The sequence below is a fragment of the Streptomyces sp. N35 genome (genome assembly GCF_016464295.1).
Lineage (GTDB): Bacteria > Actinomycetota > Actinomycetes > Streptomycetales > Streptomycetaceae > Streptomyces.
In genome coordinates, this window is the sequence record NZ_JAEIMH010000005.1 from 1 (window position 1) to 56,319 (window position 56,319).

54 protein-coding genes and 1 pseudogene are annotated in these 56,319 nt (G+C 68.5%); 23 read left to right on the forward strand and 32 right to left on the reverse strand.

Features of this window, described 5'->3' with window-relative positions; all coding sequences use genetic code 11:
• Positions 1-573: 573 nt before the first annotated feature.
• A complete protein-coding gene (locus JAO81_RS03775) occupies positions 574-1,023 on the forward strand; it encodes a hypothetical protein (RefSeq protein ID WP_199546298.1) in 450 nt (149 codons plus the stop codon).
• Positions 1,024-1,077: 54 nt separating this feature from the next.
• Here JAO81_RS03775 and JAO81_RS03780 read toward each other — a convergent pair whose 3' ends face one another.
• The gene (locus JAO81_RS03780; RefSeq protein WP_199546299.1) at positions 1,078-1,935 is read right to left on the reverse strand and encodes a hypothetical protein; all 858 of its coding nucleotides are present in this window, start codon (positions 1,933-1,935) and stop codon (positions 1,078-1,080) included.
• A 528-nt stretch (positions 1,936-2,463) separates the two neighbouring features.
• Here JAO81_RS03780 and JAO81_RS03785 point away from each other — a divergent pair.
• Both JAO81_RS03785 and JAO81_RS03790 read left to right on the forward strand, forming a co-directional pair.
• Positions 2,464-3,354, forward strand: coding sequence for a hypothetical protein (locus JAO81_RS03785; RefSeq protein ID WP_199546300.1), 891 nt, complete (start codon positions 2,464-2,466; stop codon positions 3,352-3,354).
• Between the two features lie 43 nt (positions 3,355-3,397).
• Positions 3,398-3,883 carry a hypothetical protein gene (locus JAO81_RS03790; protein WP_199546301.1) on the forward strand — a complete coding sequence of 162 codons (486 nt, stop codon included), beginning with the start codon at positions 3,398-3,400 and terminating at the stop codon, positions 3,881-3,883.
• Positions 3,884-4,055: 172 nt separating this feature from the next.
• Here the strand turns inward: JAO81_RS03790 and JAO81_RS03795 are convergent, their stop codons facing one another.
• From JAO81_RS03795 to fxlM, 4 genes are all read right to left on the reverse strand, one after another.
• Entirely contained in the window at positions 4,056-4,442 is a 387-nt protein-coding gene (locus JAO81_RS03795; RefSeq protein WP_199546302.1) for a DUF6009 family protein, read from the reverse strand.
• Between the two features lie 181 nt (positions 4,443-4,623).
• The gene (locus tag JAO81_RS03800; RefSeq protein ID WP_199546303.1) at positions 4,624-6,192 is read right to left on the reverse strand and encodes a phage/plasmid primase, P4 family; all 1,569 of its coding nucleotides are present in this window, start codon (positions 6,190-6,192) and stop codon (positions 4,624-4,626) included.
• Positions 6,189-7,298: a bifunctional DNA primase/polymerase gene (locus JAO81_RS03805; protein ID WP_199546304.1), complete on the reverse strand. Its 1,110-nt coding sequence runs from the start codon at positions 7,296-7,298 to the stop codon at positions 6,189-6,191. The genes JAO81_RS03800 and JAO81_RS03805 overlap by 4 nt, the downstream gene beginning before the upstream one ends.
• 713 nt (positions 7,299-8,011) lie before the next feature.
• Positions 8,012-9,241 (reverse strand): methyltransferase, FxLD system, encoded by a 1,230-nt coding sequence (fxlM, locus tag JAO81_RS03810; protein WP_199546305.1) that lies wholly within the window; start codon positions 9,239-9,241, stop codon positions 8,012-8,014.
• Positions 9,242-9,314: 73 nt separating this feature from the next.
• Here fxlM and JAO81_RS03815 point away from each other — a divergent pair, with 73 nt between their 5' ends.
• The gene (locus JAO81_RS03815; protein WP_199546306.1) at positions 9,315-9,716 is read left to right on the forward strand and encodes a hypothetical protein; all 402 of its coding nucleotides are present in this window, start codon (positions 9,315-9,317) and stop codon (positions 9,714-9,716) included.
• 101 nt (positions 9,717-9,817) lie between these two features.
• Here JAO81_RS03815 and JAO81_RS03820 read toward each other — a convergent pair whose 3' ends face one another.
• Positions 9,818-11,461, reverse strand: coding sequence for a hypothetical protein (locus tag JAO81_RS03820; protein WP_199546307.1), 1,644 nt, complete (start codon positions 11,459-11,461; stop codon positions 9,818-9,820).
• A 496-nt stretch (positions 11,462-11,957) separates the two neighbouring features.
• Here JAO81_RS03820 and JAO81_RS03825 point away from each other — a divergent pair, with 496 nt between their 5' ends.
• On the forward strand, positions 11,958-13,169 hold the full coding sequence (locus JAO81_RS03825) for a hypothetical protein (RefSeq protein WP_233414885.1): 1,212 nt from the start codon (positions 11,958-11,960) through the stop codon (positions 13,167-13,169).
• A 37-nt stretch (positions 13,170-13,206) separates the two neighbouring features.
• Here the strand turns inward: JAO81_RS03825 and JAO81_RS42165 are convergent, their stop codons facing one another.
• The 6 genes from JAO81_RS42165 to JAO81_RS03855 all read right to left on the reverse strand — a co-directional run bounded on the left by JAO81_RS42165 (position 13,207) and on the right by JAO81_RS03855 (position 16,988).
• Positions 13,207-14,061: a hypothetical protein gene (locus tag JAO81_RS42165; RefSeq protein ID WP_233414886.1), complete on the reverse strand. Its 855-nt coding sequence runs from the start codon at positions 14,059-14,061 to the stop codon at positions 13,207-13,209.
• 93 nt (positions 14,062-14,154) lie between these two features.
• Positions 14,155-14,925, reverse strand: coding sequence for a hypothetical protein (locus JAO81_RS03835; protein ID WP_199546308.1), 771 nt, complete (start codon positions 14,923-14,925; stop codon positions 14,155-14,157).
• Positions 14,925-15,107, reverse strand: a complete 183-nt coding sequence (locus JAO81_RS03840; RefSeq protein ID WP_199546309.1) for a hypothetical protein — start codon at positions 15,105-15,107, stop codon at positions 14,925-14,927. Before JAO81_RS03840 ends, JAO81_RS03835 begins: the two co-directional genes overlap by 1 nt.
• Before the next feature lie 86 nt (positions 15,108-15,193).
• A complete protein-coding gene (locus JAO81_RS03845) occupies positions 15,194-15,463 on the reverse strand; it encodes a hypothetical protein (RefSeq protein WP_199546310.1) in 270 nt (89 codons plus the stop codon).
• Between the two features lie 171 nt (positions 15,464-15,634).
• Complete coding sequence (locus tag JAO81_RS03850; protein WP_307813123.1) at positions 15,635-16,798, reverse strand: NUDIX domain-containing protein; 1,164 nt, start codon at positions 16,796-16,798, stop codon at positions 15,635-15,637.
• A 4-nt stretch (positions 16,799-16,802) separates the two neighbouring features.
• On the reverse strand, positions 16,803-16,988 hold the full coding sequence (locus JAO81_RS03855; RefSeq protein WP_199546311.1) for a hypothetical protein: 186 nt from the start codon (positions 16,986-16,988) through the stop codon (positions 16,803-16,805).
• Between the two features lie 313 nt (positions 16,989-17,301).
• On the opposite strand from JAO81_RS03855, the gene JAO81_RS03860 reads away from it, so the two are divergent.
• The 4 genes from JAO81_RS03860 (at position 17,302) to JAO81_RS03875 (ending at position 23,786) form a co-directional block, all read left to right on the forward strand.
• On the forward strand, positions 17,302-18,480 hold the full coding sequence (locus tag JAO81_RS03860) for a protein-L-isoaspartate(D-aspartate) O-methyltransferase (protein ID WP_307813124.1): 1,179 nt from the start codon (positions 17,302-17,304) through the stop codon (positions 18,478-18,480).
• Between the two features lie 191 nt (positions 18,481-18,671).
• The gene (locus JAO81_RS03865) at positions 18,672-20,378 is read left to right on the forward strand and encodes a hypothetical protein (protein WP_199546312.1); all 1,707 of its coding nucleotides are present in this window, start codon (positions 18,672-18,674) and stop codon (positions 20,376-20,378) included.
• 158 nt (positions 20,379-20,536) lie between these two features.
• A complete protein-coding gene (locus JAO81_RS03870; protein WP_199546313.1) occupies positions 20,537-22,633 on the forward strand; it encodes a PQQ-binding-like beta-propeller repeat protein in 2,097 nt (698 codons plus the stop codon).
• Positions 22,634-22,793: 160 nt separating this feature from the next.
• Positions 22,794-23,786, forward strand: coding sequence for a hypothetical protein (locus tag JAO81_RS03875; RefSeq protein WP_199546314.1), 993 nt, complete (start codon positions 22,794-22,796; stop codon positions 23,784-23,786).
• A gap of 428 nt (positions 23,787-24,214) precedes the next feature.
• Here JAO81_RS03875 and JAO81_RS03880 read toward each other — a convergent pair whose 3' ends face one another.
• Genes JAO81_RS03880 through JAO81_RS03890 form a run of 3 tightly spaced genes read right to left on the reverse strand, consistent with a single transcriptional unit; the run spans position 24,215 to position 27,371 of the window.
• On the reverse strand, positions 24,215-24,793 hold the full coding sequence (locus JAO81_RS03880) for a hypothetical protein (protein WP_199546315.1): 579 nt from the start codon (positions 24,791-24,793) through the stop codon (positions 24,215-24,217).
• Positions 24,793-26,943 carry a DnaB-like helicase C-terminal domain-containing protein gene (locus JAO81_RS03885; RefSeq protein WP_199546316.1) on the reverse strand — a complete coding sequence of 717 codons (2,151 nt, stop codon included), beginning with the start codon at positions 26,941-26,943 and terminating at the stop codon, positions 24,793-24,795. Before JAO81_RS03885 ends, JAO81_RS03880 begins: the two co-directional genes overlap by 1 nt.
• Positions 26,940-27,371, reverse strand: a complete 432-nt coding sequence (locus JAO81_RS03890; protein ID WP_199546317.1) for a hypothetical protein — start codon at positions 27,369-27,371, stop codon at positions 26,940-26,942. The genes JAO81_RS03885 and JAO81_RS03890 overlap by 4 nt, the downstream gene beginning before the upstream one ends.
• A 188-nt stretch (positions 27,372-27,559) precedes the next feature.
• Between JAO81_RS03890 and JAO81_RS03895 the strand changes: the two genes are divergently transcribed.
• Positions 27,560-27,898 (forward strand): hypothetical protein, encoded by a 339-nt coding sequence (locus JAO81_RS03895; protein WP_199546318.1) that lies wholly within the window; start codon positions 27,560-27,562, stop codon positions 27,896-27,898.
• A gap of 406 nt (positions 27,899-28,304) precedes the next feature.
• On the opposite strand, the gene JAO81_RS03900 is transcribed toward JAO81_RS03895, so the two are convergent.
• Positions 28,305-28,733 (reverse strand): hypothetical protein, encoded by a 429-nt coding sequence (locus JAO81_RS03900; protein WP_199546319.1) that lies wholly within the window; start codon positions 28,731-28,733, stop codon positions 28,305-28,307.
• Between the two features lie 325 nt (positions 28,734-29,058).
• Here JAO81_RS03900 and JAO81_RS03905 point away from each other — a divergent pair, with 325 nt between their 5' ends.
• Positions 29,059-30,357, forward strand: a complete 1,299-nt coding sequence (locus JAO81_RS03905; protein WP_199546320.1) for a NucA/NucB deoxyribonuclease domain-containing protein — start codon at positions 29,059-29,061, stop codon at positions 30,355-30,357.
• A gap of 50 nt (positions 30,358-30,407) precedes the next feature.
• Here JAO81_RS03905 and JAO81_RS03910 read toward each other — a convergent pair whose 3' ends face one another.
• On the reverse strand, positions 30,408-30,872 hold the full coding sequence (locus JAO81_RS03910; protein WP_199546321.1) for a hypothetical protein: 465 nt from the start codon (positions 30,870-30,872) through the stop codon (positions 30,408-30,410).
• A gap of 513 nt (positions 30,873-31,385) precedes the next feature.
• Between JAO81_RS03910 and JAO81_RS42170 the strand changes: the two genes are divergently transcribed.
• Positions 31,386-32,132, forward strand: a complete 747-nt coding sequence (locus JAO81_RS42170) for a DUF6234 family protein (protein WP_233414903.1) — start codon at positions 31,386-31,388, stop codon at positions 32,130-32,132.
• Positions 32,133-32,199: 67 nt separating this feature from the next.
• On the opposite strand, the gene JAO81_RS03920 is transcribed toward JAO81_RS42170, so the two are convergent.
• Entirely contained in the window at positions 32,200-33,129 is a 930-nt protein-coding gene (locus JAO81_RS03920) for a Ku protein (protein ID WP_199546440.1), read from the reverse strand.
• Between the two features lie 80 nt (positions 33,130-33,209).
• Entirely contained in the window at positions 33,210-33,932 is a 723-nt protein-coding gene (lexA, locus tag JAO81_RS03925; protein ID WP_199546322.1) for a transcriptional repressor LexA, read from the reverse strand.
• 374 nt (positions 33,933-34,306) lie between these two features.
• Here lexA and JAO81_RS03930 point away from each other — a divergent pair, with 374 nt between their 5' ends.
• Entirely contained in the window at positions 34,307-35,248 is a 942-nt protein-coding gene (locus JAO81_RS03930) for a restriction endonuclease (RefSeq protein ID WP_233414904.1), read from the forward strand.
• Between the two features lie 182 nt (positions 35,249-35,430).
• On the opposite strand, the gene JAO81_RS03935 is transcribed toward JAO81_RS03930, so the two are convergent.
• The gene (locus tag JAO81_RS03935) at positions 35,431-35,946 is read right to left on the reverse strand and encodes a peptidylprolyl isomerase (protein WP_307813125.1); all 516 of its coding nucleotides are present in this window, start codon (positions 35,944-35,946) and stop codon (positions 35,431-35,433) included.
• A gap of 413 nt (positions 35,947-36,359) precedes the next feature.
• On the opposite strand from JAO81_RS03935, the gene JAO81_RS03940 reads away from it, so the two are divergent.
• From JAO81_RS03940 to JAO81_RS03950, 3 genes are read left to right on the forward strand one after another with little or no spacing between them, the layout of a single operon-like run.
• Positions 36,360-39,824, forward strand: coding sequence for a DNA polymerase III subunit alpha (locus JAO81_RS03940; protein WP_199546325.1), 3,465 nt, complete (start codon positions 36,360-36,362; stop codon positions 39,822-39,824).
• A gap of 6 nt (positions 39,825-39,830) precedes the next feature.
• On the forward strand, positions 39,831-40,847 hold the full coding sequence (locus JAO81_RS03945; protein WP_199546326.1) for a hypothetical protein: 1,017 nt from the start codon (positions 39,831-39,833) through the stop codon (positions 40,845-40,847).
• A 59-nt stretch (positions 40,848-40,906) separates the two neighbouring features.
• Positions 40,907-41,605: a hypothetical protein gene (locus JAO81_RS03950; RefSeq protein ID WP_199546327.1), complete on the forward strand. Its 699-nt coding sequence runs from the start codon at positions 40,907-40,909 to the stop codon at positions 41,603-41,605.
• Positions 41,606-41,657: 52 nt separating this feature from the next.
• Here JAO81_RS03950 and JAO81_RS03955 read toward each other — a convergent pair whose 3' ends face one another.
• The 3 genes from JAO81_RS03955 to JAO81_RS03965 form a co-directional block, all read right to left on the reverse strand.
• Positions 41,658-42,032, reverse strand: a complete 375-nt coding sequence (locus tag JAO81_RS03955; RefSeq protein WP_199546328.1) for a hypothetical protein — start codon at positions 42,030-42,032, stop codon at positions 41,658-41,660.
• Positions 42,033-42,247: 215 nt separating this feature from the next.
• Entirely contained in the window at positions 42,248-42,694 is a 447-nt protein-coding gene (locus tag JAO81_RS03960; protein WP_199546329.1) for a hypothetical protein, read from the reverse strand.
• A gap of 283 nt (positions 42,695-42,977) precedes the next feature.
• Positions 42,978-43,817 carry an A24 family peptidase gene (locus JAO81_RS03965; RefSeq protein WP_307813126.1) on the reverse strand — a complete coding sequence of 280 codons (840 nt, stop codon included), beginning with the start codon at positions 43,815-43,817 and terminating at the stop codon, positions 42,978-42,980.
• Between the two features lie 27 nt (positions 43,818-43,844).
• Between JAO81_RS03965 and JAO81_RS03970 the strand changes: the two genes are divergently transcribed.
• Complete coding sequence (locus JAO81_RS03970; protein WP_199546330.1) at positions 43,845-44,513, forward strand: bifunctional 2-polyprenyl-6-hydroxyphenol methylase/3-demethylubiquinol 3-O-methyltransferase UbiG; 669 nt, start codon at positions 43,845-43,847, stop codon at positions 44,511-44,513.
• A 17-nt stretch (positions 44,514-44,530) separates the two neighbouring features.
• Here JAO81_RS03970 and JAO81_RS42175 read toward each other — a convergent pair.
• Positions 44,531-44,920, reverse strand: a pseudogene (locus JAO81_RS42175) (hypothetical protein); the annotation flags it as partial.
• A 553-nt stretch (positions 44,921-45,473) separates the two neighbouring features.
• Here JAO81_RS42175 and JAO81_RS03975 point away from each other — a divergent pair.
• The 4 genes from JAO81_RS03975 (at position 45,474) to JAO81_RS03990 (ending at position 48,301) form a co-directional block, all read left to right on the forward strand.
• Complete coding sequence (locus JAO81_RS03975; protein WP_199546331.1) at positions 45,474-45,767, forward strand: SH3 domain-containing protein; 294 nt, start codon at positions 45,474-45,476, stop codon at positions 45,765-45,767.
• A 43-nt stretch (positions 45,768-45,810) separates the two neighbouring features.
• Positions 45,811-46,353: a DNA-binding protein gene (locus JAO81_RS03980; protein WP_199546332.1), complete on the forward strand. Its 543-nt coding sequence runs from the start codon at positions 45,811-45,813 to the stop codon at positions 46,351-46,353.
• 92 nt (positions 46,354-46,445) lie between these two features.
• Positions 46,446-46,877 carry a hypothetical protein gene (locus tag JAO81_RS03985; RefSeq protein WP_199546333.1) on the forward strand — a complete coding sequence of 144 codons (432 nt, stop codon included), beginning with the start codon at positions 46,446-46,448 and terminating at the stop codon, positions 46,875-46,877.
• Between the two features lie 137 nt (positions 46,878-47,014).
• A complete protein-coding gene (locus JAO81_RS03990; protein ID WP_199546334.1) occupies positions 47,015-48,301 on the forward strand; it encodes a hypothetical protein in 1,287 nt (428 codons plus the stop codon).
• Positions 48,302-48,850: 549 nt separating this feature from the next.
• Here JAO81_RS03990 and JAO81_RS03995 read toward each other — a convergent pair.
• From JAO81_RS03995 to JAO81_RS04020, 6 genes are all read right to left on the reverse strand, one after another.
• Complete coding sequence (locus tag JAO81_RS03995; protein ID WP_199546335.1) at positions 48,851-50,026, reverse strand: serine/threonine-protein kinase; 1,176 nt, start codon at positions 50,024-50,026, stop codon at positions 48,851-48,853.
• Between the two features lie 41 nt (positions 50,027-50,067).
• Positions 50,068-50,634 carry a DNA-binding protein gene (locus JAO81_RS04000; RefSeq protein WP_199546442.1) on the reverse strand — a complete coding sequence of 189 codons (567 nt, stop codon included), beginning with the start codon at positions 50,632-50,634 and terminating at the stop codon, positions 50,068-50,070.
• Positions 50,635-50,714: 80 nt separating this feature from the next.
• The gene (locus JAO81_RS04005; RefSeq protein ID WP_199546336.1) at positions 50,715-51,029 is read right to left on the reverse strand and encodes a hypothetical protein; all 315 of its coding nucleotides are present in this window, start codon (positions 51,027-51,029) and stop codon (positions 50,715-50,717) included.
• Between the two features lie 28 nt (positions 51,030-51,057).
• Positions 51,058-51,531, reverse strand: a complete 474-nt coding sequence (locus tag JAO81_RS04010) for a hypothetical protein (RefSeq protein ID WP_199546337.1) — start codon at positions 51,529-51,531, stop codon at positions 51,058-51,060.
• 92 nt (positions 51,532-51,623) lie between these two features.
• Positions 51,624-51,998: a toxin Doc gene (locus tag JAO81_RS04015; protein WP_199546338.1), complete on the reverse strand. Its 375-nt coding sequence runs from the start codon at positions 51,996-51,998 to the stop codon at positions 51,624-51,626.
• A complete protein-coding gene (locus JAO81_RS04020) occupies positions 51,998-52,240 on the reverse strand; it encodes a hypothetical protein (RefSeq protein WP_199546339.1) in 243 nt (80 codons plus the stop codon). Before JAO81_RS04020 ends, JAO81_RS04015 begins: the two co-directional genes overlap by 1 nt.
• Before the next feature lie 246 nt (positions 52,241-52,486).
• Between JAO81_RS04020 and JAO81_RS04025 the strand changes: the two genes are divergently transcribed.
• Together JAO81_RS04025 and JAO81_RS04030 are read left to right on the forward strand one after the other, a co-directional pair.
• Complete coding sequence (locus JAO81_RS04025; RefSeq protein ID WP_199546340.1) at positions 52,487-52,900, forward strand: hypothetical protein; 414 nt, start codon at positions 52,487-52,489, stop codon at positions 52,898-52,900.
• 132 nt (positions 52,901-53,032) lie between these two features.
• Positions 53,033-54,151, forward strand: a complete 1,119-nt coding sequence (locus JAO81_RS04030) for a hypothetical protein (RefSeq protein WP_199546341.1) — start codon at positions 53,033-53,035, stop codon at positions 54,149-54,151.
• 426 nt (positions 54,152-54,577) lie between these two features.
• Here the strand turns inward: JAO81_RS04030 and JAO81_RS04035 are convergent, their stop codons facing one another.
• Together JAO81_RS04035 and JAO81_RS04040 are read right to left on the reverse strand one after the other, a co-directional pair.
• On the reverse strand, positions 54,578-55,048 hold the full coding sequence (locus JAO81_RS04035; protein ID WP_199546342.1) for a DnaB-like helicase N-terminal domain-containing protein: 471 nt from the start codon (positions 55,046-55,048) through the stop codon (positions 54,578-54,580).
• A gap of 117 nt (positions 55,049-55,165) precedes the next feature.
• Entirely contained in the window at positions 55,166-56,038 is an 873-nt protein-coding gene (locus JAO81_RS04040) for a 3'-5' exonuclease (RefSeq protein ID WP_199546343.1), read from the reverse strand.
• Between the last annotated feature and the right edge of the window lie 281 nt (positions 56,039-56,319).

The window sequence follows — 56,319 nt, forward strand, 5'->3', positions numbered from 1 at the left end:
CGACCCGTCTTCGCGCGAATTGCCCGCCTTCGGCGGGGGTTTATGAAAAGGCCCTCCGGGCTTTTCATAAACTGCGTGCCTCCGGCACGAAATGCGTTGTTTGGTTTGGGTGTTGGGGATTTAGTTGACGGTTTGTCATTTCCCTTTGGGCTGAGGCCGGCCTCAATATTTCGGCCTATTCTCTGGAATTCTCCGAATTCCCGTTAAGGGTACGGGAGTTGGGGTGCTTGTATTCCGTGGAAGAAAGTACACCACGGAATACGCGGGTTCAACAGGTCCCCTCCGGGGTCCAGTTGAACCCGGGCGGAGAGGGTTCGGCCCTCCGGGCCTCACCGAGCGCCGTACCGGCTACGGGGTGGGTGTACGGCCTCCGGCCTCCCACCCGGGCCCCTACGAGCCCTACAAGGGCCGTACGGGCAGCGCGGAGGCCAGCCGACGCGCAAACACCCACAGAACCCGCACCACCCCCACCCAGCAACACCCACGCCCACAGCCCGGAGCGGCTTTCCCCGTTCTTTGTTCGCATCGGTTCTGAGGCTGGACTCACCTTCAGTGTCGCAGGACGCTTGAGGGATGAACGAGGCAGATCCTGAGCAAGAGGACGACGACCGGCTCGGCCTGATCAACCTGTACATGGCCACGCTCCAGGCCCGAATGGACCCGGATCAGTTCGACGCTCTGGCCCACGCTGTGCACGGACTGGCTCACGTGTTGGCCGCAGGTGGGGAAGGCTCCTTCTCCATCCCTGACGATGATCGGGACTTCACACCCGAGATGCATCAGGAGTTCGTTGCGATCATGGGGATCATGCTGACCGGGAACGCGGACCATCGGGTCGTTGAGATGCCGGGCCCTGACGGGGCGGTCGGCTTCGCCCTCGTGGACGCCGAAGCTGCCGACGATCCCCAGCGCCTGCGGGAAATCCAGGAGGGCGTTCATCAAACGCTCGCCAAACGGGATGCCCTCCATCGCAAGGTGAAGGGCATCGCCCGAGCCAGCGGAATGGACCCGCACGACCATTGAACGACCCCCGTTCCGAAGGCGCGTAGCTTCTGGGGGTCCCGTCCGGCCTAGCGGCTATTCGTTCGTGGAGGGCGTTCTGGGCCCGTCGAGCTCGACCAGGCCGGCGCCAAGTCGGAGGACTCCACGGTCACTCCTGCTGCTTGGCGGGGTGTAGGTGGCGCCTGGGATGGCGACGGCCGAGTCCGTGAGTAGCTTGCCGATCTCGTCGGTGGTGCGGCCTTTGGCCCAGCGCACGCAGTACCGGGCGTCGGGCCGGTGGGCCGGGGTAGTGATGCCTTCGTGGTTCCAGCAGTCCCACCACAGGTAGGACCGCGTCAGCAGGGCGCTTCGCAGGGGCGTGCAGGAGGTGGCGGCCCAATAGTGCGTGAGGCCCATCTCCACGGGTGTGAGCAGCGGAGCGTTCTTGAGGAGTTCCCGGTCGAACGGCTTGTCCAGCAGGTGAAGGTCCCAAGCACCCAGCTGACGATCTCTGTCGAGAAGTTCGAGGCAGGAACCGGTGGGCACGTGGCGCAGTACGAGGCTGCGCGTGCTGATCGACTCCAGCCGTAGGCCGGGCAGGCCGGTGAGTTCGACCTGGCCGTCGACGTCGGTGCGCTGGGTGGGCAGCAGGAAGCGAGCGATCCGGGCGGCGCAGCTCAGCCGGAGGACGAGACGGTCTCGGCGGGGCAGAAGGCCGTCGAAGTAGAGCAGCAGTTCAGGAAAGCTCCGTCCTTCCATGCGGTCGATGGGGTGCTCGCGATGACGGCTGAACAGGCAGGTGTGCAGCATCGCTTGGAAGGCCTGTTGGCCTTCGTGTGGGGTGTCCAGATTGATGCGGCCGGTCTGGTCCAGGACCGCGGTCAGGTCCTGGTGGGTCAGGCCGAGGAGCTTGCGGCAGGCAGAGCGCCGGTCCTTGTCACGGACGTGAGGCATGGCAGATTCTCCTTGTTGATGCTCGCTGCCCGGCCCAGCGCAAGGGGAATGCCAACGTCAATGTGATCGGTGTCGCGAGGAGACTGGGCATCCGCACCCTTTGGCCCGAGCGGGCCCGTCCGGGGCGGGCCCTCGACCGGCAGCCGGCCTCCGCGGCTGCGTCGAGCGGAAACACTACGACGCATTCGTCATGATGTGCAGCACAACGCCCCGTACGCCACGTTCTGTGCGGCTGCGGGAGTAAGGAGCGGGCGGTTAAGCCGATGAGCATCGGCGTGGCGGTCGGGACCGTGGACCTGAATATGGTGGAGTGTGTCGTTGTGGCCGGTGTGACGGCCTCGCTCTCAGCTGCTTCTGGCCCGTGACCAGCAGCGGTGTCCACGGGTGAAAGCGGCTCCGCAGCGTCCTCCCTCTCTTCCTTTCCCATGCTCGCGCTGTCAGGCGGACGTGGTCACGGGCACCGACCGCCGGATCAGGACACGAGCAATGCACGCCCACCACGCCCGGAAGAGCGAAGCCCGCGCCGTCATGGCACAGACCGACTTGACGTATGCGGCAGCACTTGCCCAACTGCGCTCCGACCGGCACCAGTTCACCGGTGAGGACCCGCGCGCTGCTCAGCTCGGCGCGCCGCTGGATCACTCCGCCTTCGGGCTTGACATCTGCGACGCGCCTCAGCGGCGGCTGCGGGCGCTGCTCGCGCTCGGTCTCCTCAACGACGGCCAGCTGGGCGCTGTCGAGGTTGGAGAGTGGGCGCTGACGGGGCTCATCGCAAAGGAGCCCGTGTTCTCGCCTCGCCCCGACCACCTGGCCATCGTCGTCTGCATGTCGTACAACTCGGTCCGGCACCTCGTCCCAAATCACCCGCGCAGCCAGGTGCACCGGCTGCCCGGACTGCGCCTCGAGCAGCAGGTCGGTGGCACGTATCTCCTGCGTCATCTCCCCACCGGCGCGAGCCTGTCCGTAACCGATGAACCCACCACCCGCCCCGATCCCGCCAGCGTCACCGGCCTCAAGCGCAATCGCCTTTGGCGCACCGATGTGGACGTGACCAGCGACGAGCAGGCCGCACTCGGCGAAGTGCCGCCGATGACCGACGCCGCGGAGGTACTGCTCGCCGGCCTGCTCGTGCGCTTCAGCCTGCGCGATCCGGCGGGGCGTTGGTCCCTGGCGAACTGGGATACCCACCCCCTGGACCGGCCGCTGCCGCAGGCCAGCTTGTCCTCGCACCGACTCTGGGGCCATGGAGAGCGCTGGATGCTTGAGTGGTCCTGCGACTATCCCAGCGGCGCGGACGTCGCGGCCGCGCTGACCGACCCGAAGGCCGGGATCGTTGGCGCTAAGGCCGTCGATGCACGGCGCGGTTGGGACATCGTCCTCGACGGCGCCGTTCTCGCGCTGCGCCACCGCCGCTACTGATCGGGGCGCTCGCTCGTCCAGTGGACGGCTAGGCTCTGCGGCCATGGCAACCCTGACTGCGATCGCGACCGGACCTGACCCTGAGCCCGCGGGCCGGCTCATCCGCCAGCTGCACACCGTGCTCGATGAGGCCGGCCTGCCCATCGCCCGTACGGGCGACCGCACCGTCGCAACAGGCGTGCTGGTAGCAGGCTTGGGGGACCAGGCCGTCGTGGAGTGGCTGGTCTCGGTAGAACTGCGGTCCAAGGGCGCGGCCGAGCAAGTCGAGGGGAACGGTGACGGACCCGCCAGCCGCCAGCACGCCCACACCCGCCATGTCATGCACGCCACGCTGCGGTCCCTGCTCGTGCACGCCGGCTCCATCGTGCACGACGCCGGAGACACACTGGAAATCTCCGCGACGGACTCCGCCAAGAGCTCAGGGCAGCCCGGATTCGACCTGCCCGCCGACTCAACCGATCGCATGGCGCCGCTACGGAAGGCACCGTCGCCCATGCGCGGTTTCCTCATCGACGAGGACGACAACTAGCCTGCAGAGCTACCTCGCTGTGCCACGGCCGCAGCGGAGAAAACGGTACGGCGGCCGGCGCTGCAGCTGCCCAGTTCAGTCCCTTCCGGAAACGGGCAGGTCAGCGGGCTGTCGTGAGTAACTCAGGGGCTGAAGGGACTGAACTTTCGGGTTGAGGCGTGCGCGATGCTCGTCAGGAGCCCGCTGGAACTATCTGGGAGGGCGCCTCACCGAGGACACGCTGCGTCTTCACTCCCACCTTGCCCGGCTCAACCGTGCGTGGGTCGACTGCCTCGCCGGGAGCGCCCTTGGCGTATCGGCCGCCTGGGCGGTTGGGGCGGTCGTGCGGGAGGAGGTAGAACTTGCGGCGCCTGAAGAGTCCGCTCTGGGTCTTGCTTTCGCTGTTCTTGATCAGGTCGACGTATCCGACGAGACGGCCTTCGCCGAAGTAGGCGGGGCGGCCGCGGCCGTTCTTCGTTTTGTCGAGGGTCTGGCGTACGTAGTCGAGGTTCTCGATGGGCTCGAGCCATACGACGGCTTCTTCGTCCACAAGTTGGCTTGCGTCCAGCAGCGAACTCATGACTGCCCCTCCAGGATCTCGGTGGCCCGTGTACGGCCGGGTGCGGTGTGTGGTGCGCCGCTGGCCGCCTGGTGTGGCGGCCGTTCGGTCTGGGTCTCGACGCTGTGCGGTCGCGAGAGCCGCCAGACTCGTTGTTCATCGTACGGCCCGAGCTCAAGTGGCCTCGGGGAGCGGTGGCTCGTCATCGGCTGGAGCCTCCCGTACGCGCGGCGGGAACAGCGGACTGCTCTTGCTCCGCTTCGTCGACGAGGGCTAGTCCGGGGTAGTACTTGGCTCCGTTGGCCCGGCTCATGTCCTTCGGCGAGCCGAGTCCCAGCTCCTGGCGGACGCGGGCGGCGAAGGCGCGTGAGGAGGCGGGGCGTTCTTCGGCACCGCACCACTTCACGTAGGTGCGGTGGAGCAGGCCCTGCTCCACCTTGAGGTCGGTGCTGCCGGCCTGGGTTCCCGCGCGCATGCAGCACTCGGCGAGGAACCGGCCGATGTGGTCTTCGGTGCTCTCGTAGGCCTGTGTGGCGAGCCGTACGCGTTCGGGGCCGTTGAGGTCCTTCTCACCGTTGAGGTAGCGGCGTGCGCCTTCGATGAGCCAGTTGAGGATCCCGGGGCCTTCTTCGGTGACGAGGACGTCAGCCAGGTCGTCGACGCGGTGCTTGTCCGAGACGACGCGCTCGAAGGGGATCAGGCGCATGCGGCGCCAGAAGGCGAATCCGCCGGCACCGACTTCGGGGCGGTGGTTGCCCAGGAGCCAGAGTTTGTGAGTGGGCTCGAAGGAGAAGAAGTCCTGCCGCATTCTTCGCGCCTTGATGCGGTCCCCGCCGGTCAGGAGCTTGACGCGGGCCTCGTCGAAGGAGTCACCGGGCTTGATCTCGCTGCAGACCACCACGCGCCGGCCGTGGAGTTCGGCCAGGTCGGTGGGGTGGCCTTCAAAGGGACGGGCCATGAGGAAACCGGCCGGTGCGGCATCTGCGTAGTCGCCGAGGAGTTTCATCAGCATGTCGAGCAGAACGCTCTTGCCGTTCTTTCCGGATCCGAAGAGGAACGGCATGACCTGGCCGCCGACTTGGCCGGTGATGGAGTAGCCGAGCAGCAGATGGAGGAAGTTGATCATTTCGGCGCCTTCGGTGTCGTTGCCGAAGGTGTCGGTCATGAATCGGTCGAAGCGCGGGGTGGGCTGCGCTTCGGGGGCGACCGTGGTGGCCCGGGAGTGCATGCTCTTGAACGGGTCGGGCTTGTGCAGCTCACCGGTGCGGAGGTTGACGACCCCGCCCGGGGTGCACAGGGCGTTGTCGTCATGGTCGAGCTCGTCGGCGCGGAAGGACAGTGCCGGGGACGCCTGCGCCTGGTGCAGGAGGGCTTTGACCCCGGCCGTCGACATGCTGCGGCGACGATGCATTTGTACTGCGGTCACACTGCTGATGCCGCGCGGGTCAAACTCGGGCATCTGCTCGGCCATGTCGCCGACCGCCCAGATGGCGGCCTTCTCCGCGCCGTCGCGCCGCCATCGGTATTCGTCCCACATGTACCAGCCGAGGTCTTCGACGTGCCGGAAGCGGTCGCCGAACATCTGGGCAAACAGCTTGGCGTTGCCCCGGTCGGTGAGTGTGTCGGGCAGGATGCCGGTGGGCTGGGGCCCTTCCTGGGGGGCCTGGGTGGGCAGCCCAGAAAGGGCCCCAGCGGCCGCGAGATCGAACATTTGCTGTGCGGCTGCAGTGGGGTCGAATCGTGAGGTCCCTGTGCTCTCCGCGCTTGTCATGGGCGTCCTTGGGGGTGGAGAGGGCGTTGGGCTCCTGCGGCAAGTCCCGCCTCGGTGATGCTGATGTTGCGGTCGTACTGGTGTGGTCGAGCGCGGTGCGCGATGTCCAGCAGCAGGCTCCGGGCTTCGGCGTGGGTGAGGTGGCCACCAGCGACCAAGCCGCCAGCCGTGTAGGCGGCGCGGTTGAGCTTCTCGCTGAATCCGGCACCTTCTGGCACCACTTCACAGGCGGCCAGGGTCTCCAGCAGCGAGTTCAGGAGCCGGCCGGCGGCCGCGGGGCGGCGGCGGGCCAACCGCGGCCGAGGGAGCTCCGTCTTCGGCTGGGCAGTGGGCGTGTGCCCGGTGCGGCGCAGGTCGTGCGCCAGCCACTCCGGCAGGGGCGCGGGCCGGCGCGTAGACCCGACGGGCTCGTAGATGCCGCTGCCGGTTCGGGTGGAGGGCGCCACGATGTATCCGCCGTCGGCCCGGATGTCGACCTGCCAGGCCAGCGCAGCCTTGGTGCCGGATCCGGTGGAGAGCCGGTATCGCACCTGGGGGTCGGGGTTGGAGTACCAGATGTGAAGGCCTCCTGAGGGCGTGCGCACGCGCAAGGTCGTCTCGTCGTCAACCGGGTTGGGTTGACGACGCAGCGCGGCCAGGAGACCGAGGGTGTCGAAGCCCGAGGTGAGGCCGTCCAGGTTCACGTCGGGGTGGATGTCAATTCCGGGCAGCAACAGCCCGCGCGCTGGGACCTGCGAGGCGTGCGCGTCGACATCGATGACGACCAAGTTGGCTGGGCCGCAGGAAACACCGACTCCGAAAGCCGGGTGGGCACCCCACCACTCGTTGATGCGTTCCTGGTTGGTGGTGGCCGCGTGAAATCCGTGGCACCACCGGCCTTGCTCGTGGCAGGGGCATTTCTGGGGCGGATGCTGGCTGCCACGGCAGGAGTCGCAGTTGGCGGCAGGAGTCTTACGGCCGGCAGCAAGTGGGTGGACGGGCCAGCCGCGTACGGCACACCACCGGGCCACGTCCCGCGAAGCCACAGTCCCTGAAGGGAGGGAGGCCTGCTCGTCACTCTGGCGTGCCACGCCGTCGCATTCCCGTCGTTTCCTCGTCGAAGCCATCGTCGGCGCCGCTTCAGTCCCTCAGCAAAAACACCCTGGTCAGCGGCCCGCACTCGACCCTTGAGGGACTGAAGGGACCAAAGTCCGCACATGAGGTTCAGAGGGTAGCGCACAGAGTTCCCTCAACCTGGCTCATCGCGCCGCGTGTCAGATTGTCAGTCCCTTGGGTCCCTGCGCGGGGAGTTGGCGGCTCCTGCCCGGCGCGGACTCGCGGCCGCGCGCTGTTGGACGCGGACTCCCCTTGGTCCCTGCCCTTGAGTCCCTGAAAAAGCAGCAGGTCACAGGCGGAAAAGGGCTGAGAGCAGGGACTGAAGGGACTGAGTTTTCGAGTTATGACCATCGCGTGTGTGTGCATGCAGGCGCACGTATACGGCTCTACAAGCGAATGCAGGACATAACTGGGAAGTTGAGTCCCTTCAGTCCCTCCCAGGCGAGGCCGGAGGCGTCTGAGCTGCACGTTCTTGTCCTGGACCGAGGGACCGACAGCCCTGCGGGCTTCAGTCCCCCTCCAGGGCAGGGCGCAGCAGGGGGGAGCGGCCGGTAGCACCAGGTAAGCCGGGTTGTTCTGGAGGAGCAGAACAACCCGGAAGGCCTCGACCGGGCCGTCCCACAGTGGCCTGCGGTGCTGTACCAGCGATGCGATGCCAGCGGACAGCTGACGTGGCCAGAGAGGTACAGCGGTTCGTCCCCAATTAAGGCCGGGTTGATCTTGCCTAAGGCCGAGAGAACGTGATCGCCCATCGGGTGCAGAGCTTGTCGATGAGGAACTGGCCGGCCACATGGTCGCCCTCCGCCCCCTCGGGGAGGACCGTGATCCGAGGGCGCGTGGCACTTCTGTACGTGGTGTTCCAGGTCTGCAGGTGCCCACGGAGTCGATCGGCGAGCTCGGCTGCGGCAGGCCCGTGTGCGATGACGCCGAGCTCGAAGCGCGGACCGTCGAGGCGGCGCGTACGCCGGTTGGTGAGGTACGCGAAGGTTGCGCCGTCGTGGACGCCTGGACCTCCCCAGCCCATCAAGGGGTACACGCGGCGGGCCTCGATCGCTGTGGCGGCCGCGGTGTACTTCGTGAACCCGCTCTCCACCGTGGTCAAGAACAGGAACAGGCTGTCGTACGACGGGCCGTCGCCGACCTCGACCCCGGTCCACACCTCATAGGCCGGGTGATCGAGGGCCTCGGGCAGGGCTGAGTCGATAGGCCGATCGTCGTCGACGCGGATCACGATGGCGTCCTCGCCGATCGTCACGGTGCGGCTGGCCCGGTGGCCGGCCCCCTCGACGGGGATGAACCCGCAGGTTTCCGTGGACAGGCTGGCCAACGTGCCGTCCGGCGTGCGTTCCAGGGCGACGGACATGGGCCACGGAAGGCGTAGTGGCACCACGAGCCGCCCGTGCGGGGCGAGTTGCTCGACCCACGCGCCGGCCACGTCCCAGGCGCCAGCTGTCACGATGATCCGGTCGTACGGGGCGGCGGCCGCGTGCCCGAACTCGCCGTCGCCATGGAGCACCGTGACGTTGTTGATGCCCGCGGCCGCGAGCGCCTGTCGGGCGCGCTCGGCGACCTCCAGGTCGTACTCGATGGTGACGACCTGGCCAGTAGGGCCGACGAGCTCGGCAAGGACGGCGGCGTTGTAGCCGGTGCCGGCCCCGACCTCCAGGACCCGATCGCCACGCTGTGCTTGGAGTTGCTCGAGCATCGCCGCGACGACTGCGGGTGCGGACGCAGAGCTGAGTGCGCTTCCGTCCGGACCCGTCTTGATGACGACCGCTTCGTACGCGTCGTACGCCACATCGAGTGGGGCTTCCGGCACGAACCGATGGCGCGGAACGTGACCGAGCGCCGCCTCCACGGCCGGTGAGCGGATCACCTGCTGCTGGCTGAGCGTGGTCACCATCAGGGCCTGGTGGAACTCGGCGTTGAACGGCGAGTTGGTCGTCCCGGTCATGGGCGGCAGTCTCACACCAGGCACTGACAATCCGCCCCCAGGTGGGCGCGTGGGGGGGGCCTACGCTGCCTGCGTGACCACACGCAACGACCTGTATGCGCTGATCGACGAGTTGCCGGACGAGCAGCTCGAAGCGGCACGCGATCACCTCATGGAGCTCGCGGCCCGGCCGTACGACGGCATGACGTCCACGCCGCAGTGGCGGACCGGCGAGGCCAAAGCAGACCGTGAGATCGCCACCGGCCAGGGAACGGTCTTCCCAGACGCCGACGCCCTGTTCGCCGGCTTCGACATCGCAGAGGAAGCTGCCTCCAAACGCGTGCTGCCGTCGCCGGACGAGGTGGAGGCCGCGAAGACTCCGGCCGGCGCCTGGACGAAGGCTCAGCTCGCGGCCTGGGGCGTGCCCTGGCCAGCGCCCAAGGGCTGGAAGCAGCGACTCGCCAAGGAGTGGAAGGCTCGGCCCCATTCGCATTGAGCCGTTGCGGACGATTCGCGGGATGGGTCGTTCGTGTCGCCAGATTCGGCAGTTCTGACGACACGAACGCGCCAACATCCGCCCGCGGCCCCTTGCCGGGGTCACACCCGAAGTACGTCGAGGGCGTTGTTCACGTGTGACGAGAGATCCGTGCCGTGGCGTACGTCTGCGTGGATGAAGGTGGTGGTGAAGGCCGTGCGGTCTCGGCGCGGGAGGTCCGCGGCACGGTAGACGGCGAGTTGGTCGGCGCGGAGCAGTTGGGCTACGGCGATGTAACCGCGGTCGGCGACGAGGGCCAGGAGGACGGGCCCGTCCATCTCGTGGTCGGCGGAGTGGGCGTCCCACCAGTATTCGTCCGGTGTGAGGCTGTGTCCGCGTTGGTGGCGGGCCACGACGGTGACCTTGATGCCGTGGTGGGGATGGCCGACGACGATGTGCGCGGAGCGGCCGTCCCATGTGGCGTTCAGGGCTTCCGCAGCAGCTCGGCGGACACAGTGGGCGACGGTGGCCGCGGTGGGGTCGGCGTCCGGCATCAGCAGGGTGCGCAAGCTGCCAGGCCGGGCATGGACGGGGCGCCGGGCGATCAGCAGGATCTCGTTGCGAAGGCGCTGGTCGTCGTCCTCGGTCACGCCTGGATGCCACCGCCGGTGCCCACGCACCTCGCGCAGTACCTCGCATGCGCCCTGATTGTCTCGGGGGTTGAGGTAGAGGAGGTTGACCAGGACCTTCTCAGCAGAGTTGAACCGGCCTAGCCGCCACATCGTCAGCGCCAACCCGTGCAGTGCGCGCAGGAAGGGCCGGTTCTCCAGTTCCGACCAGGGCAGTCGGCCGCGGAAGCCCATCGGGAGGGCCAGTTCACCAACAGCGACGGCTGCCTCGTACCAGGCCAGCGCGTCCTTCAGATGACGGCGGCGCTCGGCGGTGGTGGGGCCGACGAAGCTGATGAGGTCGCCGAACTCGCCGTCGTGGCGCTGCAGGGCGAGGCTGCCGAGGTGGGCATAGGCGTCGATGTCGCGGGGCTCAGCGTCGACGATGCGGCGCAGTTCGCTCTCGTAGGCATCAGGGTCGGCGCTGGCCGCTCGTTCGTCGAGAGCGGCATCCAGGGGCACCTCAATCTGGCCTGGATACGGGTTGGGTATGCAGTAGGCCGGCAGGATCCCGTCTTCGGCCAGCCGCTCCAACCACCATCGCTCCGCGATTTCTGCGTCCTTGCGCGGACCAGGGACGATGCCAAGCTCTTCCTCGCCTGCTTCCGGAGCGGCAGCGCTGGAAGCGTCGGCAAAGGCACCGTCGTCCAGATTCTCCTCATCATCGTCGTCGTACGCGCCTTCGTCTTCGTGTCCCGCGTCATCCCAGTCGTCGAGGACGTCGTGGGGGTCGAATGTGCTGCCGGGTACGGCTTCGCTGGTGCCGGCCCGGCAGGCACGCTCGGCGGCTGCGAGAGCCAGCTTTCCGCGACCTCCGGGCAGACTGTCCGTCAACGAGTCGTATGGGGACGGCCAGAGGTGACCGAAGGAGAGCGGACTCCACATGACGCAGTCCTGCTCGAGGAGGGACCGGAGAGCCAGGTCGAGGCCATGGTGGTCGAGGCGCTTGGGCAGAGTCCCGGCCTCGCTCGCGCGGATGACCTGCTGGTGTGCGTTCTGGTAGCCGATCTGGGTCTCGGCATCCAGGAGTCGGGCCAGGCGCGTGGTCTGGATGCGCTGGGAACGTCGGCGGTCGCCAGAGGGTTCGGTGTCGGACATGAGGGCTCCTTGAACCGGGCTTCGCGCGCGCACCGCCCCACCTCAGTGCGTCGCCAAGCCGTCAGTCAGGACGCCATCACCATGTCGATCATTGTGGTTGTGCCGGTTCGAGCGTGGGCTCAGTTCACCCGGGACGGTCAACGGTGGGGATGACCGGCGGGAACGCGCACCGAGGGCGCGGCCAGCACGCATCGTCGCAGGGAGTCGACGAACGGCACAAGACCACCTTGATGCGCGACCGGACATGACCGAACGGCGCACGGAACAGACGTACTTCGAGCCGCTTGCGACCGCGCCGGTGTCCTCCCGCTCGCCCCACCCTCCCCTTGCCCGGCGTTCAGCCGCACTCGGGCGCCGAAGGCTGCCAGCATGGTGAGGCTGCGCGCGCCCGGCCTGTCCAGGGCGAACCGGTCTGCTGCGGCCCGCGGTTGGGAAGTAGTGGGCATATCGCCCGCGACCGTGGAGGACGCGCGATGCCCGGCCGACAGGAGAGATGATGACCGCCACCATGGTGCCTGCCGAGACAGCCACCGACCTCGGAAATCTGAGGACCGAGCTCCGTCACCACCATGGTCTGGCCGACTTCGACCGAGGCCTTCAGGAATGGCACATCCGCATCTTGGACGGCGACCGCGAGGTGGGCAGCCTGCGCGCAGCACGTTGCCTCTACGACAACACCGATAACCTGGCCGAGCGGATGGCTGACCACGGCGGGCTCTGTGCGATCGCGGCCACGCGGTTCCTCACCCTGGATGGCGACATCTCGGCCGAACTGGAAGAGGCTGTCGAGCAGCCCGGCAGCTTTCTGATCGTCGAAGGCCTGACCGTACAAGCCCCGTTCGACGACCAGATGGTGATCACCACCGTCGTCGCTGACGTCATCGACCGTCTGACCGACAACTTCTATGCCGTCGTCCTGCCCCGCGCGACACCAACCGCAGACGCGGGCACGACCCTCCTCGCCCAAGCCGGCACCGACCTTGCCGCCGAAGCCGTTTGTGACGAACTGCAGATCATCGACACGTGCCTGGCAGCACCCGAGCGCGCCGCAGCCCACGCCCGCCAACGGTTCGCAACCCGCGTCCAGCACCCCAACTGGCACCTCGACGACGAGGAGGACGCATGGCCAGACGACGAGGACGAAGGCGTGCTGACGCCCCGCACGATCGCCGTGCTGGGCCTCGCCGGCGAGGAACTGTCCACTCTGGCCTGGCAGGAGGTCACCGCGCTCGGCGACGAACCCCTGACACGAGGCGCCGGAGGCGTGTTCGGCCAGCTCCCGGCCATCACCCTGCGCCGGGACCGGCAGTGGCGCAGGAGAATGGCCAGAGCCTTCGACGATCTGACCAACGACCTGCGTGATGCACACCAGAACGGTCTGGAACCCCGCTGCACGGCTGAGGAGATGGCCCTGCACCTCATGATCCACCGTGCTCGGTCGATCACGACGAACCGTCCCAACGCCGTGCGTGATCTGGTCGCCGCACTGCCCGCCAGCCATGCCGACTACGACTGGGAGGGCTGCTCCGACGACCTCTTCGAAGACCACGACGTGCTGATGCTCTTCGACGCCAGGCTCGACGGCCTCGAGGACAAGGGCAGCGACATCCACCAGGCCTTGGGCATGGTGAACCTGGCCGCCGACGAGTGGTTCGAGCCGTTCCGAACAGACGGAGCACGCGATCCGGACCGGGGATTCCGCCACTGACGCTCCGCCTGCCCCCTGTCTCGTACGCGCGACACCTTCAGACTGTATCGCCGTCGCCATGGACTGCGCGCCGCCAGGCTCGGTAGAGAGCTTCGAGCTGCCGACGCTCGCGGGCCTCGGCGGAGAGCACGGCGGCCAGGACGTCGCGGTCGGTGTAGCGATCGAGGATCTGCCAGACGATGTCACGCAGCTCAGCGGGATCGAGCGCTTCGACCTCCCACTGGACAGGAAGGCCCGGATCCAACCCGTGCCGAGCAGCGAACGCCGGCCATCGTGGATCGCTCGACTTCCCCACGGCCGCGGGCAATTCGAGGCGCCGGGCCTGGTCGACGGTGAGCGCGATGTGCTCGATGTGGTCCCAGCAGTTGGTCCTGGTGATCCAGTCGCGCATGACGTCCTCGCCGCTCGCGTCCGCGTCGCCGACGTACGCCAGCACCTTCGGCCGCTGCTCGGCCGTGGCGCGATCGCGGACCATGCGCGCGTAGCTCTCGCTGCCGTATCCCCGTGAGACCAGGACAGGAATCCCGAGTTCGCCTACCCATTCCTCGAACAGCGCGCGCAAAGTGTCTTTCTCGGCGCATAAGTACACGGCACAGGCCTGATCACGGGTGCGATCGAGGCGGAACAGGTTCGGCAGGTCCGCGAGAGCGGCGTCTGCGTCCGGCCACGAGCGAGGTACGTGAATCTGCCGGGTGAGGTCGACCAGCTCGGGCCCCCGACCCGCCCGTACGGACTCGGCGATCTTCGCCGACAGCTTCCGGTACGCAGCCGGGCGGTTCGGAATCACCCCGAGCGAGCACAACCTGTAGAACAGCTGGCGCAGCGTCACTCGCGACTCATAGCCCGTGGCAACCTGTCGCGCCTGCTCCACCACCTCGGCCCACCGCGTCATGGGGTACTTGTACCCCGGCAACAGGCCGCGTCGACGAACGGGCCGCGCTCACAGCGTCGGGGCTCTCCGTCCGATGGTGGCGCTTCGGTGCCTTCAAGGACGTGCGGGCGTCCCTTCGATGCCGGTGGTTCTCGGGAAAGCGGCCGGGGTGGTGGGCGGCAGTGGGATCTCGTCCAGCCGGAGCCAACGTTCCTGACCGTCTCTGTCAGGGGCGAGGAAGCGGAAGTCGCGTTGTTCGTCGGCCTGGTGGTCAGCGTCCGCGACGACCCGGAGCAGCGCGCGCAGACGCGGGTACGGGGCTTGGCGGGCGCGGCCGATGACTTCAGGATCACGGAGCGCGAGCAGCATCAGCGAGGCCAGGTTGATGCCCGCGCTGTGGTGCTTGGCCACATGAAGCCGTACGTACGGCTGGTGGTCGTTCAGGAGCGAGGCGAGCGGCTCGTCCACCACGGTGTACCGCAGCAGAAGATCCCCACGCTGGAGCAGCATCTGGGTGCGCGGCGGCAGCAGTTCACCCGCCGTGATCTCCTCGCTGGCGTGCGTGGTCCGGCCGACCAGCGGTCCCTGTTGGAGCGCCGCGATCTGCGCGAACTGTTCGACGGTCACGTCGACCATGCGCTGGGAGTCCGGCAGGACGAGCAGGCAGTGGCCGTGGAAGACGGTGCCGTCTTCGCTCCAGGACTGCTCGGAGGTCCGGAACACCTCGGTATCGCCGTGCTGGCTGCGGATGCTGAGGTCGACCGGCTGGAGCTCTGAGCGGATCCCGTACTGGCCGTACGCATGGCGGAGGGCCAGCGCCGCGTCGACGCAGATATTCGACGGCGCACCCACGCCCTCCGCGATCGAGGCCCACAGGTGCGGCATCAACAGCTCGACGGTTGCTCCGGCGGGGCCTGCTCCAGCAAGGTGGCCTGCATCGCGAGGTTGCCCTTCAGAGGCAACGCACCCTCGTGCCGGGAGGGGTTTCGCTGTGCGGGCACGCTGTGCTGGCGGGCAGGGCGTTTCTGCGGCGACCGGTGGCGACGACCACGCTGCTTCTTCCCCATGCGCTGAGCGTAGGAAGGTCAGCGCCCGGGCGACAGAGCGCGTTTCGCGCCAGGATCACTCTGCGGCGCGCGCAGGGCGTGCGGGGTCACTCCGAGGGATCGCCGTCGAGGATGGACTCCAGCGGGCTGGTGCCCGCTGGGTGTACTTCCAGATCACCGTTGGCGTTGATCAGGCCACGTCGTCCCGGGAACGCCCGCTCGGCCGTCGCGATGTCTCGTTCGTCGAACTGGCCGCGGGCGTATGCGTAGATGACGCCGCGGATGAGTTCGGTCTTCCATGCGCCGGTCGGCCAGCGGGCCAAGTGGGCCTCGACGCTCATCGGGGCCTCGGCCGGCGGCAGATCAGGACTCAGCATGGTGCGTTCTCCTTCGGCGGAGGTGCAGTGGTACACGGTGGAGCGGTGCGTGGGCGCCGGCCTGGTCGGCCGGTCAAGGAGCGCTGCGTCACATGAGGAACAAACACCCGTCAGAGCGAGCGGAATTGCTGGATCGGCGGCGTGGGCAAGACGCGGTCGGGCGGCGAGATCCTATGGTGATGGGCTCGGGGATGATCGATGGGAAGTTCGGGGCGCCAAGCTGTGAGGACCTGGGCTGAAGCCTCGAACAGGGGCTTGGCAGTGCGTCGAGGGTGAACCAGCCCACTGGTCGACGAGATGCGGCTCCGCCGCGACCGGCTCGCCGCTCCAGGCCGTGGCGACAGCCCCGAGAGTGACGCGGTTCAGGCCGCCGAACGCGTCGTAGAGCATTGCGAACACGTCCACGTCCTGAGGCCGGACCGCGAGCCCGGTCTCCTCAAGGAGCTCGCGGGCCGCGGCGGTCGCCGCGTCTTCACCAAGATCGAGTTTCCCGCCTGGGAGCTCGAAAGTTCCCCCGTGGTGCTGTCCCAGCAGGATCCGGCCGCGGCCGTCCTGGACGATGACGCCAACCCCGAGCGTCGCATGGGGAGTTGGCGCCGCAACTGATCGTGGACGGCTACTGACGCGCGCAGGTGGGCGCGTGGCCGTACGGCGGGCCTGGATGAGCCGGCACTGCACCGGGCTGTCGCCGTCGTCCGGCCGGATCGTGGAGATGTTCTCCACGGCGAAGCCGTGCTCACTGAGCAGCTGTGTCCATGCGGTCTCGTCGAGGACCCACATGCGCAGCGGGACCGCGGCCTTGCCCTTCAACGGTGCATGCTCGGTGCGCGGTGCGATGGCCGCGGATGGTCCCTCGCCGGTGTTCGAGGTATGCAGGACGGATGCCAGAAGCAGACCGTCGTCCTTGACCGCGCCGGCGAGGGCGGGCAACAGGCGGTGCGGGTCGAGGTACATGAGGCCGAGCACCGAGTAGACGACGTCGTACGGCTCCGCGTCGTCCAGGAACGTGATCGCGTCGGCCTGGTGAAAGTGCACGTTCGGCAGGTGCCCGAAGTACCGGTTGGCCCGCTCGATTTGCGATGCGGCGTAGTCGACGGCGTCGACGTGAACGGCGTGATGGGTGACGAGGTGGGCGGCGTGCCGGCCCGCGCCGCAGCCGAGGTCCAGGACGCGCCGCCCGGCGAGGTCGCCGAACACCTCGGCACCGGGGCCGGTGCCGTACATCGCCCAATCCCAGATAGCGGGAACGTCGCAGGTCGGGCGGGATTCCAGGAAATGCGCCCCGATCCTCTCCCAGCCGGTGCGGTTCGCGTCGCTGGACGGCTCGTTCGTCACCTCGTCAGGCCGCCTTCGAGGCCTTGAGAGGGCGACCGTCCGCAGCGACCGGGACCACCTCAACGTCGGTCGCGCCAGACCCTGGCTTCGCCAGCTCGGCCCTGCGCGCTTCGGCGCTCGCCGCGTCGTAGCTGACAACCGACGTCCGCACGGTGCCGTCCTGCACCCATTTGACCTTGAAGCTCTTCACCAGCCTGCGTCCCTTCTGCTGGTACGCCTTGGTGGCGCCCTCAGGGGATCAAGACTCGCATCGCCCACTGACATCGCACTGGTGAGGGCGCCCGCGTGGGATGCGACGTTTGGGGTGTAGTCACCGGGCCGTGGCGGGGGCACGATCGAGGTGGAACAGCCACCGCGGAGAGGGGCACACCATGGCCGGCGGGAATGGCTCCGGGCCGAGCCCTAATGATCCCGAGGAGATCCCTCAACAGCCGGGAGAGGATCCGTCGCCGAACGGACACCAAGAAGAGGACCCCGGGCCGCTGCCCGAGGAGTAGCAGGCCGTGAGCAACGCTGAGTTCGTCGACGGTCTCATCAAGCAGGGCGATCTCAATGTCCGTTGGCGCGAGGTGTTCCTGCGTGCGGCCCGCGCCGACTATGTGCCTGATCTGATCTGGGAGAACAACAGCGGACGGTGGCGGCAGATCGACCGTCGCACCGAGCCCAAGGAGTGGTTCGCGCGGGTGCACAGCCCCGACTACGTCGTGCTCCAGCTCGACGACGGCCAGGCCGACGGTCCCCGGCAGATGACGTGCTCCTCCTCGATGCCGTCCGCCAACGCCGCCCTGCTGGAGGCCGCGGACCTCGCGCCGGGGATGCGGGTGTGCGAGGCCGGCGGCGGCTACGGATGGATGGCCGCGCTACTGTGCGCGCTCGTCGGTGACGCGCACGTCACCACCATCGAGCTCGACCCGGGGCTCGCCCGCGAGGGGCAGATGCACCTGCACGCGGCCCGTGTTCACCCCCATGTGGTGCGCGGTGACGCCGCCCGCGGGTATCCCCGCGGTGCGCCGTACGACCGGATCGTCTCCACAATGGCCGTCCGCCGGGTCCCGACGGCCTGGCTGCGCCAAGCTCCCGGCGGTCTCATCGTCACCCCGCTCCACACCCCGCTCGCCGGATACGGGCTGCTGCGCCTGGACGTCGCCGACGACGGGCGCAGCGCGAGCGGCCACTTCGTCGGCGACGTCGCGTTCATGTGGTCACGGCCGCAGCGACCCGCCAACTGGCCTCCCGCCACGGAGCCGATCCGGGAGTCGACCACGCTCCTCGATCCGGAAGCGATCGCCCGCGATCCACGCATCCGGTTCGCGCTCGGCCTACGCCTGCCCGACGTGTCGTACGGCTGGCGCTTCGACGCGGGCGAGCGACACGAAACGCTCCGCGTACGCCTCCACGACGACGCGGGCTCCCGCGCGGTCGCCTTCTGCCACGGCCCCCGCACCGTCTACCAGAGCGGGCCGCGCAACCTCTGGGACGAACTCGAAGCGGCCTACGCCTGGTACGAGACCGCCGGCTCCCCAGCCCGCCACGAGTTCGAGGTGACCGTACGCGCCGCCCACGGCCGTCACAACATCCGGCACCTGCCGACCGGCGAAAGCTGGACGCTGCCCCCACTCTCCTCGGAGACCCGCGCGCGGGCCAGGGCAGCGCTGCCTCCGTTGGCCGGACGCGGCGGCTGACCGTCTCCCCTGCTGGGCGGACACCGTCCTCCCGCTGGCCGTACGCCAACTCGACTACCACTGCAGGTCGAGATCTCGTCCTTCGACAAGGTGAGACCGAAGAACTGTCCTTCAGGAAACGGCGGTTGATGTCAGTGGGGCCACCTACCATCGACGGCACGCGGGCTGAGGCCGCCCGCCTCGGAGGGCACGTGAGTACACCCGGCACCACCGTCGACACGCTGGCGTTCCGTAGCGCCCTGTCCGTGACGAGCGTGGACACCCTCTTGGACCAGGTGCGGCGCTCATTCGGGGTGTGGGTCAGTCAGAAGTCCGGGCGGCCCATCTCGATGGAGTCGGGCCAGCAGTACCTCGATAACGGCGTTGTCCTCGTGTCGCAGTCCGCGTACGACCTGGACGGCTGTGAGGTAGCGGGCCGGCTGCAGCTGCGCGAGGACCGGCCGGAGGCCACCTGGCGGACCACCGTGACCGCGGTCCGCAGCGAGGGCCGCGGCGTCGTAGGGATCGACCTTGAGTGCTTCGCAAACTCGCCCTCGATACGGCCGGGCAAGCCGCGGCTGGTGATCGACCTGGTGCGTGAACTCACCGCGTACGACAGTCTGTCCCGCCTCAGCGTCCATCCGCTGCGGGTGACCGTGGAGCAGGTCGATCTACTCATCGACGTGCTGTGCCACCCCGACCGCGTACTGCCGACCATCGTCGCTGCCCGGCCGCTACGCGGCGAGACCGTGTGGTCAGATCGCATCACCCGGATCGCGCGCGAGGCCGCGGGCGATGCCTCGCTGTACCTCCTTGCCGATCCTGAGGCCGTGGAGGCCTTCCGGGCCGCGATCGGCGAGGACCACCGCGTTGCCCTGGGCGCGGTGCGCACCTACCTTCCCGAGGTCGATCCCGCCTGGGCGCCGGATGCGGCGCGGCACCGGTTCGTGACCGCGGCCCGCCTCACCGACCCCAAGGACCATGCCTGGCGCGGCGTCGCTCGACAGGTACAACGCGCAGCACTGGAGCGTCCCCTGCCTGCGCCGCTGACCACCGTCGCGTTCCCTGACCTCACTGAGCGCAGCCGGCTCGAGCGGCGCGAATCTGTCGACAAGGCCCGGCTGCTGACCACTGTGCCCGCCCAGGGCACCACTCGGGAGCAGAACCTGCGCGACGAGGTCACCGTGCTGACCGGTCTCCTGGAAGAAGCCGACCGACAACTCGCCGAAGCAGCCCGTACCGCCGAGCTCGCCGCACGCACCGCAGCCTCTCTGACCGGCCGGCTCGAAGTCGCGCTCGGGCAACGGGATGAGGAGGTCGAGGACCACCTGCTGACCCTCGGCTCGCTCGAGCGCGTGCAGGCCGAAGCCGACGAGCTGCGGGTGCGGCTCCTGCGCGAGGGCCGCGTCGACGACGTGGTCGCGGCCGCCGAAGTCCCAGCAGGACTCCCGGCGAGTTTCGAGGAGCTGATGGAACGCTTCGACGCCCTCCCCCATCTGACGATTACCGCCGAGCTGCAAGTGGCCTTGGGCCTCGATCAGCACGCCATGGCGCGTACCTGGGCCGCGAAGGCCTTCACCGCGCTGCGGGCGCTGGACTCCTACGCCGAGCACGCGAAGAACGGGTTTGCCGGCGGCTTCTACCAGTTCTGCCTCAACCCACCGGCGGGCGCGAAGAACTACTCGGTCAAGCAGATCGCCATGTCCGAGACGCCCACCACCATGAGCGCGTACGGCGATGAACGGCAGCTCCCCACGCTCGATGGCAGGGCCGAGATGCAGGCCCATATCAAGCTCGGCTCGAAAGGCACCGTGAGCCCGCGGATCTACTTCCTCGACGAACTCAAGACCGAACCGGGACCCGGCCGTCTGTATGTCGGATACATCGGGCCGCATCTCACCAACACCAAGACCACCTAGGAACCGGCTCATGTGACGGCCACGTCAGGGGGCCAGCTCGCAAGTCAGGGTGCCGCCGGGGTGGTTGGTCCCTTCGTGCTGCCGTGCGGGTCTCCGACGTGGAGGGGGGCGCGTTAGGCTCTGGCCCGCACTTGGGTCGAGGTCTAGGGGGAGGGCCAGTGGCGCTGCGGGTTGGGGATCCCGAAAGTATCGGCGGATACCGCCTCTTGGGACGTCTCGGCGCCGGCGGGATGGGCACGGTGTATCTGGCGCAGGCCGAATCCGGGCGCAAGGTCGCTGTGAAGGTGGTGCACCAGCAGTTCGCCGAGGACTTCGAGTTCCGCACCCGCTTCCGCCAGGAAGTCGCCGCTGCCCGCCGGGTGTCAGGAGCCTTCACCGCACCGGTCGTGGATGCGGATGCTGATGCGCCGCGGCCGTGGATGGCCACGCAGTACATTCCCGGCTCCAGCCTTGGTAACCGAGTGCGCCGCGACGGCCCCTTGACCGACCCGGCCGAGCTGCGGTTGCTGGCTGTCGGCCTGGTCGAGGCCCTACGGGACATACACAAAGTCGGGGTGATCCACCGCGACCTGAAACCGGACAACGTGCTGCTCACCGACGACGGGCCACGGGTCATTGACTTCGGCATATCAAGGGCCGCCGACCAGCAGACCCTGACGGTCACCGGCCGCATCTTGGGGACTCCGCCGTTCATGTCGCCGGAGCAGCTGTCCTCCCCGCACCGCGTCCGTGCTGCCTCAGATGTGTTCTCCCTCGGCGCGGTGCTGGTGTATGCCACCTGCGGCCACGGCCCCTTCGACGCGGACAACCACTACCTCACGGCCTACAACGTCGTCCACGAGCCCGCGGCCGTCGCCCATCTGTCCGGCACAGTCCGCGAGATCATCCAATGGTGCCTGGCCAAGCAGCCGTCTGAACGCCCCGGCCTGGACGACCTGTTGAAGGCGTTTCGTGCCGCGCCAGAAGACGACTGGGGCATTCGCCCCCTGCTGTCACCGGTGCATGAGGACAGCGCCCCACGCGCCACACCACGCGTATGGTGGCGGCGGCGTCCGATCGCCGCACTCGCAGCGACGGCGACCGTCGCCGCCACCGTCACGACAACCTGGGGCCTGGGCCTGTGGGACCAGGACGCAGGCACGCCACGTGATCCTGCCGCAGCCCCCGCTTCCACCCCCACATCTGAGACCAGGCCGCCAGCGGTCGAGAAGAGAGCGGCGCTACGACCGGCCGGATGGTCCCTGTGGCAGAACAAGCTCACCGAGCGAGAGACCAACATCAAGCGCTGCGAGGTCTCCCCCACGGTGCTGCTGTGCGCATCGGGCAACGACCGGCTTGCCGCCTTCGACACAGACACCGGAAAGCGGCTGTGGCACAAGCCCTTCACCGATCCGGCTCAGGGCCAGTTCATGGGCATGGCGACCACAGGAGCCAGGGCCTACTACGTCGAGACCGCTAACGACGGGCCAGAGTCGACGCGGATCCGGGCCATCGCCCCCGCCTCGGGAAAGGTTCTCTGGTCCACCCCGCCACGATCGGTGGCACCGTTCACGGAGACTTTCGCGTACGTACCGTCCGCGGTCGTGGCCTTGGACCCCGCCCAGCGGCTTCAGGCCTGGGACCCAGAATCGGGGCGTCCACTGTGGACTGAAGGCATCAACGGCGATCCTCAGAGTTTCCGGCTCCTCGTCAGCCAAGATCGTCTGTACCTGGAGGAGTGGCATCCCGACCGGGAGCGCTACATGCTTTTCGAGGTTGACGCCCAAAGCGGCAAGAAGTCCCTTACCGCGACCTACGACACGGAGCGGCTGGTCCTCATCGCGGAGAAATCCATCGTGGTGAGGCAAGCCGACGGCTCGCTGGTCATCGTCCGCAACGACGGAACCCGGATCACGACGACCCTGCCGGACACCCCGTACATCGCGGAAGCGGACGGCATCGTGTACTTGCGGATGCGCGATGGCATGGTCGTGGCCGCGAACGCCGTTACAGGTAAACGGCTCTGGGCCAAAGCCACCAAGGCCGAGGCCGACGAATTTGCCGCCCCTGTGATGGCCCGTGACGGTCGTATTTACCTCACGGATGACCGTGGCAGGGTGCTGTGCCTATCGGCAGCTGAAAAGGGCCGAATCCTGTGGCAAAGTGCAGCCCGGATGACCACTGATGGGTATCGCGTGTTGTTGCTGTCCGTGACTAAGGAGACCGTTTACATCAGTACGCTCGAGCGGATGGATGCCCTGCAACCGCCAAGTTGAACGGCTCAAAGACTAGGGCCCCAGGAGGCGAGTGTCCCGGTCAACAGAGGGTGTGACAGGCCGGTGATCGCGGCAGCCGTTGTATGGGCGCAGCACCGACGGTCAGAATGGGCCATGGCCGGGATGGCCGGGTACTCGCCGACGGGGGCAGGGATTGCTGATGAAGAACGCCACCTCATGGTCTGGGGCGAATCCTTACTCCCCCGTTGCTGATCCCGAACTGCCCGCGCATGTACACGACCTGATCGCCACGGGGAAACCGCGCACCCTCGAGATCTACGGTGATCCTGAGATGCCGGACCGCTGGCTGCTTGGCACGCTCACCCACCACGTCGCCCGGGTCGGCCTGCCGATCGGGGCGGCAACCGGCCTGTGGGCCGTGTGCAAGCACCTCGGGAACAAGACGGCCGACGCCGTCTACGCAAGCAACACCGGCGCCTTGCACTTCCTGTTCGAGCGAATCGCCCACTACCTCGGCCCCCTGTTGATCCCGGCCGCCACCCTCGCCTCGGTCTACGTCGTGCTTCAGGTGTTCAGCGCAGCGAGTGATGCCCGTCTATGGCGGGAGGTACGCGAGGCCCGTGACCGGTATGTGCTTCCCTCCCAGCTCACCGACGAGGCCGCCGCTCTGCTGCAGCAGGCCCGTTCCGCGGCGCGTCAGATCCTCGACTCGGAGGTCCACGAGCGCGATCTGATCGACCGGCAGCGCGCTCAACTCCAGTTGCCCGTACAGGTCTGGGAAGTGGCGCGCTCTCTCGCCCAGTACAGTCGGCTCAGCGAGCAAACCGTCGAGGAACCTCAGGGCGAGAGCACTGTCGCCTTGGTCACGGCCTGGCGCTCCGATTTGGCGTCCGGGCTCGCGGCGATCGAGCAGCAGGTTGAAGCGCTCGAGTTGTATGCGGCGCAGACGGCGGAAGCTGACGCCCGGCTCAAGGAACTCAAGCTGGTCGAGCAGCTGGAGAAGGGCAGCAGCGAGCTGCTCGACTTCCTCGCCGCCACCGTGCGCTCCGAGCGCGCGGTCGAAGGGATCGATGAGATGACCCGCGAAGCCTCTGCGGTCGCAGGCCGGTTCACCACGGCGTTGATCGCCGCGAAAGAGGCCGCAGCGCAGGCCTTGCCGGCGGCCAAGCGCGACGAGACCTCGTCCGCCTGAACGCGGTCATTCGGTCGGACGAGCGTGGTCGTAGCGGTGTTCGCGGGACGCCTCGGGGGGCTTGAAGCTGGGCGTGTCCGGTGGCGGCGATCCGCAGCACAAGGGAGCGGTGCGCGTCTGGGTGGGCGGCGAAGCCGGCGCACATGGCGCCTGGTTGGCCGGAGGTATGTCCGGTCTCGTGGCAGACCAGGTGGCCTTCGTCGGCCAGGCACTCGCGTATGAGGTCGGCGAGCCGTCCGGGTGCCAGTTTGCCGCGGTCTTGGGGCCGGAAGTCGCAGGTCGCGCTGCGCTCGGCCATGACGCGGACCTGGTCGGTGGCGGTGTCGGTGACCGGGGTCTGCCCGTGGTGACCGGACCGTACGCGGTGCCGACATCGTGCCTCCCGAGGCGAGTTACACAGGAGCGCGGGCGCCTCTTGGGCAGGTGGGTCAGATGGTGACGGTGTACGAGCTGCCGGGGAACTCCCACTCCCCATCCGAACCGTCTCCGATGTCCTCCACGATGACGTAGTCAATGAAGTCCTCTTCGAAGTCCTCGTCCTCCAGTGTTCCTGCGAGCCACTTCCGCTCGATCACCGTCCAGTCACCGTTACGACCGTCGATACGGAACGGCGCGGTCGTTCGGCCGCTGGCACTGGGGCCGCCGCGGAAGCGTTCGTCGTCGCCGGTCTTGACGACACCGGTGATCTCGAACTGGCCGTGCTTGAACGAGTCCGGGATCGGGCCGGGGACCATCGCGGTGTCCTCGTACGCGGCGTGGATGACGTCGATGTAGTTGCGGCGGACGTTGTACTCGGCGTCCGACAGCCACTTCATCAAGGTGGCGGGGGTGACACTGAGCCCGGCTCGCTCGAGCGCCTCGTAGCCGCGTTTGGTGGCGGTGAGCTGGGAGAGCTGGGCATGCCAGTGCTTGGCGTGGTAGCTGGACAGGCGCCGCATGTGGCCGCCGTGGTCGTGGAGCAGCGCGCTGAGGGCTGCGCCGAGGGAGTTGCCTGTGCCTTGGGCCATCAGGCCTCACCGCCCGCAGTCTTGACCTTGACGTCACCGAAGCCGGTGCCCACCGTGTAGTTGCCGGGGGCCTCGCCGGTGCGGGTCCAGAACACGGCCTCGTCCACGTTGCGCAGCGCGATGAGGGTGTGGCCGTCCTGGACGGCTTGGTGAGCAGCGATCCAGTGCCGGACGGAGGCCTCGGCAACGAGGGCGATCCGCCAGTCGGGCCGCCAGAACGGCGAGTTGGCGCCCTTGGGCCACAGCAGACGCAGCGCGACGGAGACGCGGTACTTGTATTCCTTGTACGGTTCGCCTGCGGCGTCGATGAGTTCCGTGCGCGCCTCGCGGGCCTTGAGGTAGAACGGTTTGAAGAGTGATCCGTTCGCGACACCGGTCCAGGAGTCGTGGACGATCAGCGGCTCGGTGATGAAGCCGCTGTTGATGAGCCGTTGCAGCAGCCGCACATGCGGAGTGCTCGCCCAGACTCTGCCCTGATCGTCGGCCTCGGCGGCGAGACGGCCCAGGGGGTGTGGCATCTTCGGGTTCCGCCACGTCGGTACGGTGATCTGGAAGGCGCCGGCGTGTTTCCGGGTGACTTCGTCAAGCGGGCCGGTGTGCTGGAGCACGTTCGGGGCCAGCGGCACATCAGAACAGGCCGACGGATAGGAACCGTTGCGGTCGATGACGCACTGCAGGCCGTCACCGAGACTTGCGGGGACGATCAGTCGGTCGCTTTTGTCCCCCTTCTCCTGTCGGCCGCGCTTCCTCTTCTCGACCGTGACGTCGGGGTGGACCCAGCGCGGCTCGCCCGCCATGACCTCGCGGAAGAGCGTCCACGGCTCGGCGTCCCGTTCCTTCTTCGCGATCACGGGAAGCGGGTGGAACTTCGAGCGCTTCATGCAGTCCTTGAGGATGTTCAGCCCGGGGAAGACCGTGCCTTCCGGCTCATCCTCGTCGCCGGGCTGCACCCACGCGTCGTCCTGCTCGTCGTCCGCGTCCTCTTCGACCCTCGTCGCCGTGCCGGTGGGCGAGGGTGTCGGCGCGGGCGCGGAGGGCTCCGAGGGCTGCTCGGGCGGCGGCGCGTCGGGGCCGTTCGTGGTGGGCGCTGTCTGCAGTGCGGGGGAATTCGCGCTCAGCGCGGGGGCGTACGAGCGCAGCGCGGCACCCAGGCGCTGTCCCTCGGGCGTGTCCGGGAGCGCGGTCACCGCGGAGAACACCGCCACCAGCTCGTCGGTGAGCTCCTCCACCGCGGTGTCGTCCTGCTCGACGGCCTTGCGCAGCGCGGCGAGGACGTGGGTGGCGGCCGCAGGCAGGCCCTGCTGCGCGCCGGAGGTATACGGGAGGGCCGCCTCGGCGAGCTCGGTGGCGCGGGTCTCAGAGGCGTCAGTGAAGCGGGCGTGGAGCAGTTCGGGGCGCAGGAAGGCGGAGCCGATGGTGCCGAAGTCTCGCTCGGCCACGTCGACACGGGCCTTGGCCGGGCCCGGAGCCTGGGTCACGGTCAGGACGAGGTCGGCGTCCAGCCGGTGCAGGATCGCGGAGTCGTCGCTGTCGACGATCGCCAGGACCGGGATGCTCAGGGTGCGGGCAAGCGCGGCCAGGACCTGGGTGGCGCCCGGCAGCTGCGGGCCGGACAGTGGAAGGCGGGTGCTCGGCGCGACCTGCAGCCGGTCCACGACAACCAGCGCCAGGTCGCCGACGGAGGGGGCCGTGTCCGCGATCGCCTCAGCGGTCAGATCACTGCCGTCGTCGATCAACAGGGGTGCGTGGGCGAGTTGCTGGGCGACCTGCTGCTCGTACTCGGTGAGCTGGCCCTGCTTCAGGCGCGGGTAGTCGCCGCCGGTCTCGGCAGCCAGGATGCGGCGCATGATGTCGTCACGGTTCGGGCCGGACGCCGCATACAGGACCGGGCGGCCGGCGACGAGGGCCGTGTGCCGGGCGGCCGCGAGGCCGAGCAGGCTCCCGCCGACGTTCGGCTCGGCCGCGACGAGGTGCAGGCGGCCAGGCTGCAGTCCGCCGGTGGCGGCATCCAGGGCGGCCAGGCCGAACGAAACGCCCCGAGCCGGGCGGGACGTCAGGGCACCGGTGATGGTGTCGCCGAGCGTGGCGAGCTGACGCTTGGGGGTGCCCTCGGTGCCGTCCGGACGGGCGGGCTTCCGTTCCGAAGTCATGAGCGGCCTTCTTCCTGGCGGGTCTGCTGAGGTGCCGGGGGCTCATATCCGGGCCAGCGCTGGCGAAGTCGCCGGAAGCGGGTCTGTGCCTGACGTCGGTCCGGCATGCCCAGAGCAGCCGCAATCTCGTCCCAGACGTGCCCGCGTGCGCGGGCATGGGCGATCAGTTGCAGTTCGACGAAGTCGATTTCGGTGCGCGCGTCACTGACCAAGGTCAGGCCGGCGAGGAGGTCGTCACTGTCGAGCGCCTGCTCGTGCGCGACGAGCTCTTGTCCGTGCTCCTCCCGGAACAGCGCTGCACCTACGTCGTTGAGAGCTTGGCCGCTGACGACGGCGCGACCGTCGCCGTGCCGCTCGGACAAGTGCGCTCTGGCGGCCTGTCGCGCCTTCTCCTGACTCAGCTTCGCGAGTTCTTTCAACAACGCCATCACGTCATCATACTGAGGACGCGGGCAGTTGTCATCAACTTGAGGACATTCGCGGCGGATTGCTTGCCGCCGCGGGTGCGAAGCGGGCAGCCGGGCGCCGCAAACGATCCCGCAGAACCCCCGCCGTCGCGCCCCGCGCTTTGGCAGACTCACCGCATGGTGATCGCGGCACGGCCACGGAGGACATGATGAGTCAGCCGGAACAACCTTGGCAGCCACGGCCGCACGAGCTGCCGTTCACCACCCACCTGATCAACCCTCACGGTGACCGCCATCTCGGCTTCAACGAAGCCGACGGACGCTTCTACCGACTCTGGCAAGACCGGCGGCCCGAGCCGCTGCACGCCGGGGATGCGATCTTGCTCCGCCCGAGCGACATCGACCAGATCATTAAGCTGTCGATGATCTGGGCCATGCAGCATCCCAACCAGCCTCGTAGTGGCGACCTCGCCGACGAGGTGGCTGCCGGAGCCAAGGCCGTCGTGTTGCACTTCGCCCAAGCCGCTCAGCACCCCGTACGGCGCTAACGGCTCGTTGTACGACGTCGCAGGGATCGCGTCCACACTCTTCGCCGTACGGTCTCCGCCTGCCTCTCAGCCGCCAAGGCGGGCGCAGGCTCATCGTGTCCGAGCTGCAGAAGCTGGCGCAGCAACCCAGCGCGGACGAGAACCGCATGGATCGCCGCGGCACGCTCTCCCGGGGATCCAGTCACCGGAATAGGGATGGCGTTCTTCACTGGGCGTCTGCTCCCTTCCCGGCCTGATGCCGCTCGATGATCACGCGATGGGAGGACTCACCGCCTGCTGCCAGGGTTGTACGGACTCAGCCAGCTCAGGAACATCTGCCCCACTATGCGCGCGGCGTCGATGCGGCTGCGTGCCGCTGGCCGGGCCCCCCACGGCGAGGTCCGATCACCGGCAGATCCCGAGCGGGTCAACCGCTCTCAGGATTCGCCTCGCCCTTCGCAGCCTGTGCTTGATGAGCTTCGATCCGGGCCAAGATGGCCTTCCCGAAGGCACGGACCTCGTCGGTGTAGTCGATGCCGCATTCACGAGCCGCTTCCCGAGCTCGCATTTCTCGCTCTTGATCAGTGAGGGGAGCAGGGGCTCCTTGCTGGTCGGGGAAGTCGGCGACGAACAGGTCGAGGCCTGGGCTCAGCTGGCGCGCATTGCCGCGCATCGCCGCGGCCTCCTTCACCAGACGCTCCTTGAGCTGCCAGTCCTCGGCCCGCCGTGTTGCCGACCATTGAACGTACTCGGGAAGCGAGAGCTCCAGGCTCGCTGCGTGTGCGGCGATCGACGCACCCTGCTCCGTGGAGAAGACGGCGAGGACCTCGACGTCTTCGGACTCGCTGTTGGTCATGGCTCCCATCTTGCCGCTCCCCGCCACCGTGCGAGGCTCCAGTCGTTCCTCCGGCACCATTCGCGACGGCTCGCCCCTGGATCCGCTGGTCGACCGCACCAGATGGGACTCTGTGCCTCAAATCGCAGCCGCCACCTGCGTGTTGCATGCACGTGAACATGGCTTTTGCTCTGATTTGAAAAACTCTCTGTCTCTTGATGCCTTAGGGGTGCTGGTGAGGACTTTCGCAGTGGGCGGATCTCGTGTCGGTGCAGTCTTGGGTGCCGGCGTCCTGGTGGTGTCGGCGCTGACTCCTGCGGCGGCCGATACCCCTGCACCCAGCCAGGTGGAGACCTACGCTCTGCCGCTCGGCACCAAGGTTCCTTCCCTGACGGAGCTGCGTCGCGAGCGAGGCCTCGACGCTCTGCGGACCGCAGCCCGTGTGTACGACGACGAGCGGCTCGCCCTGGAGACCGTGGGCCCGGCCGCGCGCTACGCGCCCCTGGCGCGCAGTGCCTCCGCTGTCGCCCCTCCACCACCTGCGACGCGGTCTGTCGCGGGCGGGCCGGTGCGCTATCCGGATCCGGCCCGCACGATGTCGCTCGCCGAGTGCGCCAAAGGCCTGGGAAAGAGTCGGAAGTTCTACCTCAAGTCGCGGTTCGCGGTGTGCTCGGGAGCGTCGTTCGTGCAGACCTGGCTGCGCAACGGTCGGCTCTCGGGCCGGAGCATGTTCAACGTGCGGGTGATCGGCACCATCCCGGACAACAGCCGCACCATCACCTTCCGCTACTACGTCACTGACGTGGAGAAGACGGGCACCACGGGCGCCTCCGGGATGCCGATCCGGATCAAGGGGCAGGTGGCCAAGAGCTGGCCGGCCCGCGCGCGGTACACCCACGGCGGCACCATTCCCGCCACCGCGCGGACCTTCTCCCAGCTCGGTCGGCTACGGACCTTCACCCACACGGTGCGCGCCGCCCCGGGAGGAGGCCGGACCGCGGCCGACCTGGTGCATGCCGTCTACGAGCCGACGGTGTCGATCACGCCGACGCCAGGCTGGACAATGGGCCCGGGCAGTACCGGCGGGAAGCTGTTCCTGCTCGCCCCGCGCTGGGACGCAGCTCGCTACCTCGGCAACGCCACCGGCGGCGGCAAGCCGGCCAACAAGGGCGCCGCCACGTTCAGTTACACCACCGCCCTCGCCTACAGTGGGCGTCCCGGCGCGGTGGAGCGGGCAGTGGCACTGCACATCAGGGACGCGTATGCGGACCCGGCAGCGACGAAGCCGCCGAACACGGCGAAGAAGCTTCCCGGGCAGAGCGTGAAAGATCCGCTGCATCGCCTGTACACGAACACCGCGCGGCGCAAGGCGAACCGGGCGAAGGCGATTGCGCACTGCCGCGCCCACTTCGGCGCCGGTTACACCGCAGGCGGCAAGCAGTGTGACGAGTTCCCGTTCGCCACCACCTACGAGGGCTGCGCCCAGAAGGCGTACGAGAAGAACGCGGCGAGCAACAACTGCTCGGTGCGGCCACTCGTCGGCGGCGAGAACCGCAACGCGGGCATTCTCCTGAGCCAGTTCTACACGAAGAACCGGATCATCGACGGGTACGAAGACGGCTTCACCATGCACGTCCGTTCCTGACGCCGTGCTGGCGCCCGGCCGTGGCCCGGGCGCCAGCACGTACGGATGCCTCAGCCGGTCAGGGGCCAGAACTGGGCGAGGTAGCGCTCGATGCCTTCGGGGACGCCTTGCTCGGCGAGCGGCCGCACGGCCTCGCGGCCGGTGCAGTACAGCCGCACTCCCCAACGCCCCGGACGGTCGGTGAGGTGAATGTAGTCGGGCATCGGGCCCGCCGCCGCCCAGACCGCGAGCTCCCCGCTCGTGCACGCGAGTTCGGCCTCGGCTTGCGCCTCCCACGCCTCTCGGTCGTCCGCGGGCGGCGCCGGCGCGCTCCAAACCTCCACGTCGAGGTATGCGGTGTGGGTGTGCCCAGCGCTCTCCACGTCGATCCGCCCATCGAGGACCGCGACGAACCCGTCGCTGCTGCGGTCCTCCGGATACGGCACGGGTACCGCGGTGTCGTCGGCATCCTGCAGACTGAACCCGAAGAAGTCGACCTCCACCTCAACGCGCTGCCGCGCGAGCAACTTAGGCACGCCTACTCCCTGAACACCTCGGTGAGCCCCGCACAGCACCGGGCTACTCGACGTTCCCATGGTGCCGGTGCGAGGCGAGCGGACTGGCGAGGTGGGCGGCGAGTCCTTGGACGAGTGGCCTCATCGCCCCGGGCGGATTCCTCAGAAGGCGCGCGGGCCTGCGTCGGTGGAGCGGACGTCGTCGGCGTACATCTCCTCGTCCTTGTCGATCGCGCACTTGTACTTCGACGGCTGGTTCAGCAGGACCTTGGCCACGTCGGGGATGTGCCAATTCCTGACCAAACTGGCGGGCCTGGTTCTTCACCGAAGCCGAACCCGCCGGTGCGGGAAGCGTCGCGGAACAACTCCCTCCGGCCACTTGCGGATCTCGATCCGACGACGTCGTTTCCTGGCGCGCCTGCGTGCTGTGACGCTCTCTCCATGTCCCCACTGGTTGCCACATTTCGGTCTGCACCCGAAGCGGACCCGGATCGTCCTCACCTCGGCTGCTTCGGGGGCACCCTGATGGCGCTGATGGTCCTTTTGGCCAATGCGGCCATCGCCGTTCAAGTCGGCTTCGCATCAGGTGTGTTGGGGTTGTTTCCCAACGTCTCTGAAGGGTGTCCGAAGTCAGGGCCCTCTCCGCAGGCGCAGCCGGTCATGAACTGGACACCGGTCCTCGCCTTCGGCACGCTGGCCGCGGGTGCGCTCCTGATTTCGGCTGCGCTGCTGCTCTTCGGGCCCCGAAGCACCGCCCTTGTGCAGACGGTCTGTGCGGTCATCCTGTGCCTGGTCGCGGTGAACGTCACAGTGACCGAGTGGCGCGACGCCCACCCGCAGCTGGCGGCAGCCGAGGAGGAGCTGCACGACGACGAGAACAGTGCCCACCGCCGCACCGCCGAGATGTCCCCGTCCTCCGAACGCGCCGCACGAGCCGAGGCCGCACGCATCGAGCCCGTGCTCGGACGCCTGTGGGAGCACCGCACTTGGGACGTCGCCTCCGTTCGCGCGGCCCTACGCGAACTCGGCTATGGACAGCAGCAGTCCACGAAGGACGGCCGATACGGCATTCTCATCGTCACGGAGATAAACCAACAGAGCGCGGGACTGAACCGCCGGTTCGAGACCGACCCCTCCGCCACACCTCCTGGCTCGATCGTCGCCCTGTGGGTCCGACCTGACGCCTGTATTGCCGCTTACGTGCAGTCCACCAACTACGAGGTGAAGGTGACTGGCCCATACCTGGAAACAGGGTGCTTCGAACCTCCGCGCGGCCACTGACCGACTCAGTCCGGCGGGCACCGGCGGCCCCTCAGTTCAAGCGAGGAAGGCACTGCAGAAGGACAGGTCAGGCGCTGCGCTTCGTCCCGGCGCTCGCCTTCTTGGCCGTGGTCTTCTTCGTGGCAGTCTTCTTGCCCGCAGCCCTCTTTGCGGCTGCCTTCTTGGCGGGTTTCGGAGCGAGCTCGTGCACGCTCGCCTTCGTCCCTTCACCGCGGCCCTCCTGGGCCTTGCGTACGGAGTCCTGCAGCGCGGCCATCAGATCGACGACCTGCCCGGCAGGCTCGACTTCAGTTTCGGCCGGTTCGAGGGGGCGGCCTTCGTGCTTGGCCGCGATGACTTCCTCGAGCGCGTCCCGGTAGGTGTCGCGCAGCTGGTCGATGTCGACATCGCTGAGGGATTCAATGAGGTGCTCGGCTTCGGCAAGTTCCTCGTCGGTGAGACGCACCTTGGACTTGGGTGCCAGGCCGGCCGGGTCCCGCAGTTCGTCGGGCCACCTCATTACGTGGAGGGCAATCGCCGGCCCGATGACTCGGAGCAGGCCGAGCCGCTCGCGATCGCCGCGAAGGCTGAATTTGGCGATCGCGACCTTCTGGCTGCGATCGAGAGCCTGCTTGATCAACGTGTACGGTTTCGCCGCCACGGGATCGCTGCACGTCAAGAAGTACGTGGCAGATCCGATCCGGAGCGGATCAATGGTGTCGGCCGGCACGAAGGAGACGATCTCGATGGCGCGGACGGTTGCGAGTGGCAGGCCATCGAGGTCCTGGTCCGTCACTTCCACAAGATCGCCCGTAGCGGTCTCGTACGCGCGGCCGATCTCGTCGGCACGCAATTCCTGACCGTCCAACTCACAAATTTTCCGGTATCGAATGCGACCGCCGCACCCCTCGACCGCGTGGATCTGCCGGAAGGAAACCGAGTGGTCCACGGTGGCTTTCTCCAAGACCACAGGCACCGTGACCAGGCCGAAGCTGATAGCTGAGCGCATGACCGGCATGACCGCCTCCCTCACTTCCAGGGTGGTCTTCACCGTATGCCGCGCGGCCGCGCGTCGCCTGAGCGAAGGCGATCAGCCGGTCACAGGGAGCGCAGGATGGCGACGGCCTTGCCCAGGATCACGTCGTCGGGGCCGAGCTCGATCGGGGCGAAACCTGGATTGCAGGGCATCAGCCGCACGTCGTTCTTGGTGATCTGCAGCTTCTTGATCGTGGCTTCGCCGTCGATGAGTGCGGCGACGACGTCGCCGTTTTGGACGGCCTGGGTCTTGCGGACGGTGACCACGTCCCCGTTATGGATCCCGGCATTGATCATGCTTTGACCGGTGACGGTGAGGGCGAACAGGTCTCCGTGCCCGACCACCTGGCGCGGCATCGGGAGCACGGCCTGGACGTCCTCGGTGGCGAGGATCGGCGGCCCGGCGGCGATCCGGCCGACCAGCGGGACCTCGGCGATGCCGGCGTCCCGTTCAGCCTGCTGCGCGCGGTGCTCCAGCTGGGGATCGGAGGGCGTGGGGTGAGGGTGGCCGAGCTCGACGAGTCCCTTGGGGGCCAGGGCGTAGGCGCGCGGCCGCTTTGGGTCGCGCAGCAGCCACCCTTTCCGCTCCAGTGAGGCCAGTTGGTGGGCGACGGAGGAGGTGCTCGACAGCTTCGCGGCATCGCCGATCTCCCGCATCGACGGCGGATAGCCGCGGTCGCGTACGGAGCCGTGGATGCACTCCAGGACGGCGCGCTGCCGCATGGTAAGCCCGGCTTCGTCGACGCGGTTGCCCTGCGGCCGGCCCGGCGGGGTCACGGTGGCCATAGAAATCCCCCCACGATCTTGCGTGGTGTCGACCGTATCCCGGCCATGGGGCGCCAGGGAACGCTGTTCCCCTTGCAGCGGACAGGTGAACGCGGCCAGGCGCGGTGCCGTGGGCCGACAGGCGTGCTTGAGCGTCGTCGCGGCTGGTCGTGGTGTCGCCCGGCCGGGGGAACCTCGTGCCTGTGACTGAGCGTTTTAGTTGGCGGGTGAGCGGCTTACCTGGCGGCCCGTGTACTTACGGGAGAACAGTCGGGGGGTGCGGCCGCCGACCTGCCCGGATGTGGCGCATCCAACTCCGGATCAGGTCGTATTGCCCAGTGTGAGCGGGTTAGCGTTTTAGGCCCGCTTTACCCGCATGAGGTGCCTGGATCTTGATGCAGCTGAACAGCGTCGACGGCGAACCCGAACCTGAGCTCGCCGCCGCCCCTGGCAACGCCGACTCGGCCCGAGCGGCGCACCCTTACTGGGGCTTTCTGGCCGTGTTTGTCACGGTGGTGGGTGGAGTGCTCCTCGCCCTCTGCTTTGGCAGCTTTGCTATGTCCATCACGTCTATCGAAGGCAAGGGCATTCTCTTCCAGGTCCCGGTGCTGGCCTGGGCGGGGATCGGCGTCGGTGCGTTCTTTGCGTCGATCCTCTGTCTGGTGGGGGTCGCCAAAATCATTGAGGATCGATGCCGCCGCCGAAAGCGCGATGAGCGGTTCGGGGCCGCGGTCTGGGTCCTCGCCGCTGTCGGTGTCCTGGAAGTCGTACTCGGCCTCGGCGCACCGTTCGCGCTGTACGGATGGGGCGATCGCCCGCTGAGCGGGGACGCGACGGCCGTCGGTGCCTTCGGCGGCATCGGCCTGCTCTTCGCTTCCATTGGGACCTTTGGGGTGGCGTACGAGCTCGCCAAGCCCTCGGGATTCGGTGGCCGGTCGCGGAGCTCGGAAGCGTTCCAGGGACGGCCGGTCGGGCACTGGGAGGAAGCTGAAGCTCTTGCGGCCTCTCACATGCGGTACCTGGGACTCCAGTACGTGGCCCTGAGCGCTGGCGGCGCCGATGGGGGAATCGACGTGTACGCGCGCGAAGCGTCCGCGCAGGTCAAGTTCATCACCAAGGCAGTGGGCCGCCCTGACGTGCAGAAACTGGTTGGAGCGGCGAAGCCGGGCCATCAGTTGTTCTTCTACAGCCTGAGTGGCTACTCGGTCGTTGCGCAGGAGTACGCGACGGAGCGCGGCGTCTGCCTGTTCCAGTTCGAGTACGACGGCCGCGTGCGGCCCATCGGCAGGGCGGCGGAACGGACGCTCAACCAGCGGCACGCCGCGGCACGCGAATAGCCGCGTGCCGCGTGCCGCGTGCCGCGACATGGCGCTCGGCTGGGCGGCGTAGCCGAGGGCGCCTGCCGCGATCTATATCTCCGGGATGTGCACAACGCCCGCCAACTAAAAGACTCAGTCACAGTGTGTGACTGAGCGCGACAGTTGGCCGCTGTCGCGCTCATACGCCACGCGCCGGTCGTCTAGCCGACGGCGCTGCCGGTGGGGGCACCGATGGTCACGTCCTGGATGGTGACCTTCTTCTTGGGGGCGCCGTCGCCTTCGCCGTTTGCGTTGTCCGACCCGGCTTGCGCGACTTCCTGCAGGAGATCCATGCCGCTGGTGACCTTGCCGAATACGGAGTAGTTCGGGGGCAGCTCGGAGTCGCCGTAGACCATGAAGAACTGGCTTCCGTTGGTGCCCGGGCCCGCGTTGGCCATGGCAAGGGTGCCTTCGGCGTAAGTGGCAGTCGGCTTGCCTGAGTCCGCCTCCGGCAGGTTCTCCTCGTCGTACTGGTAGGCGGGCCCGCCAACTCCGGTGGCGGTCGGGTCGCCGCACTGGAGCACCTTGATGGCCCCGGTGGTGAGGCGGTGGCAGTTGGTCTTGTCGAAGAAGTCCTTCTGGGCGAGGTAGGTGAAGGAGCCGACGGTGCAGGGAGCCTTCGCCCCGTCCAAGGTGAACTCCAGGTCGCCCAGATTGGTCCTGAGTGTGGCGGGCACGGCGCTTGTGTACGGGGGCGTGGCCGGGGGCGTTCCGACGTCCTTCGCGCCCTGCTCAGCACTCGGCCGGAACGCGCACTCTCCAGGGATGGATGTTGCGGGACTCACGTCCAGGGCGCCGGCCTGTGGTTGGGCCAGGGCCGAGAACCCGGTGACGAGTCCGACGGTTAGCGCGGTGCCAGCTGCCGTGCGGAGAGCGGTCGAGATCATGGAAGTCCCATCGCAGACATGCCCCAGAGGCTTGATCCACTGAGGCCAACTACCGCGCTCAACGGCCAACTATCCCGCTCAGTCACACAGTGCCGCTGCGTTCGTGTCGACGAGGTTCCCGCGCTATGGTGTTCGAACACGTATTCGATCGAAGGGGCTGGAGTCGTCCAGGTGACAGGGGTGGAGAACGGAGGCCGTCGACCATGGCGCGTTTTACGCACCTTCATGTCGCCTCCGGCTACTCGGCCCGCTACGGCGCCTCCCATCCCGAGGCCCTCGTCAGCGCGGCCGCCGAGCAGGGCATGGACACCCTGGCGCTGACCGACCGCGACACCGTCGCCGGCTCCGTGCGGTTCACGAAGGCCTGCATCGAGCACGGCGTACGACCGGTGTTCGGGGTCGACCTGGCCGTCGCCCCGGTCGCGGAGCCCGAGCGCGGGGTGCGGCGTCGTACGCCGGTCCGTGGCGGCGCCCATGTCGAGGAGCCGCCGCTGCGCATCACCGTGCTCGCGGAGAACGGGGCCGGGTGGGCGCGGCTGTGCCGTCTGGTGTCGGCCGCGCACTTCGCACCGGCCGGCGATTTCCCGCTCGCCTCCTGGGAAGCGCTGCGCACCCACCTCGGCGACGGCCTCATCGTTCTGCTCGGCCCGGCCTCCGAGCCGGTGCGGGCGCTGTCCGCGGGCCGGGCGGACCTGGCCGAGCAGCTGCTGGCGCCGTGGCGTGAGGCCGCTGGGGATGGGCTGCGCCTGGAGGTGGTGTCGTACGGGCTTTCCGGGCTGGGGCCGGGATCGCGGCGCCTGGCCGGTCACACCCTGCTCCTCGGGGACCGCCTGGGCATCCCGGTGGTACTGAGCAACGCGGTCCGCTACGCCGAACCGATTCAGCACCGGCTCGCCGACGTCCTGGACGCCGGCCGGCTGCTGCGCCCGATCCCGCGGCGCGGCCCGCTCGATCCGGGCGAGCGGTACCTCAAGGGCCCCCTCGCGATGCGGCAGATCGCCGAGGGAATCGCCGCTGCCGCGAACCTGCCCGCGACCCGCGCCGTCCAGCTCCTCGAGGAGACTGTGCGCACCGCCGAGCTGTGCCGCATCGATCCGGCCGGCGACTTGGGCCTCGGGCGAGCACACCTGCCGGAGCCGCACGTGGTCGGCGCCTCGAAGGAGCACGGCGGGGCGATGCGGCTGCTGCGCCAGCGCTGCGAGGCCGGGCTCATCGCCCGCGGCCTGGACCGCGATCCACGCGCTGTCGAGCAACTGTCCTACGAGCTCGACGTGATCGGGGCGATGTCGTACGAGCCGTACTTCCTCGCGGTCGCGCAGGTCGTCACGGACATCCGTGCCATGGGCATCCGGGTCGCCGCCCGCGGCTCCGGCGCCGGCTCCATGGTCAACCACAGCCTGTTCATCGCGACGGCCAACCCGCTCGACCACAGACTCCTTTTCGAACGCTTCCTGTCGGCTCGACGACGGAGCCTGCCCGACATCGACCTCGACGTGGAATCCGCCCGCCGGCTCGAGGTGTACGACCGGATCATCGAGCGCTTCGGGCCGGAGAGAGTCTGTGTGACGGGCATGCCTGAGACCTACCGGGCCCGCTTCGCGCTGCGCGACGTCGGGCTCGCGCTGGGCATGCCGCCGCAGGACGTGAACCGCATCGCCAAGGCGTTTCCGCACATCAGGGCCTGCGACATTCGCTCCGCCCTCAAGGAGCTGCCGGAACTGCGCCAACTCGCCGCCGAGGCACCGAAGTACGGGCCGCTGTTCGAGCTCGCCGAAGGCCTCGACGCACTGCCGCGCGGCTACGCGATGCACCCGTGCGGCGTGGTCATCAGCGACGCCACCCTGCTGGACCGCCTCCCGGTCCAGCCCACCCCGGGCGGCTACCCGATGGCGATGGCCGCAAAGGAGGAAATCGAGGCGCTCGGCAACCTGAAGCTCGACGTCCTCGGCATCCGGATGCAGTCATCGATGGCGCACTCGGTCGAGGAGATCCGCCGTACGACCGGCCGGCAGCTCGACCTCGACTCCCCCGACCACGTCGACCTGGCCGACGAGGCGACCTTCGAGACGATCCGCAGCGGAAATCTCCTGGGCTGCTACCAGATCGAGTCGTCCGGGCAGGCCGATCTGATCGCCAGGCTGCAGCCGCGCCACATGCAGGACGTGATCGCGGATATCTCCCTTTTCCGGCCTGGGCCGGTGAGGTCCGGGATGCCCGCTAGGTTCATCGCCGCACGTCACGGGGTGGAGGAGCCGCACTACCCGCACCCTGACCTGAAGCCGATCCTGGACGATACATACGGCGTGATCATTTGGCACGAGCAGATCATCGCGATCTTCTCCCGGATGACCGGCTGCGACCGCGCGGCCGCCGAAGTCGCCCGCCGTGCCCTCGCCGACTCCGACCGCCTGGAGAAGGTCGGTGCCTGGTTCCAGGCTGCCGCCCGCCATCACAGCTACGAGCCGGCCGTCATCGACGAAGTATGGGGAACGATTCAGGCATTCGGGGCATATGGGTTTTGTCGTGCTCATGCCGTGGCGTTTGCTGTGCCTGCGGTGCAGTCCGCGTGGCTCAAGACCCACCACCCGGCTGCGTTCTACGCGGGCGTCTTGGAGCACGATCCCGGAATGTGGCCGATGCGGGTGATCGCGGCCGACGCCCGCCGCAACGGCGTGCCGATCCTGCCCGTCGACGTCAACCACTCGCGCACCGCCCACAGCGTCGAGGAGACCGAGCGCGGGCTCGGCGTGCGGCTCTCCTTGTCCACCGTGCGCGGCATCACCACCGCCGAAGCGACACGGATTCAGGACGGGCAGCCGTACGCGAGCCTGCAGGAGCTGTGGCAGCGCGCCCGCCCCTCTCTGCCACTCGCCGAGCGTCTCATCCAGATCGGCGCGCTCGGCCCGCTACAAGGGGCGGCAAGCCGACGGGACTTGCTGCTGCAGGCCACCGAGCTGCACCGGCACAGCCGCAACCGCACTCTCACGGACGGGCAGCTCCCGCTCGCCGGTGACCTGGTGACCGCAGGTCCCAGCGGCCTGCCGGAGATGACCCGGCGCGAGCAGCTCACCAGCGAGCTCGACGTGCTGTCGATCGACGTCACTCAGCACCTGATGGAGCACCACCACCGCCTCCTTGCCGAGCTCGGGGCCACCACCGCCCGCCAGTTGCAGACCATGCACCCTGGCCAGCGGGTTCTCGTCGCGGGGGTACGGGCCAGTACGCAAACGCCCCCGATCCCGAGCGGTAAAAGGATCATCTTCGTGACCCTTGAAGATGGGTCCGGTCTTACGGACTTGGCGTTCTTCGAGGACTCGCACCATGCGTGCGCGCACACGATTTTTCATTCTGGGCTGCTGCTTGTACGGGGGCTGGTGGAGAAGCGGGGCAATCGGCGGACCGTGGTCGGCGAGATGGCCTGGAATCTCGATGAGGTGGCCGCCGCGCGCCGGGATCACGGTCCGCAGGCCGCGCTCGACATGCTCGGCCGCGCCCGCCCTGCGCCCACCCCGGCCGGCTCTCCTGCGGCCGCGGAGGCCAATGGGCGGGTGCTGCAGGACGGAACAGCTGGGGCCGCCCTGCATCCGTTTGCTGATCTTCAGCCTGCCGGCAGCCGTTCGGCGGACCTTCGCCGGCTCGGCCACCGGTCGCCCGGATCGGCCGGGTGATCGGCGATGACCACCCGGCACATCCTCCATATCCATCTGCACGGGCTGGGGCCGGCCGACCAGGCCGTGTACGAACAGGTCCTGGGCCTGCTGCGCGACATCACGCCCACCGTGCAGGCCCTGCCCCCGGGCAGTGCCGTCCTCGACGTCACCGGCGCGCTGCGCTACTTCGACCGCGACATCGAATCCCTGGCACAGCTCGTCCGGCTACGGATCGCCGCCTGGCACTCGCTCAGCGCCACGATCGGCGCCGGCGGATCCCGGATGATCGCCTCGATGGCCGCCGACGCCACCGCCCCCGGCGGCCTCACTGCCGTCGGCACCACCCCCGAAGCGCTCGCCGGATTCCTGCGCCCCCGCCCTGTCGCGGCCCTGCCCGGCATCGGCCCGGCCACCGTCAAGTCCCTGGCCCGATACGGCATTCACCGCATCGGCGACCTCGCCGACGTCCCGCTGCTCACCCTGCAGCGCATCCTCGGCAAAGCCGCCGGCCGCACCCTCCTTGAGCGCGCCCAAGGCCGCGACGTACGCACCGTGATCCCACAGGCGCCGGCGAAATCGACGAGCGCAAGCGTCACCTTCGACGCCGACGAACTCGAACCCGTGGCCCACCACCGCGCCCTGCTCGCCCTGACCGAACGGATCGGCGTCCGGCTGCGCGCCGCCCGGCAGATCGCCACTGGCCTCGCGCTGAGCATCACCTACGCGGACGGATCCACCACCCACCGCACCCGCACCCTGAGCGAAGCCACCGCACACACCGACCAGTTGGCCGCCACCGCGCGCGGCCTGCTCGACTCCCTCGGCCTTCAGCGGGCCCGCGTCCGCGGCATCGCGCTGCGCGCCGAGGGCCTGACCGACGCCGAGCACGAGCGGCATCAGCTCACCCTCGACCCCGCCGACGACAAGCGCCGCCGCATCGAGCAGGCCGCCGACCAAGCCCGCCGCCGGTTCGGGCCAGCCGCCGTCGTCCCCGGAGCGCTCGCCGGATATTCGGGCACCTCACCGCAACTGGGACGCTGACCAGGGAACTTTGAGGATCTACACCCTCTCAAAGATCATCATGTGCCTAGGGTGTGCCCATGCCACGTACTCGACCGCTGCTGGCCAGCGCTCTGATCGCCATGGCGACGCTCACCGCCTGCTCCGACGACCAGCGGCCGGCCAGCTCCGGTGCCGCTTCCGACTCTCCGAAGGGCGACAAGGCGGCGGCGGCCTCCGACACGGCGAAGCCGATCACCAAGAACCTCCCCCAGGCCGCGATCACGCAGGCACTGCTGAACGACGGCGAGTTGCTGCCCGGGTACGAGCTGCTCGACGACAAGTCGGTTACAAAAGGCGAGTACTGCAATACGACGGACACCGACCAGGCACCCACGGGCTGGGTGCGCGGTGGCGACGCGGACTACACGTACGACGGATCCACGAGAAACATGGCATCGGTCCGCATCTGCCTTTACGACAGCGCTGAGAACGCCCAGGCCGCCTACGCCGCGTGGAAGGGCACCGAGAGCGACAAGGAGCAGAAGCCCTCCGCCCAGATCGGCGACGAGAGCGTCCTCGTCCTCAACCCCGGCTTCAGCGAAGACAACGTCAACGGCTATGCCCGCTCGGGCAAGGCAGTCATCCGCGTACGGATGGACGGTCACACTGTCGACGGCACGGACACCACCGGCGCCGAGGCCACGCTGTCTGCCACGCTGAAGCGCCTGCAGCAGGTCCAGGCCGGCGAGCCGGTCACCGTCACCGCGGTCGACGAACAGCGGGCCGCCGCTCAGTAGCAGACATGCCAGGTGTTCCGCGCCAGGCGCCCGCGTGGTAGGGCCGTATGCCTTATGCGGCCGCGGAGCCGGCCGCAGGCAGGTGGCCGGCCCAGCGCTCGCGCGCCTCGGCGGGGCTGTCCGCGAACGACACGGTCAGGGTCTTGGATCCCGACCAGCCGCACCAGCAGTTGACCGACCATCCGTGCCACGGGGCGGGCAGCCGGATCAGTGCAGGCAGGTGCGAGTCGAGGACGAGCTCGGCATGACCACCGCGAGCCCGTGGCCGGCCGCCACCGCAGAAGTGTTGTTCGGCGTCGTCGGCAGTCCGCAGCCACCCGCGGGCGCGGGCAAAGCCTTGTGCCTCTCGCCGGACAACCGTGGGTGCGACCAACTGGGCACCGCAGTCAGGCCAGTCGCACCGGAACACCGTGACCCACATTCGCATGACCATCACGCTACGGACTTTGCTCTGGTTCTTCCGGTGCAGGTGATCAGTTCACCTGCACCGGGGAACCCACCCACGCTCCTCGGCGCCGGGTGGGCGTCAGGCTCACTGCCGGCAGCATCCCGACGAATCCATGGGCGATCATGAACGAGCCCAAGGCAATCCGGGTGGTGCGGCCCCGCGCAGCGCCTGATCCCGGGGCCGAACCCTCGGCCCTAACGTTCGGGGCTGCCGGAGTACAGAGTGGCCAGCAGCGGAACCAGTCCGCCCACGCCCCGATCGTGTTCGGCCCGCAGAACCCTCCCGAGCTGCGGATAGCTGGTCACGGACCACTTCTTGTTGTGCAGCCCGTCGGGGTAGAGCTGGTCCATGGACTTGCCGTACCCGTCGAGTACGACGAACTTCACGGGATGGTCCGCGTCGGTCCGGCGCATCCAGCGGGGTGGGCGCTTCGTGGCACCGGTCGCTGCGTCGTAGGCCGCGTCGGTCTGCCATGGCGCGTTGTCCTTGGTCTTGTATCCCGGACGGTGCGACGGGGAGTCAAATCGCTTGTGCTCGACCACGATGACTTCGCAACGCGTGCGGAGCTCGACCTCGATCACAAGGTCGACCCCGCTGGATGGCCAGTAGGCCGTCACGGACAGGACTTCGTCCGTGTCCATCGTTGGATCAAGACCGGCTAGCAGTGCGCGACACACGGACGGGGCCGCCCCGGGGTCAAGCAAAGTTGAAAGGGCAATCCCGTTGAAGGGGTTCTCCTTCATCGGGAATGGGTGCTCAGTGATCTCGTTATCGCGCAGCCAATCGCGATGAGCGGACCGATCGTCGTGTAGTTCCTGCTTCTGCGCCTCGGTGGGTGGTGGGGCGGCCATGCGGCGGATCTTGTCAGGGCGCTGCCCAGTGCTGAAGAACGTGATCACCAAGTCACACGAGCAGCCGAACGAATCAGGCCCAACTGCCGAGCAGGATGCCGACGAACCCGCCCGTGATCATGAACGGGCCCAGAGCGATCCGGGTGGAGCGGCCCGCGTGCCGCGAAAGGACCAACACCGTGCCGTAGAGCGCTGCGAGAAGTTGGCCCGCGAAGGCGCCCAGCGCAACGAAGAGCCAGCCGTGCCAGCCGAACAACATGCCCAGCGGCAGGGCAAGCTTGACGTCTCCGAAGCCGATGCCGCTCGGGTTGATGAGAAAGATCAGGAAATACGCGCCGGACAGGACGAGCCCGGCCAGCAGCGCCCGCGTGAATGGGCCCAGGTTGTGCGACACGGCAGCGCCGGCGCCGAGCAGGACAGCGACGGCTGCGGCCAAGGGCAGCGTCAGGACGTCTGGAAGGCGGTGTACGACGTGGTCGATCCAGCCCAGCAAGACCAGTACCGGCGTCACAGCGACCGCCGCCACGGCCCCGGCAGAGGGGGCCGCGGCCGCCAGTGCGCCGCACAGCACGCCGGTAGTCACCGCGAAGGCAGCGGTCCGCACGCCGGGAGCATCCCGCGCTCGCCGCCCTGTCGCGTGCGCGGCGCAGGAGCGGCAGCGAGCGGGGCCGCGCCATCCGGCCAGAACGTGCTTCTCGGGACAGGTGGTGCGGCGCGGCTGTCCGGCGGGAACGGCCAGCCGATACGCCGCGCTGGGTAGCAGCAGGCCCGCCACGGCGCCGTAGACGGCCGCGACGAGCACGGGAACTATGTGCATCGCCCGAGCGTACGGGGCATCGATCTTGTTCACGAGGGTCTGGCCTGCCGTGATGAGCGGGATCAACGCGCCCGAATCGGCGTGGTGTTGCGGCATGCGCCGTCAGTGGTGAGGAGGCGATCGATGGCACGTCACGACCACGACGTGGAGCGCGAAATGTGGGACCGGTACGCCGCTGCCCCGAAGAACGACACGAGCGCGGAGACCGAGGCGGTGTTCGCGTGGACACAGTGGGGTGCCGATCACGGGCCGGGCATCGAGCTCCTGGGCGCGCCCGCCACGGTGCTCGACCTCGGATCCGGGCCGGGGCGGGAAGCCGCATTTCTGGCGACGCAGGGTATGACCGTGACCGGGGTCGATCTGTCGCCGGTGATGGTCGAGACGGCGACGCGCCACTGGTCCGGCGCGGGGAGGGTGACCTTCGTGTGCAGCGAGGCCGTCGCCTACCTGACGGCAAGTACTGAGCGGTGGGACGCGATCTACTCCTCCTGGGGCGCGGTCTGGTTCACCGACCCGCAGATCCTTCTGCCGCTCATCGCTCAGCACCTGGCCCCTGGCGGCCGGTTCGTGGCTGCACATGCGCCGCCGATCCCCGGCGCGTACGGGCCGCAGGGCATGTACGGCGACGGCTTCAAGGGGCGCGCGCACTTCCACTATCGCTACGCGTACACCCCACGGCGCTGGGTGAGCCTGATGGCGCGTGCCGGCCTGGATAACCCTGCCGCCGAGGTCGTCCCGCCGCCGGTGGCAGGCGATGTCGGCACGCTCCTTCTGACCGCAAGGGGAGTGTGATCTCCGGCGTGCGGCGGTGCGCCGAGCGCGCGCTTCATACGGATCGCGTCGACCGACTCTGCGAGCAGTTCGAACTCGGTCGTCGCGTCGCGGGCGATGAACCGCAACAGCTGCCCATACTCCAGGACGAGCCCCGCCTGGGACTGCTCGGCGGCGTTGTCCCGCCAGGCCCTCAACTGCCCTGGAACATCGGGGGCATCGCGCGGCAGCGGGAACAAAACGCCCGCCGGTATGCCGGCCGTGTTCGGGGTGGGGTCAAGGCGCTCGGCGATCCAGGTCGCGCGTTCGCGTAGCCACCACAGCGCGAGCGGCAGGCTCGGTGCCCGGTAGGTTCCCAGCGGAACGCCCACCAGCTGGCCGCCGCATACACCGTATCCGGTGATCTCGCAGAGGAATTCTTCGTGCACGCCGCCCCCATCTGCGGTCCGTCCCCGACGGCTGGCGCGGTGAGTGTGTGTCGCGCGCAGGTGCGGGCGGGACCGGTTCGCCGGCGTCCCACGGCAGGTGGGACGCGTCGTGTGCGAGTCGGGGTTGGGTCGCCGTCCCGCCCGGGGCTGGTCGAGCATGCGGGCGATAGGAGGACATGCCGATCGGCACCCCGATTCCGTACGGCTATTGTCCGCTCACACCATGTGATCGTCGGCATATGCCGGGCGTATTGGCTGGAACCGCCTGCCGCTCTCGCGCCCGTCCATCAAGTCGCCTGCACAACAGCTGAGTTGCTGGGCATCGGGAGCCCCCGGAGCCGCCCTGGGCACGGAGTGTGGCTGAAATACCACCCTGAGCCAATGGCCGCGCCGTGGCAGAGCAGTCGCTCGTCCTGGTGATGATCGCGGTGTGTGCGTGACCGCCCGCCGACCCTGTGGTTGACGGATCGTGCCAAACCGAATCCTGATGACCGCCGCCTTCGTGGCAGCGACCTTGACCACCGCAATGCCTGCAGCGAATACAGCCGTGACGGTGAGCCCGTCTGCGGTGACCGCGCAGTGGCCGAACAAGTGCGGCTACTCGGTCACTACCGACGGGGCGCGGCTGCGCACCGGGCCCGGCTCCGGGTACACCACGCTCGGCCTGCTGCGAAAGGGCGATCCAGTGAGCGGCGCGCAGCGGCGCCGCGACTGGGACAAGGTGGGCCTGCAGGGGGGCTCCGGGGCCCGCCTTGGGAACCGCCGCAGCAACGGGCTCAAGGAGGGAACCACGGGCTGGATCTCCAAGCGCCTGCTCCAGGCCGACACCTGTATGCAGCTCAACTGAGCAGCACACGAGCGTGATCGCATCAGCCGTGGGGCGGTAGCCAATGGATCCTGTGCGTGCTGAGGCGCTCGCGCGCGGCCAGCGAAAGCAGCGTGATCACTATGGCGAGCCGCTGGGGGTGACGTTCGGCCGAATCATGAAGGTCCTAGAGCTGAACCAAACGCGGCTCGCCACCGTACTCGGCCAGTCCCCGGCGATGCTGTCGCAGTTGATCAGCGGGTTCCGGGTGCTGATGCAGAACCCGAGCGTGCAACAGCGCGCCCACCTGCTGGGCGAGTTGGCCGACGAGGTCGCGGCCGGACACGTCTCGCGCGAGGACGCGATCGGACGCATGGAGGAGATCCGGGCCGTGAACGTGGCGGGCTTCATCCCTCCGCCGCGCGGCGCCAACGTGCCCGGCAACCCCACGCTCAAGCGCGCCGTGCGGGACATCCAGGGCCTGCTGCAGTCCTTGGCGAGCGGCCCGGAACTGCTCCAGGCCGTGGCGCTCCTCGAGGACGAATACCCGGAGATTGCCGAAGTGCTGCGGGTGTATGGGACCGGCCGCACGCGCGATGCGCTGGCGCACTTCACGCGCCATCAGTGAGCACGGCGCGGCCGAAAGGGCAGCGGTCGAGCACGGGTGCGGGGACCCGGGCTGTCGGCCCTGGCTGATCTCCGCTGTGCCAGACTCAAGCTGTGATCGACATCGACGAGTTCACGCGGGGAGCCCGGCCAGCTATCCGAAGCTTGATCGAAGTCTACGCCGGTGGGGAGGCGGCTGCCGCGTTCGATGTAGATCCGCGCAGCGCCGTGGATGCCCTGGACGAGTACGTGATGCGCCTGCCCATCCGGGAGCTCGAGACCGACGACTGGATCACCCTGCACTCCGACCTGATCGCGTTCGTCACGGTGGTCCTCCAAGAGATCTACGGTGCCACGTGCCGTGCCCGGCTGGACGACGCGCTGCCCACTGGCTGGGAGTTTGTGATCGATGTCGTCGGCGAGGACGGCCAGCAGCGCACGATCGTCCCGTGGACATTGGTGCTTGAGCACCTGCGGCCCGTTCCGCAGCGAATCCCCCGCCTCCTGGAGGCCGTTGAACGTGCAGCCGGGCACGGAGCCGGCTGACCGGTTGAGCCCTCGTCCGCAAGACATCCGGCGTCATGCGCGGCAGGATGGCGCTCACACCTGGCACCCGTGAGGTGGCCGTGAGCGGTGAGACGCGAGACGCGAGACGTCGGCAGTTGAGGGATGAGGGAGTGCGCGTGGCAGCGGGGTGGGGGCTCCTGCGACAGATAGCAGCAGGAGCGGCGGCGGTCCTGATGGTCTGCGCGGTGCCGGGAGCAGCGAGCGCGCACGAAGAAGCGGAAGATCCGCCGGCGACGTACGGGTATGACCCGAAGGCGCAGACGGTCACGGGTAGTTCCAGCATGCTCAGCGGCCCCGAGTTAACCGAAGGAGATCCGTATCGCAGCACGCTCGCAGGCAGCGACCCGGTGTACTTCCGCGTCGCGCTCGACGCGCGCTCGAACGCGTACGTGTCGGCGGTCGCCGTGCCCGAGTCGGGCGGCGAGCTGACGGCGCTGCACTCGCTCCAGGTCAGCATCATGGATGCCGAGGGCGCCAGTTGTGATCGGCAGAGTCAGGGGTTCGCGAACGGGTTCGCGCAGCCGCTCGCCGTTTCAGCGATCCGCACCATCGAAGCTGCGGACGGCGAGACGGAGGCGAAGTGCCAGGAAGCGGGCACATATTACGTTGCCATCTCGCGCTCGAGCCGGGGTGCTGATGCCGCTCCGTGGCAACTTGATCTCCGTGTTGATGTCGAGGCCCCGCTGAAGAAGGCGGGCGCGGGCGGGCCGTCCGATGCCGCGCCGGACACCAAGCCAGCGAAGCCGACGGGCGCGCCAGCCTCGGTGGAGGGTGGGACCGGGTTCGCCCTCGCCGCACCCGTTCCGTCGGGCACTGCGACCAGCGGCATCAGCGCGGGGCAGTCGCGGTTCTACCGGGTGCCGGTCGGCTGGGGGCAGCGGCTGACGGTGGCCGCGGAGCTCGCCGCGAGCCGCAAGGGCTCGTACGTGGCGAGCGCCCTGTCGGTGTCGGTGTACAACCCGGCCCGCATGCACGCCGATACAGCCGTCAGTGGCTACCGCGGCGAAGCGGCCACCGCGGATGTCGAGGACCTGCCGGCCGTCGCGTACAAGAACCGTTCAGCCCGCCAGCGCACAGACGCGGCAATGCGGTTTCCCGGCTGGTACTACGTGAAGGTGACCGCCTCCCCCGAACTCGCGACCACCTGGGGCAAGGATCCGCTGAAACTGACGGTGCGCCTGACCGTCGACGGCACGGCCCGCAACCAGCCCGCGTACGCGGGAGATCCAGGCATCTTCCACTTGCCCGGAGCGAATCCCTCACCAACGCCCAAGGCCCCTTCGGCAGCCGAGGACACCGGCAATGGCGGGATGAAGCCCCTGGCGATCGGCGCCTTCGGCACGGGGACGCTTCTCCTTGCCGTCGCCGGTGCACGCGTAGCGCGCGCCCGCCGCACGTCGTAGCGGACAGAACACCGCCACCGACCAGACCCTCCCCCGCCGGAAAAAGTGAGCGGCCCTGCATCACGTGCGAAATGCAGGGCCTTGGGCTTCGGTCCTGTCGTCGCCCACCGCCGACCGTACGGTCGCCGCGAGGGGTGCGCATGTGGGATCGGCCAGCCGTGGATATCGCTTGTCGCCCAGTTCACCGAAGGGCAAGTTGGACAGATCTGCCCTGGTGCACCTGTGTCGCCCGCGGCTGCAGTATGTGTTCCGCGCGCGCAGGCGGCATCACCGTGCGACGGTGATGGACTTGTCTCGGACTATCGGGAGGGAGTTCAGTTGGTCCACGTTTCCCAGCGCATCTCTGGCGGCGGGCAAAGGCCTGCGTCGATCGCTTCCTCGTGCGACATGGGTTCGAAGCTGATGTAGACGCAGTCCTGATAGACCGGCTGCACTGCGTACCAAGCCAGGGACATGAGTGCCACCACGCACAGTGAGTAGGCCAGGTGTCGTGGTCTGGCAGGGCCGGATATCGGTCTGATCATGGCCGTGATCCTAGGGATCCGTTGATCAGGCCTGGAGCCAGGCCCAGATTCCCACGGCGATCAACAGGAATCCGATTCCGGTGAGCCAGCCCGTCCCGGTCGGCAGTCCGCTCTCCCGCGCTGCGGGCTGGAAGTCGACCGCGGGCGCCACCGGCGCGGTCAGGCGGGCAGTTGTGGCGGTCGATGACGGGGCCGGAGCCGGCGCGGAGGCCGGCTGTGAGAGCGCGGCGTCGGCTGCGGCGGCCTGGGGTCTGCGCAGTTGCGCGGTCACGCCGGTGAAGAAATCGGGCTCGGCAGCTGGCTGAGGCTCGGTGGTGAGCGGGCCCTGGCGGCCGAAGCCGTCGGGCAGAGGCGCGAGTTGGTCGAACACCTCGATGATGCTGTCGCTGTCCGGCTCTGGCAGCTGCGGGGCGATCGCCGTGAGGGCCTCGCGGGCCTGGTGCGCAGTGGCGAGGCGCTGCAGCGGGTCGGGGTGTAGCAGTTGGGAAATGACCTGCCACCACGGTTCAGGAACCTGCTCGGGGGCGGCAGGTGGCGTTCCGTCGTCGGTGTAGGCGCGGACGAGGGCCGGGGTGTCGGGGTGTTGTCCTTGGAGGAGGTAGAGGGCGACGACGCCGACGGCGAACAGGTCGGCCTGCGGGTCGGGTTCGGCGCCGTCGTACTGCTCGGGGGCGATATAGCCGGGGGTGCCGATGACCTGATGCACCTGGGTCATGCGCACATCGCCGTCCTGGTGGGCGAGGCCAAAGTCCGCGATCCGCAGCAGCGTCTGTTTTTGCCCGGTGGCCTCGAGCAGCAGGTTGCCGGGCTTGATGTCGCGGTGCACGATCCGCATCCCGTGCACGGCCTCAAGTCCGGCCAGCAGCTGGTCGACGAGGGTGGCGACGTAGCGGGGCGGCAGGGGCCCGTAGTCGCCGACGAGACTCGCCAGTGTGCCGCCGCCGGCCAGGTCCATCGCGATGAGAACCTTGTCGTCGGCCGCGGCCCATCCGGACGGTGCCAGCACATGCGGATGCTCGATGCGGCGGGCGCCTTCACGGACGAACCGAAGCAGGTTGTGGGCCTGGGACTGCTGCAGCATCTTCGCCGCGACGTACCGCTGTTCGCGGATGTCCCAGGCGCGGTAGACGAGGCCGAAGGCGCCTTGCCCGAGCTCGTCCACGAGAACGTACCGTCCTGCGAACAGTGTGCCCGCGCCCATCGTCTCCCCCAGTCGTTCGCGGTCGTTGATCGGATCCTGTACTACGTGTGTTGGTGCCCGAGGTAGTGGGCGAGCGCCTCGTCGGTGCGGCCGGCGCCGTACACGGCCAGGAACTGGGCCAGCTGCGGATGCGTCGCCTTGAGCACGGCCGCGGCCGCAAGGAGATCGCGGGCGTCAGCGACCTCGCGCAGCAGCCCCTGCACTTCGCGGACCACGCGCCGCGCGGCCGCCGCATCGACGCCACCAGACACCGAGTCCGCGGACGCCCGCGGGCGGGCGGACAGCACCGCGCTGTCCTGCAGCAGCTTGATCTCGTCCATCTTCTGAGCGACCTCGGCCGGGCCGAGCGCGCCCTTCGCGGCCTGCGAGGCGAGCGCTTGCAGGGCGCTGAGGCGCTGCATCACCACCGGGTTGCCGATCTTCGCACGCTGCCCGGACATCAACTGCGACAGCATCGGCGCCGACAGGCCGAGCACGCCGGCCAGGCGGACCTGGTTCAGACGGAGATCATGAAGGAGGTCCTTGAAGATCTCGCCGAGCGGGCGCCCGTACCACGCACGCTGCAATTCTTTCGCCTTCGCGCAGGCGTCTTGATGCGCCTCGTCCAGCACGGCAGGCCCCCCTTTGCGCGCGAACCGGCCTGCATCATACGGAAGTTCAGACACGTCCGGAGTGGGGCAGCGGGGCTTCAGGCGGCCGGCTGCGCCGTGAGGTGGCGAAACCGTGTGCGCGCCTCGACCACGTCCGGTCCGGCCTCGTACTGGGCCCAGTGCTCGTGGGTCACGATCGCGGTAACGACTTCGAGGCGGCGCTCGCGCAGTGCGGCGAGCTTCGCGGTCAACTCGGCGTCGTACGCGGCTGTGGTACGCCGGCGCGGCACCTCGGTGACGTTGTCGGACAACACCACCACGGCGTGCGGCACCGAGGCAATCTCGGCATCCAGCCGGGACCTTTCCTCCGCCAGTTTGAGCAGGTCAGCAGGGAAAACAGAGTCAACGGCCATGCGGCCCATCCTACGTTCCAGTGACGGCCTACTCGGCGCTCCCCGGTTCAGGTACAGGCCCGAAGTCCCCCGGGGAGTCGGTGGTCAGCACCGCGTACAACTCAGGGTCGGCTTGCACCTCGGCGGTGTGCTGCCACTCGGCGATGAGCTGGGCCACGATGCTGGTATCCGCCGGGTCGTCGGTGTCGAGGGCGTGGGCAAGTTCCACGGCGAAGTCACGCACGTCGCTCGCGGACAGGAACCGCGCCCAGGGAAAGACCGTTGGCAGTACATCCAGGAACAGCGCGCGCCCCGCCGAGGTGCGCAGCATCGCAGCGGCCATCCTGCGCGTCGCGATGAGCACCGGCGCGTCCTGGTCGGCGCGCAGCGCCGTATTCAGGATGAGGCCCTCGCCGCCTGTGCACCGCAGCTTGATCTTCTGGGCCCCGTGCAGGACGGCCAGCAACGGCTCGGGGTCGGCCAGGAACTTCGCCAGTTCGGTCTCCACTACCGCTGCGCTCATGAGGGCAGTGTCGCCCACTGCAGGCCGGGTCTCGATATGAGCGCCTACGTCGTCGCGACTACCGAGCGCATCCGTGCAGGTCGCAGTGGGGATCAGATGCGCCAGACGCGGAGTTGCTCGGCCGCCGCGTAGAGGTCCACTCCCCCGCTGTTGATCTTTCGGACGAGGTCGGACAAGGCGCCGTACGGGGGGTCGATCGCTTCGCCGGACTGGCCCATGTACTGGGCCGCGACGATGGCGGCGAACAGGGAGTTGCGGTGCGGCAGCGGCTCCAGGCGGACGATGGTGTGGAGGAGCGCGGCCGCGCGCCAGGCCGCGTCCGGGTCCGAGGCCGCCAGGGTGGGCATCTTCGTCTTGTGCCGGGCCACCGCGGCGACCAGCGCCGAGTAGTCGGTGACGGACACGTCTTCGGGGACGGCTTGTTCCTGGACGTCCAGCAGCCAGGCAACATCGACGTAGAGGATCATCAGGCGGCGTCAGCGCCCTGGACCGTGCGGCTGGCGGGCGGGATCTCCTCGGGGAACTGCTCGTCGAACTCGCCGCGCAGTTTGTCCGCCCAGGTCTGCGCGCCGGCGACGAACTGCAGCCGCTGCGGTTCACGGACCCCGAGGTCGTGTAGGTACTGCTTGAGGCTCTTGCCCTCGGCGGCCGCGGCCGCGCGCAGTCCGGGCATCTCCTCGTCTTCGAAAGACACATTCAGCGATGGCATACCTCCACGGTACCTACTTGGTACCAGGCATGGGAGGGAGTCCCCGGGGAGCGTATTGCGGGGTGCGTGGGGCAGCTCATCCGCTCCAGGGGGCCCGAGCCGAGAACACGGGTAGGCTCTCCAGTAGGAGACGAGATCTCCGGTGAGCCCTGGGCCCCGCACTAGCGGGGCTCTTGTGCGTTCAATCACCTACCAGCGCGAGCGCCCCGGACTGGGTTGTCAGTGACCCCGCGTACGGTCGCCGCCATGGAACTGCCCGGCTCGTCTTACCCGCGCCAGATCCCTGACCAGCACTGGGAGATCGGACCCGGCTGGAGTCTTCTCCTGCAACGCCTCCACGAGCAGCTGAGCGCCATGGCCGGCGACTACTCGGTGCTCTACCTCAAGGAGAAGTTCGGCGGTCTCCGCCTAGCCCTGGACCCCGTGCCCCGCGAGTACGCCGCCCGTGTCCACGAGCTGGTCGCTGAGGCCGAACGGAACGCCTCGGCCACCTGCGAGTTCTGCGGCGAGCCGGGGCGGATCCGCACGCGAGGGGACCGGGCCGGTGCGTGGCGTAAGGCTGTGTGCGAGCCGTGCCACGCCGCCTGGACCCGCGGCGACATGGCGCTCGTCGCCGGGCAGGTCCGGCGGCGCGGCGACATACCACCGCGCCGACGCTGATCGGGATGTCGCAGCAACTAGACGGCACGGCCGGCGCGCACCCGCTCGGTCGCTGCTGTCGCCCTCGCCCCGCCTAGCCCGCATGGCTTCACACCAGTGGCACGTCCACTTCTCCGAGGAAAGGCCAGCACGATGGGTAACACCTCCTTCACCAACCAGCAGGACCTGTACGACGACTTGGAAGTGACCGTCCGGCTGTCGGGACGCGCCGCCCACCACGTGCGGCGCCGAGCGGAGGTCACCGGCATGTCACTGGAGACAGTGACCGCGGAGGCGGTGGGTGACGAGTTTCGCCGGCGAACGTACGACTCGCTCTATGCCATCCGTGTGAATCACGCGGCTCGGATCGAAGGCCTCGCAGGGCGTCTGGCGAAGATGATGCTCGAGCTTGGAGGGCTGCCCCGTACCGACGTCGGGGCCGCGCTCGCGCTGGCAACGGACATGTTCGGTGACGAACTGCATGACGATGTCAGGGCCCGCCAGGTGGCGCAGATGGCCAGCCTGTACGCGGACTACGGCACCGCGTTCGGAGAGCGGCCGGATGGCTCGTACGGGCCGGTGGAGGAGACGAAGGTCCGCTTCAGCGTCACACCCGAGCAGTACGACGCGCTCCGCCGAATCGGCTATCCCGGCAACGACGCCGACGCTCAGATCCTCGACCTCGCCCTTCACCAGCTCGACCCCGATCCGGAGCTCCGCGCCACCCCCGAGGCCCGATGGGCGACCCTGACGCTCTGGCGCACCGAGGGAGACTCGCTGTGGCGCGGCCGCTGTCTCGACTTCGAGATCGCCGAGCGAACCGCGTCCACGCCCCAGGCGGTCATCGACGAGCTGCGCGAGTCGATCCGCGAGCTGGTGCAGGCGGACTCGCATGTGCTCGACCACTGGGCGACCACCGACACCGTGCGCGTCCCCAAGGGCGACAGCATCCTGCGCCTGGCGGTGCTGCTGACCAAGGTCGAGCAGGACGGCAGCTGGGAAGCGTACGAGCCGATCACCGGGTGCCGAGCGCGCCACGCACAACGCGACGCCGTGCTCGCCGACTTGGCCACCGCCGTCGGGCAATGCTCCGGTCTCGAGGAGATTGTCGAGGCGCGGGTGCGGCCGGTCGATGTCGTCTATCCCGAGGACTACCTGGCGCGGCAGGAAGCCGACCGTGCGGCCCGGCGGAACATGTCGGAAGACGAGCGGCGCGCGGAGCTCGCCCGCTGGTACAAGAACGCCGAGCGGCCGCGGGCCGAGACCTGGTAGAGCGTCGACACGCATCACGGCGCCCTCGCCCGACCTTTCTTAGGTGCATATGGCGTGTGATCGGTCGATACTGAACAGGTCAGGCTCCGTGGAGCCTGGAAGTCGTGTCATCGGGAACCCCCGACGGAGTCGGGAGCCGGGTGATGCGCAACCAGTTCGCGCCGGAGCCTCGCCAGGGATCGTGGATTCCTGGAAGTGGAGCCGGGTGACCCGGGGCATTACCGGGAGCCCGGTTCTGCGCCCCCAAGTCTTCGGTTGCGAGATGGCGAGCGACAGCCCTGTGGTGGGTTCTGGGAGCACGCCGGAACCGGGTGACCGGATCGAACCGGTGGCCGGATCCTCCGCATGGAGCGGTGCGGCGCCCAGGCCGTCGCAGGGCTTTTCGCCTGTCCCGGCGCGCGACGTGATCGGCCGGCTCCCTGGGAATCAATCCTCGTCGATCAGGAAGCCGCGCATCGGCACGGGCGGCAAGCCCTCCGGGCCCTGGGGGTGCAGCGGGCCAGGTCCTGCTGCCGGGCCATCGCCCGGCTTCTCCTGGCGGCGCAGCCGACCCAGGGTGGACACGATCGTGCTGTAGGTCAGTGCCAGTGCCTGAATGGGTGCGGTAGCCACCAGCGCGTGGACCAATTCGGCCGGGGCCACGATCTCGCGCGCGGAGTACTGGAGATGCTGGGTGACCGTGATGGGGTCGATGGGTCGGCCCTGGTCCAGGAGACCTTGGGCGGCCCGGAAGACGGCCTTGTGCTCCGCGGCCGCGAAGTCTTCTGAGTCGAGGCTGACCAGCAGGACTGCTGCGGTGGCGGGATAGCACAGCAGCGCACCCAGCACCGTCCGCTCCGCGTGCGGGTCGGCGTGTTGGGACGGCGGTTCGGGGTGCCCGACAAGGGTCTTGGTCACGTACTCCTCCGAGAGCAGGTGGTCCGCTGGGCTGCAGACACTACGGCGTTGGCGCAGCAGCAGGTCATGACTCGTGGGCCCGCATCGGCTGGAGCGCGGAAGGTGGAACCGCGGGGATCAGGAGCGCGACGGTGCCGCATAGCGGCTCCAGGGCGCCATTGCGTCGCTACTCAAGATCTGCAACGTCTCCAGAACCGCTCGGCAGTTGGCGATGGCTTCGTATCGACTCCCCAACTGCTGGTAGCGGTACCCGCTTCGCTGCGCCGACCACAGCCCCTTCCAAGCTGCGACCGGAGGCATGGCGTCTTCCCACCGGCAGCCGGCAAGCGAGCGGGATGCCGCGGCGGCGGCCCCGTGATGACGCTGCAGCTCACGACGCAGGACTCCGCGGTCGAAGGCGAGGTTGTACGCGACGCATCTCCGATCCTTGAGGATGTCGGTCAGCGACGGCACCAGGTCGCCGAACGTCGCCGCCTGCGCGACGCGTTGCTCGCAGATCCCATGCAGCCGGGCCGCGGCCGGCTCAATCGGCGCTCTCGGATCGACGACCTCGTTCAGCAGAGTTCTTCCGTCCTGGTCGACGATGCCGATCTGCACGGCCCACGGGTCCGTCAGTCCGGTCGTCTGAACATCAAGCACGAGAAGGCTGGGGTCGGCGAGTAGATCAGCAGCCCATCGGCGCGCCTGCTCCTTATCCGCCGACCACGATGCCGGACGCCGTATGGCCCGCACCGCGTCCTCGATGGTGGGATGCCGCTCGGCGAGTGCTTGCACGTGCCAGAGCGGCCATGTTCCGTCCTGTAGATCGTGCTGCGCGTGCATGGTTCCCAGGTACGTGTGTTGCTCATACGCGCACCAACTCGGCCGTTCGGTGTCGATGGGACGAACGAACTGGACAGGGACCCCGTCCACGGCCTGGCAGAAGATGTCCTGCCAGGCTTCGGGACGTACCCGCTGCGATGACGCGTGGGTTGGCCGCTCCACCTTCATGTCCTCTCGAATCTGACAACGCTTGCGGATGCCTCAATGCGGCACGGTTCATGGGGTGGGCCCCCGCGTACGGCGGGGCAGGACGGGGCGATGAGCACGTGTCCGCCATGGGAACGGCAGCGTCACCCCTTAGCCGGAGGACTGATCGAAGTTTCCGACGTGGCACTCAGCCAACGACGCATCCCCGTGTTCCGGGGCGTGTTCGCTGTCGGGCATCGCGGTCGTTTCGACCACGGGTTCATCCCCGTACTCAGGGGTGGGAGTACTACACGTCGATCGTG

Coding starts and splice junctions, on each gene's coding strand:
- JAO81_RS03940 (WP_199546325.1), top strand. CDS start 36,360: ATGGCGCGTTTTACGCACCTTCATGTCGCCTCCGGCTACTCGGCCCGC.
- JAO81_RS03840 (WP_199546309.1), bottom strand. CDS start 15,107: ATGGGGAAGAAGCAGCGTGGTCGTCGCCACCGGTCGCCGCAGAAACGC.
- JAO81_RS03895 (WP_199546318.1), top strand. CDS start 27,560: ATGAGTCAGCCGGAACAACCTTGGCAGCCACGGCCGCACGAGCTGCCG.
- JAO81_RS04040 (WP_199546343.1), bottom strand. CDS start 56,038: ATGAAGGTGGAGCGGCCAACCCACGCGTCATCGCAGCGGGTACGTCCC.
- JAO81_RS03785 (WP_199546300.1), top strand. CDS start 2,464: ATGGCACAGACCGACTTGACGTATGCGGCAGCACTTGCCCAACTGCGC.
- JAO81_RS03820 (WP_199546307.1), bottom strand. CDS start 11,461: ATGTCCGACACCGAACCCTCTGGCGACCGCCGACGTTCCCAGCGCATC.
- JAO81_RS03775 (WP_199546298.1), top strand. CDS start 574: ATGAACGAGGCAGATCCTGAGCAAGAGGACGACGACCGGCTCGGCCTG.
- JAO81_RS03970 (WP_199546330.1), top strand. CDS start 43,845: ATGGCACGTCACGACCACGACGTGGAGCGCGAAATGTGGGACCGGTAC.
- JAO81_RS42170 (WP_233414903.1), top strand. CDS start 31,386: ATGGTCCTTTTGGCCAATGCGGCCATCGCCGTTCAAGTCGGCTTCGCA.
- JAO81_RS03845 (WP_199546310.1), bottom strand. CDS start 15,463: ATGCTGAGTCCTGATCTGCCGCCGGCCGAGGCCCCGATGAGCGTCGAG.
- fxlM (WP_199546305.1), bottom strand. CDS start 9,241: ATGACCGGGACGACCAACTCGCCGTTCAACGCCGAGTTCCACCAGGCC.
- JAO81_RS03880 (WP_199546315.1), bottom strand. CDS start 24,793: ATGGCCCAAGGCACAGGCAACTCCCTCGGCGCAGCCCTCAGCGCGCTG.
- JAO81_RS03945 (WP_199546326.1), top strand. CDS start 39,831: ATGACCACCCGGCACATCCTCCATATCCATCTGCACGGGCTGGGGCCG.
- JAO81_RS03795 (WP_199546302.1), bottom strand. CDS start 4,442: ATGAGTTCGCTGCTGGACGCAAGCCAACTTGTGGACGAAGAAGCCGTC.
- JAO81_RS04025 (WP_199546340.1), top strand. CDS start 52,487: ATGGAACTGCCCGGCTCGTCTTACCCGCGCCAGATCCCTGACCAGCAC.
- JAO81_RS03875 (WP_199546314.1), top strand. CDS start 22,794: ATGAAGAACGCCACCTCATGGTCTGGGGCGAATCCTTACTCCCCCGTT.
- JAO81_RS03890 (WP_199546317.1), bottom strand. CDS start 27,371: ATGGCGTTGTTGAAAGAACTCGCGAAGCTGAGTCAGGAGAAGGCGCGA.
- JAO81_RS03805 (WP_199546304.1), bottom strand. CDS start 7,298: ATGGCTTCGACGAGGAAACGACGGGAATGCGACGGCGTGGCACGCCAG.
- JAO81_RS03920 (WP_199546440.1), bottom strand. CDS start 33,129: ATGCCGGTCATGCGCTCAGCTATCAGCTTCGGCCTGGTCACGGTGCCT.
- JAO81_RS03800 (WP_199546303.1), bottom strand. CDS start 6,192: ATGACAAGCGCGGAGAGCACAGGGACCTCACGATTCGACCCCACTGCA.
- JAO81_RS03790 (WP_199546301.1), top strand. CDS start 3,398: ATGGCAACCCTGACTGCGATCGCGACCGGACCTGACCCTGAGCCCGCG.
- JAO81_RS03960 (WP_199546329.1), bottom strand. CDS start 42,694: ATGGACACGGACGAAGTCCTGTCCGTGACGGCCTACTGGCCATCCAGC.
- JAO81_RS03900 (WP_199546319.1), bottom strand. CDS start 28,733: ATGACCAACAGCGAGTCCGAAGACGTCGAGGTCCTCGCCGTCTTCTCC.
- JAO81_RS04005 (WP_199546336.1), bottom strand. CDS start 51,029: ATGGCCGTTGACTCTGTTTTCCCTGCTGACCTGCTCAAACTGGCGGAG.
- JAO81_RS03955 (WP_199546328.1), bottom strand. CDS start 42,032: ATGCGAATGTGGGTCACGGTGTTCCGGTGCGACTGGCCTGACTGCGGT.
- JAO81_RS03965 (WP_307813126.1), bottom strand. CDS start 43,817: ATGCCGCAACACCACGCCGATTCGGGCGCGTTGATCCCGCTCATCACG.
- JAO81_RS42165 (WP_233414886.1), bottom strand. CDS start 14,061: ATGACGCGGTGGGCCGAGGTGGTGGAGCAGGCGCGACAGGTTGCCACG.
- JAO81_RS04020 (WP_199546339.1), bottom strand. CDS start 52,240: ATGCCATCGCTGAATGTGTCTTTCGAAGACGAGGAGATGCCCGGACTG.
- JAO81_RS03980 (WP_199546332.1), top strand. CDS start 45,811: ATGGATCCTGTGCGTGCTGAGGCGCTCGCGCGCGGCCAGCGAAAGCAG.
- JAO81_RS03835 (WP_199546308.1), bottom strand. CDS start 14,925: ATGCCGCACCTGTGGGCCTCGATCGCGGAGGGCGTGGGTGCGCCGTCG.
- JAO81_RS04015 (WP_199546338.1), bottom strand. CDS start 51,998: ATGATCCTCTACGTCGATGTTGCCTGGCTGCTGGACGTCCAGGAACAA.
- JAO81_RS03995 (WP_199546335.1), bottom strand. CDS start 50,026: ATGGGCGCGGGCACACTGTTCGCAGGACGGTACGTTCTCGTGGACGAG.
- JAO81_RS04030 (WP_199546341.1), top strand. CDS start 53,033: ATGGGTAACACCTCCTTCACCAACCAGCAGGACCTGTACGACGACTTG.
- JAO81_RS03950 (WP_199546327.1), top strand. CDS start 40,907: ATGCCACGTACTCGACCGCTGCTGGCCAGCGCTCTGATCGCCATGGCG.
- JAO81_RS03825 (WP_233414885.1), top strand. CDS start 11,958: ATGACCGCCACCATGGTGCCTGCCGAGACAGCCACCGACCTCGGAAAT.
- JAO81_RS04010 (WP_199546337.1), bottom strand. CDS start 51,531: ATGAGCGCAGCGGTAGTGGAGACCGAACTGGCGAAGTTCCTGGCCGAC.
- JAO81_RS03885 (WP_199546316.1), bottom strand. CDS start 26,943: ATGACTTCGGAACGGAAGCCCGCCCGTCCGGACGGCACCGAGGGCACC.
- JAO81_RS03930 (WP_233414904.1), top strand. CDS start 34,307: ATGCAGCTGAACAGCGTCGACGGCGAACCCGAACCTGAGCTCGCCGCC.
- JAO81_RS03780 (WP_199546299.1), bottom strand. CDS start 1,935: ATGCCTCACGTCCGTGACAAGGACCGGCGCTCTGCCTGCCGCAAGCTC.
- lexA (WP_199546322.1), bottom strand. CDS start 33,932: ATGGCCACCGTGACCCCGCCGGGCCGGCCGCAGGGCAACCGCGTCGAC.